Annotated in this window: 49 protein-coding genes and 1 pseudogene (2 of these 50 only partly in view); 27 read left to right on the top strand and 23 right to left on the bottom strand. The window is 60.0% G+C overall.

The window, feature by feature from the left end; all coding sequences use genetic code 11:
• Positions 1–1,238, top strand: the 3' portion of a protein-coding gene (gene araE, locus AS136_RS01955; protein ID WP_008806353.1) for an arabinose-proton symporter AraE. It extends 184 nt beyond the left edge of the window; only the last 1,238 of its 1,422 coding nucleotides appear in the window; its start codon lies beyond the left edge, outside the window; its stop codon occupies positions 1,236–1,238.
• Here the strand turns inward: araE and AS136_RS01960 are convergent.
• A complete protein-coding gene (locus AS136_RS01960) occupies positions 1,235–2,230 on the bottom strand; it encodes a LacI family DNA-binding transcriptional regulator (protein WP_008806352.1) in 996 nt (331 codons plus the stop codon). The genes araE and AS136_RS01960 overlap by 4 nt on opposite strands.
• 94 nt (positions 2,231–2,324) lie before the next feature.
• On the opposite strand from AS136_RS01960, the gene AS136_RS28545 reads away from it, so the two are divergent.
• From AS136_RS28545 to AS136_RS01975, 4 genes are all read left to right on the top strand, one after another.
• Positions 2,325–2,459, top strand: a complete 135-nt coding sequence (locus AS136_RS28545) for a hypothetical protein (protein WP_046621754.1) — start codon at positions 2,325–2,327, stop codon at positions 2,457–2,459.
• 12 nt (positions 2,460–2,471) lie between these two features.
• The gene (locus AS136_RS01965; RefSeq protein WP_012540640.1) at positions 2,472–3,713 is read left to right on the top strand and encodes an MFS transporter; all 1,242 of its coding nucleotides are present in this window, start codon (positions 2,472–2,474) and stop codon (positions 3,711–3,713) included.
• Between the two features lie 19 nt (positions 3,714–3,732).
• The gene (locus tag AS136_RS01970; protein WP_032741044.1) at positions 3,733–5,166 is read left to right on the top strand and encodes a glycoside hydrolase family 32 protein; all 1,434 of its coding nucleotides are present in this window, start codon (positions 3,733–3,735) and stop codon (positions 5,164–5,166) included.
• Positions 5,167–5,287: 121 nt separating this feature from the next.
• The gene (locus AS136_RS01975) at positions 5,288–6,631 is read left to right on the top strand and encodes a carbohydrate porin (RefSeq protein ID WP_012540642.1); all 1,344 of its coding nucleotides are present in this window, start codon (positions 5,288–5,290) and stop codon (positions 6,629–6,631) included.
• A gap of 59 nt (positions 6,632–6,690) precedes the next feature.
• Here the strand turns inward: AS136_RS01975 and AS136_RS01980 are convergent, their stop codons facing one another.
• From AS136_RS01980 to AS136_RS02000, 5 genes are all read right to left on the bottom strand, one after another.
• Positions 6,691–7,977 (bottom strand): ABC transporter substrate-binding protein, encoded by a 1,287-nt coding sequence (locus AS136_RS01980; RefSeq protein WP_049164497.1) that lies wholly within the window; start codon positions 7,975–7,977, stop codon positions 6,691–6,693.
• Positions 7,978–7,993: 16 nt separating this feature from the next.
• Positions 7,994–9,121, bottom strand: coding sequence for an ABC transporter ATP-binding protein (locus AS136_RS01985; protein ID WP_022064919.1), 1,128 nt, complete (start codon positions 9,119–9,121; stop codon positions 7,994–7,996).
• 12 nt (positions 9,122–9,133) lie between these two features.
• The gene (locus AS136_RS01990; RefSeq protein ID WP_023323240.1) at positions 9,134–10,036 is read right to left on the bottom strand and encodes a carbohydrate ABC transporter permease; all 903 of its coding nucleotides are present in this window, start codon (positions 10,034–10,036) and stop codon (positions 9,134–9,136) included.
• A complete protein-coding gene (locus tag AS136_RS01995) occupies positions 10,029–10,919 on the bottom strand; it encodes a carbohydrate ABC transporter permease (protein ID WP_004205419.1) in 891 nt (296 codons plus the stop codon). The genes AS136_RS01990 and AS136_RS01995 overlap by 8 nt, the downstream gene beginning before the upstream one ends.
• A 453-nt stretch (positions 10,920–11,372) precedes the next feature.
• A complete protein-coding gene (locus AS136_RS02000; RefSeq protein WP_012540645.1) occupies positions 11,373–11,699 on the bottom strand; it encodes a cupin domain-containing protein in 327 nt (108 codons plus the stop codon).
• A gap of 139 nt (positions 11,700–11,838) precedes the next feature.
• Here AS136_RS02000 and AS136_RS02005 point away from each other — a divergent pair, with 139 nt between their 5' ends.
• On the top strand, positions 11,839–12,552 hold the full coding sequence (locus tag AS136_RS02005) for an aspartate/glutamate racemase (RefSeq protein WP_008806343.1): 714 nt from the start codon (positions 11,839–11,841) through the stop codon (positions 12,550–12,552).
• Here the strand turns inward: AS136_RS02005 and AS136_RS02010 are convergent.
• The gene (locus AS136_RS02010; protein WP_063266654.1) at positions 12,518–13,444 is read right to left on the bottom strand and encodes a LysR family transcriptional regulator; all 927 of its coding nucleotides are present in this window, start codon (positions 13,442–13,444) and stop codon (positions 12,518–12,520) included. The two genes, AS136_RS02005 and AS136_RS02010, sit on opposite strands and share 35 nt — an antisense overlap.
• Positions 13,445–13,581: 137 nt before the next feature.
• Between AS136_RS02010 and lysA the strand changes: the two genes are divergently transcribed.
• The gene (gene lysA, locus AS136_RS02015; RefSeq protein ID WP_023323239.1) at positions 13,582–14,844 is read left to right on the top strand and encodes a diaminopimelate decarboxylase; all 1,263 of its coding nucleotides are present in this window, start codon (positions 13,582–13,584) and stop codon (positions 14,842–14,844) included.
• On the opposite strand, the gene AS136_RS02020 is transcribed toward lysA, so the two are convergent.
• Positions 14,837–15,838 (bottom strand): LacI family DNA-binding transcriptional regulator, encoded by a 1,002-nt coding sequence (locus tag AS136_RS02020; RefSeq protein ID WP_162542787.1) that lies wholly within the window; start codon positions 15,836–15,838, stop codon positions 14,837–14,839. The two genes, lysA and AS136_RS02020, sit on opposite strands and share 8 nt — an antisense overlap.
• 299 nt (positions 15,839–16,137) lie before the next feature.
• Here AS136_RS02020 and AS136_RS02025 point away from each other — a divergent pair, with 299 nt between their 5' ends.
• The 4 genes from AS136_RS02025 (at position 16,138) to AS136_RS02040 (ending at position 20,227) form a co-directional block, all read left to right on the top strand.
• Positions 16,138–17,475: a PTS sugar transporter subunit IIC gene (locus AS136_RS02025; RefSeq protein WP_008806339.1), complete on the top strand. Its 1,338-nt coding sequence runs from the start codon at positions 16,138–16,140 to the stop codon at positions 17,473–17,475.
• A gap of 7 nt (positions 17,476–17,482) precedes the next feature.
• Positions 17,483–18,910: a glycoside hydrolase family 1 protein gene (locus AS136_RS02030; RefSeq protein WP_038421762.1), complete on the top strand. Its 1,428-nt coding sequence runs from the start codon at positions 17,483–17,485 to the stop codon at positions 18,908–18,910.
• Between the two features lie 67 nt (positions 18,911–18,977).
• Complete coding sequence (locus AS136_RS02035) at positions 18,978–19,751, top strand: GntR family transcriptional regulator (RefSeq protein ID WP_063266656.1); 774 nt, start codon at positions 18,978–18,980, stop codon at positions 19,749–19,751.
• Complete coding sequence (locus AS136_RS02040) at positions 19,748–20,227, top strand: GNAT family N-acetyltransferase (RefSeq protein WP_012540650.1); 480 nt, start codon at positions 19,748–19,750, stop codon at positions 20,225–20,227. The genes AS136_RS02035 and AS136_RS02040 overlap by 4 nt, the downstream gene beginning before the upstream one ends.
• On the opposite strand, the gene galR is transcribed toward AS136_RS02040, so the two are convergent.
• A complete protein-coding gene (galR, locus tag AS136_RS02045) occupies positions 20,188–21,204 on the bottom strand; it encodes an HTH-type transcriptional regulator GalR (protein WP_008806335.1) in 1,017 nt (338 codons plus the stop codon). The two genes, AS136_RS02040 and galR, sit on opposite strands and share 40 nt — an antisense overlap.
• Before the next feature lie 620 nt (positions 21,205–21,824).
• On the opposite strand from galR, the gene aas reads away from it, so the two are divergent.
• Both aas and lplT read left to right on the top strand, forming a co-directional pair.
• Entirely contained in the window at positions 21,825–23,984 is a 2,160-nt protein-coding gene (gene aas, locus AS136_RS02055) for a bifunctional acyl-ACP--phospholipid O-acyltransferase/long-chain-fatty-acid--ACP ligase (protein WP_023323236.1), read from the top strand.
• Positions 23,977–25,170: a lysophospholipid transporter LplT gene (gene lplT, locus AS136_RS02060; protein WP_023323235.1), complete on the top strand. Its 1,194-nt coding sequence runs from the start codon at positions 23,977–23,979 to the stop codon at positions 25,168–25,170. The genes aas and lplT overlap by 8 nt, the downstream gene beginning before the upstream one ends.
• 104 nt (positions 25,171–25,274) lie before the next feature.
• Here lplT and AS136_RS02065 read toward each other — a convergent pair whose 3' ends face one another.
• The 5 genes from AS136_RS02065 to AS136_RS29260 form a co-directional block, all read right to left on the bottom strand.
• Positions 25,275–26,315, bottom strand: a complete 1,041-nt coding sequence (locus tag AS136_RS02065; protein WP_008806332.1) for an NADP(H)-dependent aldo-keto reductase — start codon at positions 26,313–26,315, stop codon at positions 25,275–25,277.
• Positions 26,316–26,535: 220 nt separating this feature from the next.
• Positions 26,536–26,754: a YgdI/YgdR family lipoprotein gene (locus AS136_RS02070; RefSeq protein WP_002915974.1), complete on the bottom strand. Its 219-nt coding sequence runs from the start codon at positions 26,752–26,754 to the stop codon at positions 26,536–26,538.
• Positions 26,755–26,877: 123 nt separating this feature from the next.
• Positions 26,878–27,591: a TerC family protein gene (locus tag AS136_RS02075; RefSeq protein WP_004205441.1), complete on the bottom strand. Its 714-nt coding sequence runs from the start codon at positions 27,589–27,591 to the stop codon at positions 26,878–26,880.
• A gap of 63 nt (positions 27,592–27,654) precedes the next feature.
• Positions 27,655–28,350 carry a DNA mismatch repair endonuclease MutH gene (gene mutH, locus AS136_RS02080; protein WP_008806331.1) on the bottom strand — a complete coding sequence of 232 codons (696 nt, stop codon included), beginning with the start codon at positions 28,348–28,350 and terminating at the stop codon, positions 27,655–27,657.
• An 85-nt stretch (positions 28,351–28,435) separates the two neighbouring features.
• Positions 28,436–28,579, bottom strand: a complete 144-nt coding sequence (locus AS136_RS29260; RefSeq protein WP_012540652.1) for a hypothetical protein — start codon at positions 28,577–28,579, stop codon at positions 28,436–28,438.
• 453 nt (positions 28,580–29,032) lie between these two features.
• Between AS136_RS29260 and rppH the strand changes: the two genes are divergently transcribed.
• The 12 genes from rppH to recD all read left to right on the top strand — a co-directional run bounded on the left by rppH (position 29,033) and on the right by recD (position 47,520).
• On the top strand, positions 29,033–29,563 hold the full coding sequence (gene rppH, locus AS136_RS02085) for an RNA pyrophosphohydrolase (RefSeq protein ID WP_004205443.1): 531 nt from the start codon (positions 29,033–29,035) through the stop codon (positions 29,561–29,563).
• Between the two features lie 12 nt (positions 29,564–29,575).
• Positions 29,576–31,822: a phosphoenolpyruvate--protein phosphotransferase gene (gene ptsP / locus AS136_RS02090; protein ID WP_008806330.1), complete on the top strand. Its 2,247-nt coding sequence runs from the start codon at positions 29,576–29,578 to the stop codon at positions 31,820–31,822.
• A gap of 245 nt (positions 31,823–32,067) precedes the next feature.
• Positions 32,068–32,943 (top strand): prolipoprotein diacylglyceryl transferase, encoded by an 876-nt coding sequence (gene lgt / locus AS136_RS02095; RefSeq protein WP_023323234.1) that lies wholly within the window; start codon positions 32,068–32,070, stop codon positions 32,941–32,943.
• A gap of 6 nt (positions 32,944–32,949) precedes the next feature.
• Positions 32,950–33,744, top strand: a complete 795-nt coding sequence (gene thyA / locus AS136_RS02100) for a thymidylate synthase (RefSeq protein ID WP_008806329.1) — start codon at positions 32,950–32,952, stop codon at positions 33,742–33,744.
• A gap of 188 nt (positions 33,745–33,932) precedes the next feature.
• On the top strand, positions 33,933–34,484 hold the full coding sequence (locus AS136_RS02105; protein ID WP_016161770.1) for a prepilin peptidase-dependent protein: 552 nt from the start codon (positions 33,933–33,935) through the stop codon (positions 34,482–34,484).
• Entirely contained in the window at positions 34,481–35,038 is a 558-nt protein-coding gene (locus AS136_RS02110) for a prepilin peptidase-dependent protein (protein WP_023298179.1), read from the top strand. The genes AS136_RS02105 and AS136_RS02110 overlap by 4 nt, the downstream gene beginning before the upstream one ends.
• The gene (locus tag AS136_RS02115) at positions 35,035–35,442 is read left to right on the top strand and encodes a DUF2509 family protein (RefSeq protein WP_012967286.1); all 408 of its coding nucleotides are present in this window, start codon (positions 35,035–35,037) and stop codon (positions 35,440–35,442) included. Before AS136_RS02110 ends, AS136_RS02115 begins: the two co-directional genes overlap by 4 nt.
• The gene (locus tag AS136_RS02120) at positions 35,427–35,750 is read left to right on the top strand and encodes a prepilin-type N-terminal cleavage/methylation domain-containing protein (RefSeq protein WP_016161768.1); all 324 of its coding nucleotides are present in this window, start codon (positions 35,427–35,429) and stop codon (positions 35,748–35,750) included. Before AS136_RS02115 ends, AS136_RS02120 begins: the two co-directional genes overlap by 16 nt.
• Positions 35,751–35,762: 12 nt before the next feature.
• On the top strand, positions 35,763–39,140 hold the full coding sequence (gene recC, locus AS136_RS02125; RefSeq protein WP_012540657.1) for an exodeoxyribonuclease V subunit gamma: 3,378 nt from the start codon (positions 35,763–35,765) through the stop codon (positions 39,138–39,140).
• Between the two features lie 120 nt (positions 39,141–39,260).
• Positions 39,261–42,146 (top strand): pitrilysin, encoded by a 2,886-nt coding sequence (gene ptrA, locus AS136_RS02130; protein WP_023323233.1) that lies wholly within the window; start codon positions 39,261–39,263, stop codon positions 42,144–42,146.
• The gene (gene recB / locus AS136_RS02135; RefSeq protein WP_023323232.1) at positions 42,143–45,679 is read left to right on the top strand and encodes an exodeoxyribonuclease V subunit beta; all 3,537 of its coding nucleotides are present in this window, start codon (positions 42,143–42,145) and stop codon (positions 45,677–45,679) included. Before ptrA ends, recB begins: the two co-directional genes overlap by 4 nt.
• On the top strand, positions 45,676–47,520 hold the full coding sequence (gene recD, locus AS136_RS02140) for an exodeoxyribonuclease V subunit alpha (protein ID WP_023323231.1): 1,845 nt from the start codon (positions 45,676–45,678) through the stop codon (positions 47,518–47,520). Before recB ends, recD begins: the two co-directional genes overlap by 4 nt.
• Positions 47,521–47,579: 59 nt before the next feature.
• Here the strand turns inward: recD and AS136_RS02145 are convergent, their stop codons facing one another.
• Together AS136_RS02145 and argA are read right to left on the bottom strand one after the other, a co-directional pair.
• A complete protein-coding gene (locus AS136_RS02145; protein ID WP_023323230.1) occupies positions 47,580–47,900 on the bottom strand; it encodes a hypothetical protein in 321 nt (106 codons plus the stop codon).
• A gap of 231 nt (positions 47,901–48,131) precedes the next feature.
• Positions 48,132–49,463, bottom strand: a complete 1,332-nt coding sequence (gene argA / locus AS136_RS02150; RefSeq protein WP_004149616.1) for an amino-acid N-acetyltransferase — start codon at positions 49,461–49,463, stop codon at positions 48,132–48,134.
• Positions 49,464–49,690: 227 nt separating this feature from the next.
• Between argA and amiC the strand changes: the two are divergent.
• A pseudogene (gene amiC / locus AS136_RS02155) lies at positions 49,691–50,943 on the top strand (N-acetylmuramoyl-L-alanine amidase AmiC).
• A 17-nt stretch (positions 50,944–50,960) separates the two neighbouring features.
• The gene (gene cobD / locus AS136_RS02160; RefSeq protein WP_012967290.1) at positions 50,961–52,037 is read left to right on the top strand and encodes a threonine-phosphate decarboxylase CobD; all 1,077 of its coding nucleotides are present in this window, start codon (positions 50,961–50,963) and stop codon (positions 52,035–52,037) included.
• Between the two features lie 3 nt (positions 52,038–52,040).
• Here the strand turns inward: cobD and AS136_RS02165 are convergent, their stop codons facing one another.
• The 7 genes from AS136_RS02165 to pduQ all read right to left on the bottom strand — a co-directional run.
• Positions 52,041–52,907, bottom strand: a complete 867-nt coding sequence (locus tag AS136_RS02165; RefSeq protein WP_032739034.1) for a GHMP family kinase ATP-binding protein — start codon at positions 52,905–52,907, stop codon at positions 52,041–52,043.
• 91 nt (positions 52,908–52,998) lie between these two features.
• Positions 52,999–54,213, bottom strand: coding sequence for an acetate/propionate family kinase (locus AS136_RS02170; RefSeq protein WP_023323228.1), 1,215 nt, complete (start codon positions 54,211–54,213; stop codon positions 52,999–53,001).
• Positions 54,210–54,650, bottom strand: a complete 441-nt coding sequence (gene pduV, locus AS136_RS02175; RefSeq protein ID WP_022065722.1) for a propanediol utilization protein PduV — start codon at positions 54,648–54,650, stop codon at positions 54,210–54,212. Before pduV ends, AS136_RS02170 begins: the two co-directional genes overlap by 4 nt.
• Positions 54,651–54,654: 4 nt before the next feature.
• On the bottom strand, positions 54,655–55,005 hold the full coding sequence (gene pduU / locus AS136_RS02180; protein ID WP_023323227.1) for a propanediol utilization microcompartment protein PduU: 351 nt from the start codon (positions 55,003–55,005) through the stop codon (positions 54,655–54,657).
• Positions 55,005–55,559 (bottom strand): propanediol utilization microcompartment protein PduT, encoded by a 555-nt coding sequence (gene pduT, locus AS136_RS02185; RefSeq protein WP_023323226.1) that lies wholly within the window; start codon positions 55,557–55,559, stop codon positions 55,005–55,007. The genes pduU and pduT overlap by 1 nt, the downstream gene beginning before the upstream one ends.
• Before the next feature lie 2 nt (positions 55,560–55,561).
• A complete protein-coding gene (locus AS136_RS02190; protein WP_023323225.1) occupies positions 55,562–56,914 on the bottom strand; it encodes a 4Fe-4S dicluster domain-containing protein in 1,353 nt (450 codons plus the stop codon).
• A protein-coding gene (gene pduQ / locus AS136_RS02195; RefSeq protein ID WP_023323224.1) for a 1-propanol dehydrogenase PduQ crosses the window boundary here: on the bottom strand, positions 56,911–57,671 show its 3' portion. 352 nt of this gene lie beyond the right edge of the window; 761 of the gene's 1,113 nt are visible here — the last part of the coding sequence; the start codon falls outside the window, past its right edge — the gene reads right to left on this strand; it ends in the stop codon at positions 56,911–56,913. The genes AS136_RS02190 and pduQ overlap by 4 nt, the downstream gene beginning before the upstream one ends.

Genomic DNA, 57,671 nt, shown 5'->3' on the forward strand with positions numbered 1-57,671 from the left:
AGTGGGTGGTCAGCAGTATGATGTTGGGGGCGGCGATCGGTGCGCTGTTTAACGGCTGGCTGTCGTTCCGCCTCGGCCGTAAATACAGCCTGATGGCGGGGGCTGTGCTCTTTGTTGCCGGCTCTATCGGCTCCGCTTTTGCCGCCAGCGTGGAGGTGCTGCTGATAGCCCGCGTGGTGTTGGGGGTGGCCGTCGGGATCGCTTCCTATACCGCGCCGTTGTACCTCTCCGAGATGGCCAGTGAGAACGTGCGCGGGAAAATGATCAGTATGTACCAGCTGATGGTGACCCTCGGCATTGTGCTGGCGTTTCTTTCCGATACTGCCTTTAGCTACAGCGGTAACTGGCGCGCCATGTTAGGCGTGCTGGCGCTGCCGGCGGTGATCCTGATTATTCTGGTCGTCTTTTTGCCGAACAGCCCGCGCTGGCTGGCGGAGAAAGGACGCCATATCGAAGCGGAAGAGGTGCTGCGGATGCTGCGCGATACCTCGGAAAAGGCGCGCGACGAGCTTAACGAGATCCGTGAGAGCCTGAAGCTGAAGCAGGGCGGCTGGGCGTTGTTTAAGGTCAATCGTAACGTGCGCCGGGCGGTGTTCCTTGGCATGCTGCTGCAGGCGATGCAGCAGTTCACCGGCATGAACATCATCATGTACTACGCGCCGCGTATCTTTAAAATGGCGGGCTTTACCACTACCGAACAGCAGATGATCGCCACCCTGGTGGTGGGCCTGACCTTTATGTTTGCCACCTTTATTGCGGTGTTCACGGTGGATAAAGCGGGTCGTAAGCCGGCGCTAAAAATCGGCTTTAGCGTGATGGCGCTGGGCACCCTGGTGCTGGGCTACTGCCTGATGCAGTTCGATAATGGCACCGCCTCCAGCGGTCTCTCCTGGCTTTCCGTCGGCATGACCATGATGTGTATTGCCGGGTATGCGATGAGCGCGGCGCCGGTGGTGTGGATCCTCTGCTCCGAGATCCAGCCGCTGAAATGCCGCGACTTCGGTATCACCTGCTCGACCACCACCAACTGGGTGTCGAACATGATCATCGGCGCCACCTTCCTGACGCTGCTTGACGCGATTGGCGCCGCCGGCACCTTCTGGCTCTACACGGTGCTCAACGTGGCCTTTATCGGCGTCACCTTCTGGCTGATCCCGGAAACCAAGAATGTCACCCTCGAGCACATTGAGCGCAACCTGATGGCGGGCGAGAAGCTTCGCAACATCGGTAACCGTTAATGTGAGGCGCGCGGCAACCACGGGCTGGCGACTTTGCGCGTCTCCCGATGGTTGTCGCCGTGAATGATATGCAGGGCGCTCAGGCGCCCGATGTCGTAGTGCGGCAGCTGCACCGTGGAGAGCGGAGGCAGAAACAGATCGCCAATGCCCACCATATTGTCGTATCCCACCACCGCCACGTCCTGGGGAATGCGTAACCCCTGACCCAGCAGCGTTTGATAGACCATAAACGCGATGCGATCGTTGCCGCAGATCACCGAGTCAAAGCCAGGTTTACCCTCGCGGATATGCGCCAGCACCACCGCCGGGATATCGTGGTAATGCTCATCGCCCTGGCCCATATACGAATGGATCAGATGGTCCGGTTCGATACCCGCCTCCCGGCAGGCGCGCTCCAGCCCCTGGCGGCGGCGGATCGTCGCCAGCTGGCTGGCGGGTAAGTGCAGGCACAGCGGATGACGATAGCCAGCGGCAAGCAGGGCTTTCACCGCGTCGTACTGGCCCTGTTCATCGTCCGGGATATAGCTGGCCACCGGCTGGCTGAGGCTTTCGCAGTTGGCCAGCACGCAGGGCAGAGTCAGCAGTTTGTCCGGCAGCGGCACCTGGCGCAGCCCCATGGTGGTAAAGATAATGCCGTCCGGACGGTGGGAGAGGAGCAGGTCGACCACCGCTTCCGGACTATCGTCCGAAAACATGTTGACCACAAAGCTGTTCCAGCCGTGGGCGCGGGCGGTCTCTTCGATCGAGAGGGTGATCTCCACCGAAAAGGGCGTGGTGACGGTATCCAGCGCCAGCACGCCGATGGTGCTGGGGGTGGCGCGCGCCCCGCGGATCTTCTTCGCCGACAGGTCGGGGACGTAGTTGGTCTCGGCGATGGCGGCCTGCACGCGGGCCAGGGTCTCCGGCTTGAGCCGCTCCGGGGTGTTCAGCGCCCGCGAGACGGTCATCAGAGATACATTCGCCAGTTTTGCTACATCTTTCAGGGACGCCATTTTTTCCTCCGCCGTGGCTGCAGAGTACAGGCTATACAACTAAGTCGCTGATGTAAAAGAGTGAAACGATTTTCTGCTATCGCCGTCCTGAACGCTGCCGCGGTTAATATTTGATCGCGATCGCATCTTCATTATGTTAACGTTAACTTTTGTGATTAACATCATGTATCGCAGCGAATCCCCCTGCGTTTTGTTTTTTGTTAACGTTACCATAATTGCATTCCTCTAACACGAGAATGTCATGATGAAAGCGCATCACTCACACAGCTACCCGTTGCTCAGTGCCTTACTGTTTTTCTTTTTCGTGACCTGGTCGTCATCCGGCTCCTTGCTCTCTATCTGGCTTCACCAGGAGGTTGGGCTGAAGGCTGGCGATACCGGTATTATCTATGCCGTACTGTCGGTTTCCGCGCTGTTTGCGCAAGTTTGCTATGGTTTCATTCAGGACAAACTGGGGCTGCGCAAACATCTGCTCTGGTATATCACCGCGCTGCTGATCCTCTCCGGTCCGGCGTATCTGCTGTTCGGCCACCTGCTGAAGATTAACGTCCTGTTGGGCAGCATCTTCGGCGGGATCTACATCGGCCTGACCTTTAACGGCGGCATTGGCGTGCTGGAATCCTACACCGAGCGCGTGGCGCGTCAGAGCCAGTTTGAATTCGGCAGGGCACGGATGTGGGGCTCGCTCGGCTGGGCGGTAGCCACCTTCTTCGCCGGCCTGCTGTTTAATATCAATCCGCAGCTTAACTTCCTCGTCGCCAGTTGCTCAGGGCTGGTGTTCTTTATCCTGCTGGCGCGGCTGCGGGTCTCCTCGGCGCCGCATGCGATGCAGGAGGCGGTATCGGGCGGTAAGGTGACGCTGGAAGATGCGCTGCGCCTGCTGACGCTGCCTCGGTTCTGGGCGCTGGTCTTTTTCGTCATCGGCACCTGCATCTACGGCGTCTATGACCAGCAGTTCCCGGTCTATTTCTCATCGCAGTTCGCGACCCTGCAGGAAGGCAATGAGATGTATGGTTATCTCAACTCCTTCCAGGTGTTCCTCGAGGCGGCCGGCATGTTCTGCGCGCCGTGGCTGGTGAACCGTATCGGCGCCAAGAACGGTCTGATTTTCGCCGGCATGGTGATGGCGATGCGCATGGTGGCCTCTGGCCTGGTGGAGGGGCCGCTGCTGATCTCCATTACCAAACTGCTGCACGCGGTGGAGCTGCCGATACTGCTGGTGGCTATCTTTAAGTACAACAGCATCAACTTTGATAAACGCCTCTCCTCCACCCTCTATCTGGTGGGTTTCGCCTGCACCAGCTCGATCATTGCCAGCGTCTTGTCGCCGCTGGCGGGCTACAGCTATGAAAAATATGGCTTCGCCCAGTCCTATCTGATCATGGGCCTGCTGGTGTTCTGCACCACCTTTATCTCCATCTTCTTGTTGCGCTCCGGTAAATCCTCGGCCGATCCGCTGGTGTCGCAACCTACCGCTATCTGAATCAAAAAGAGTGAAAATGATGACTTACACAATCTCCCGGGCTGAACAGGTACTGCAGACACAACGCCAGGCGCTCAATCTGCGCTGGTATCCACACTATCACCTGGCGGCCCGCGCCGGGTGGATCAACGACCCTAACGGTCTGGTGTGGTTCGACGGCTGGTACCATGCCTTTTATCAGCATCACCCGTATTCCACCCAGTGGGGGCCGATGCACTGGGGGCACGCGCGCAGTAAGGATCTGGTGCACTGGGAGCACCTGCCGGTGGCGCTGGCGCCGGAGGGGCCGGAAGATAAAGACGGCTGCTTCTCCGGTTCGGCCGTGGTCGATGGTGATACCCTGGCGCTGATTTACACCGGGCATAAGTTCCACGGCGATCCTGGCGACGAAGCCAATCTGTATCAGGTGCAGTGTCTGGCCACCAGCCGCGACGGGATCCACTTTGAGCGCCAGGGGATGGTGGTCGACACCCCTCCAGGCATGCACCACTTCCGCGATCCGAAGGTCTGGCGGGAAGGGGATAGCTGGTACATGATCGTCGGCGCGCGTGAAGGCGATACCGGCCAGGTACGGCTGTACCGTTCAACCGATCTGCGCCAGTGGCAGGATGCGGGCGTGCTGGATGAAGCGGAAAGCACCATGGGCTACATGTGGGAGTGCCCGGACTTCTTCACCCTCAACGGCAAGCGCGTCCTGATGTTTTCCCCACAGGGGATGCAGGCCGAAGGATTCCGCAACCGCAATCTGTTCCAGAGCGGCTATCTGATCGGCGAGTGGCAGCCGGGGCAGCGTTTTATTCGCCACGGCGAATTCAGGGAGATGGACCACGGCCACGATTTCTATGCCCCGCAAAGCTTCGCCACCCCCGATGGCCGGCGGATCGTGATTGGCTGGCTGGATATGTGGGAATCGCCGCTGCCGGAGCAGCAGGACGGCTGGGCGGGCATGCTCTCCCTGCCGCGCGAGCTGAGCCTGAGCGCGGATAACCGCCTGCAGATGCGCCCGGCGAAAGAAGTGGAGAGCCTGCGCGGCGCCTGGTTCCCGTGGCCGGTCAGCACCCTGAACAACCAGCAGACGACGATGGTCGACAACTGCGAGGCGATGGAGGTGCACCTGCGCTGGGACTGCGCCCGCAGCAGCGCTGAGCAGTATGGTCTGCGCTTTGGCGATGGCCTGCGCATCTACGTGGATGCCCAACAGCAGCGTCTGGTGGTGGAGCGGTATTATCCGCAGTTTGGCCTGTGCGGGACGCGCAGCGTGCCGTTGACCGCCGGGGCGGATCTCAACCTGCGGATATTTATCGATAGCTCTTCGGTTGAGGTTTTCGTCAATGATGGCGAAGCCTGCCTGAGCAGTCGTATCTATCCGCAGGTCCCTTGCCGTGAATTAGCGTTATTTGCCTGGAGCGGCTCAGCTGCATTAACTGAAGCCGGCGCCTGGCAGCTCGAATAATAATAAGGCTGTTGTCGTTAATAACCCGTCTTTGACGATGGGCGGGTTATTATTGCCTGCATCGTCGTGCGTTACCCATTAATAACAAATTCAGTTCATTCCATAATAAAAGGGTTTACCGATGAATAAAATCTGGGTCGGGTGTTTTCTCACGTCTCTGTATCTGCCATCCGTTATGGCGCAGGCGCCGTTATCGCTGGAGGATCGACTGGCGCAAATGGAGCAGCGGTTAAAGGCAACGGAGGCGCGCGCCGCCAGCGCAGAGGCGGAAATTAAGACACTGAAAGGCCAGCAGCAGGCCACGACGGTCGCCCGCGCGGCGCCGGCTACGCCGCGCCTGCAGCTAAACGACAATGGCGAATTAAAATTTTATGGCGACGTCGAATTTAACCTCGATGGCGCCAGCCGCACCGGCAGTCTGACGTCGGTCAAAACCAGCGCGAATAAAAGCTGGGCGCCGGGCGATAAAGAACGCTGGGATATTAATGGTCGTATTCTGCTGGGGATTGACGGCAGGCGTAATGGCGCTGACGGGAAATATGCCGGATTCAGCGTGCAGCCGCTGGCGGATATGGATGGCAAAATGAATCTCGACGATGCGGTATTTTTCTTTGGTCAGCAGGATGACTGGAAAATAAAAATAGGTCGCTTTGAAGCCTGGGATATGTTCCCCCTGAATCAGGACACCTTTATTGAATATTCAGGCAATACCGCTAACGATCTCTATTCCGACGGCTATGGCTATATTTACATGATGAAAGAGGGGCGCGGGCGCAGCAGCAGCGGCGGCAACCTTCTGTTCAGCAAAACGGTGGATAACTGGTATTTCGAGGTTAACACCCTGGTGGAGGACGGCAGTTCGCTGTTTGTCGATCAGAACTATCACGGTAACGCGCTGGAAAACCGCAAAAATGTGGTGTACGTGCGGCCGGTGGCGGTGTGGCAGTCCGGCGCCTGGTCGGCGGCCGCGGCGATAGAGAGCAATCTCGTCAACAATGCTTACGGCTATCAGAACCAGAGCGGACGCTGGGTCGACCAGTCAAATCGCACCGGCTACGGGCTGACCATGAGCTGGAACACCCTGAAAAGCGACCCGCAGGATGGGGCGGTGGTCAATCTGAGTACCGCCCTGCTGGACGCGGCGGACGAAACCGACTTCAGCGCCGGAATTAACGCCCTTTGGCATCGCGTGGAGCTGGGCTATATCTACGCGCATAACAAAATCGACCAGTTCAATATGGCCGGGGTGACCAGCGAATGTGATGGCGACTGCGCAATTCTCGCGCCGGGGCGCTATGACATCCATACCCTGCACACCTCCTGGCAGTTGCCGAATATTATGGCGATGCCGAACTTCAATATTTACCTTGGCGCCTATGCTTCGTGGCTCGATTCCACGGCAGCGAAGAGCGGGAATCCCGATGAACGCTACGGCGCTCGGGTGCGTTTTAAATATTTTTTCTGACAGGATACTCAGGCAGACTCTCCCGCGGCGGACGCCGCGGGAGAGTTCAGACGGGCAGGTTAGCGCATCGCGCGGCGCAGAATGCGGTCGGTCTGGCGCTGGAAGTCCTCGGCCGCTTCTTCCACCGACTTTTTACCGTAGTCGATGTACTGCAGGGTGGTGCCGAACTGGGCGACGATCTGCGGATCGTCGAAGTACGGGGAGACCGGCAGGGTCGTGGGCAGGGATTGTGCCAGTTTCAGGCCAGACACCGCCGGATCGTCGGCTTTGATGATCCCGTCCTCGGTCAGGTAGTTGACCGCCGCTTTACTCAGCGGCACCCCGCGCTCCAGTCCGAGAATATCCACCCCTTCTTTACTGTTCAGCAGGAAGTTAATCACTTTCGCCGCCGCCTGCGGGTTTTTCGTCGATTTGCCAATCGACAACATTTGCGCGGGCTTGAAGAACAGTCCGGCGTCGGTGGCGCCCGGCAGCATCGGGTATTCCCCCAGCACCAGCTTCGCCGGCGGCTTCAGGTTATCGGAATATTTGTTGATGGTGGAGTTCCACATGTAGGTGCCGCCCCATTCACCCTGGATCCACGGCTTCATCTCGTACATGTTGCTCTTGCCGAACGAGGCATAGTAGCGGGTGTCCGGCATCACATGGTTGTCGATAAGCTTCTTATACATACCGAAGAAATCTGCCCACTGCGCTTTGCTGTAGGAGAATTTGCGCCCCTTCTCATCGATGGCCGGCTGATTGTATTTTTGCACCATATAAGAGTTGAGCAGCGCCAGCACGTCCTGGTGTTCGAGCACGACCGGGTAGTACTGTTTCCCGAGCTTGCTTTCGAAGGTTTTGCCCGCCGCCATAAGCTCATCCCAGGTTTTCGGGAAGGCGATGCCCGCCTTTTTCCACGCTTCGTCGTTAAAGTAGAAGACGCGGGCGGTGACGGAAATGGGAATACCGTTAAGCTTGCCGTTGACCGTGGTGGACTGCAGCTCTTTGGCATCGAACTGGCTGAGGTCGATCTCGTCTTTCAGGGTATTGAGATCGTAAAAGCCCTCGCCATTTTTCGAAAAGATCGGCAACCAGTTCCAGTTGGTCTGCATCACGTCAGGCTCAGTGCCGCCGGCAATCTGGGTGGTCAGGCGCGAAAGATGGCCGTCCCAGCCGGTGTATTCTGCTTTGACGTTAATGTCGGGATGTTGTTTGTGGAATTCCTCCAGCGCCTTGAGGGTGACCTGATGGCGGCCGTTGCCCCCCCACCAGGACATACGCAGGTCGACATCCTTCGCCATTGACGGTAATGCGATAAGGCCCAGAGTGGCGGAGATGACGGCGCTTAAAAGCACGTTTTTCATTTTAATACTCCAGTGTTCACAGAGAGAGGTTCTGTTCGGTTTTCGCGTCAAAGATGTGACACTTATTGAGATCAAATTTGAAATACACCTTGCGATGAAGGCCCTTCTCGATCATGGGTTTCGCTTCATCGGACGGCACGCGGGCGGTCAGCTCATAATCAGCAACCTTCAGATAAACAAAGAATTCATGTCCCATGTTTTCCACACGTACCATTTCACCCGTGCAGGAACCCTCGGCAAAGGGTTCATCGGAGAGAGAGACAAACTCCGGGCGCACGCCAAAGAAAACCTGCTGATTCTTATGGGTCTCAACTTTGCTTTGCAGCAGGTCGTTGAGCGGCAGTCGCTGATCGCCCAGCGTCAGATGCAGGCGACCGTCGTGCTCAACCAGCTGGCTGGGGCGAATATTCATCTCCGGCGCGCCGATGAACCCGGCGACAAACATATTTTTCGGCTGGTGGTAGAGATTGTCTGGCGTATCAACCTGCATAATGTGGCCGAGCTTCATCACGCAGATGCGGTCGCCCATGGTCATCGCTTCCGTCTGATCGTGGGTGACGTAGACGGTGGTCGCCGGTTTGCCGGATTTTTTCAACTGCTTATGCAGATCGGAAATGCGGATCCGCATCGAGGCGCGCAGTTTGGCGTCAAGGTTGGAGAGCGGTTCGTCGAACAGGAAAACGTCCGGTTTTTTGACGATCGCCCGACCCACCGCCACGCGCTGCGCCTGGCCGCCGGAGAGCTGGCGCGGCAGGCGATCGAGCAGTTCTTCCAGTTCGAGAATTTTCGCCGCTTCTTCCACCTGTCTGTCGATTTGCGCCTTCGGCAGCTTGCTCAGCTTCAGGCCGAAGGCGAGGTTTTCGCGCACCGTCATATGCGGATAGAGGGCGTAGTTCTGGAACACCATCGCGATGCCACGTGATTTTGGCGCCAGGTTGTTGACGATTTTGTCCCCAATCCGCACCTCGCCGCCGCTGATGGTTTCCAGACCCGCCAGCATGCGCAGGGTGGTCGATTTGGCGCAGCCGGAGGGGCCGACGATCACCATAAATTCGCCATCGGCAATCTTCAGGTCGATACCATGCACCGCTTTAAACCCGTTGGAGTAAACTTTTTCCAGTTTGTTGAAAATGACTTCAGCCATGATATTTCCCTCTTAACCTTTGATTCCGCTGCTGGTCACGCCCTGCACGAAGTAGCGTTGAGCCAGGAAGAAGACAATGATGGACGGCAGAATGGAGATACTCGCCATTGCCAGAATTTCGTTCCACGGCGCGCCTTCCGTGACGTCGATGGACATTTTTAGCGCCAGCGCGATGGGATACTTATCGACGCTGTAGACGTAGATCAGCGGGCCGATAAAGTCGTTCATCGACCACATGAACTGGAACAGCGCCACCGAGATAATGGCCGGCTTGAGGATCGGCACGACCACGTACCACAGCACCTGGATGGAGTTGCAGCCGTCGATCTGCGCCGCCTCTTCCATATCGCGTGGGACGCCGCGCAGAAACTGGATCAGCATGAAGACAAAGAATCCCTGGGTGGCGAAGGCCAGCGGCAGGTACAGCGGCAGATAGCTGTTCAGCATCCCCATTTCACGGAACATCAGGTACTGCGGGATCAGCAGGACGGTGCTCGGCAGCAGCATGGTGGTGATGAGCGTCGCGAACCAGAACTTCTTCCACGGGATTTCAAAGCGTGCAAAGCCGTACGCCACGATGGTGGAGGAGATGATCGTTAACACCACCTTCGGGATCACATACTTAAAGGTGTTAAGCATATAGTGGCCGAAATGGTATTCGGTGCCGGTCTTCCAGCCATTGATAAACCCGTCCCAGGTCGCGTGGGCAGGCCACAGTCCGAGGGTGGTGAAGATCTCATGGTTCGGCTTGAACGAGGCGGAGAACATCCATGCCAGCGGGTAGAGCATCAGCAGGCCGACGAATATCAACACGACGTAGCGCACCACCCGACTCACCTTTTCCCGACGCAGCGTACGAGCGACCTCACGATCGGCGTTGCTCATTACCGGCGTCATCTGTTGAATATCAGCCATTTTTGCCTCCCTTATCGGCGGAGTAGAAGACCCAGTATTTCGATGACTTAAAGGCTATCGATGCAAAGACCGCGACGACGAGGAACAGCACCCACGCCAGCGCGGCGCCATAGCCCATGTCGAAGTACTTAAAGGCGGTATCGTAGATATAGAGTGAGAACAGGTAGGTGTAATAGGTCGGGCCACCGCCGGTTATCACGTACGGGCCGGTAAACTCCTGGAACGCCTGAGTGGTCTGCATAATAAAGTTGAAGAAAATGACCGGAGTGATCAGCGGCACGGTGACCTTCATGAACATCTGCCACTTTGAGGCGCCGTCGATCATCGCCGCCTCATACTGCGACTGCGGAACGTTCTGCAGCGCGGCGAGGAAGATGACCATCGCGGAACCAAACTGCCAGACGCGCAGCAGGGTGACCGACATCAGCGCCAGCGAAGGCTCCCCCAGCCAGTTGACGGCATCGATGCCAAAGACGGCGAGGAAGCTATTCAGCAGGCCGTCAATGGCGAACAGGGCGCGCCACAGTACCGCAATAGCCACCGAGCTGCCGAGAATCGACGGAATGTAGTAGGCGGTACGGAAAAAGCCGATGCCGCGCAGTTTGAAATTGAGCACAAAAGCAATGCCGAGGGCGAAAGCCAGTTTTAAGGGAATAGTTAAAAAAACGTAGGCGAAGGTCACGCCCATCGATTTCCAGAACAGGCTGTCCTCGGTCAACATATAGCGATAGTTTTCGATGCCGTTAAATACCGGCGGGCTCATCAAGTCGTACTCAGTAAAACTGAGAAAGAAAGATGAAACAAAGGGAAAAGCGGTAAAGACGATCAGCCCGATGATATAGGGTGATATCCATGCCAATCCCAGCAGCTTGTTTTCATTCATACATACCTACCTGGCTTACGAGTTGTAATACGGATTCGGTGACGCGGCGCTGTCGGCCTTTTCGCCTGACAACGCAAAAATGTCTGAACGTTTCCTCTGATTAACATGTCCTTGTTAATGAATGGGTTAGTAATTAAGTGAGCCAGCAAGTGGCGTGCTGTCAGGCTCGCTTTTATGCTGCTCTATTTTTTATAAAACACCGTTTTAATTTCATTTTATTGCGATTTATTTCTGCGTCATGCAGATCAGGATGGAAATGTGATCAAAGTCGAAACGATGTTTCAAAAAGGTGAGGTGGTAAGCATTTTAGGGAGCTGAGGGAGCCTGAAAAGAATGAAGGTTCAGCGTTAACTGAGCGAAAAATATTATTACCAGGATAATGATTGTGATGGCATCTTTTTTAATGCCTGCGGTAACACGTAAACCGGGGGCGGTGAACGCCCCCATCATGGATCAGCGTGAGAGAAAATCTTCGCGGACCGGCGTGAAGGTATCGAGCAGCGTGCCGGGCTGCAGGCAGACGCAGCCGTGCATGATCCCTGGCTGCTTATACAACGTATCGCCGGCGCTGACGACGCGCGTCTCCTCGCCGATGGTGAATTCAAACTCACCGGAGAGCACATAGGTGAGCTGTTCGTGGGGATGGTTATGCATCGGGCCGACGGCGCCGGCGGCAAAATTCACCTCCACGGCCATCATTTTTCCGTCGTGGGCCAGAATGCGGCGGGTTACGCCATTGCCGAGGTCTTCAAGGGTGGTGTCTTTATGGAAAATAAACATCGGACGGTCCTGTTGTTAAAGTGAAACATTGTTTCATTTAACTTATCCCACTCTTCATGAAAAAGAAATACGCGGCCAGAGAAGTGGAAAGTTGATCACAAGTTTGCTTCACTGGCAGAAACGACATAAGGAGCAGAAGATGAAAACCATTGGCCTGTTAGGCGGCATGAGCTGGGAGTCCACGATCCCCTATTATCGGTTGATCAATGAGGGCGTTAAGGCGCGACTTGGCGGCCTGCACTCTGCCAGCCTGGTGCTGCACAGCGTCGATTTTCACGACATCGAAGCCTGCCAGTCCGCCGGCGACTGGGATCGCGCCGGGGAGATCCTTGCTGAAGCCGCGGTTGGGCTGCAGCAGGCGGGGGCCGAAGGCATTGTCCTGTGCACCAACACTATGCATAAAGTCGCAGATGCCATCGCCGCCCGCTGCCAGGTTCCCTTCCTGCATATTGCCGATGCCACCGGGCGGGCGATTGCCGCCAAAGGCCAGCGCCGGGTCGCGCTGCTGGGCACCCGCTATACCATGGAGCAGACCTTTTACCGCGGTCGTCTGCTGGAGCAGTTTGCCATCGAGACGTTGATCCCCGAGGCTGACGATCGGGCGCGGATCAATCAGATCATCTTCGACGAACTCTGTCTCGGCACTTTCAGCGAGGCGTCGCGGGATTATTATCTGCAGGTGATCGCCGCCCTGGCGGAGCAGGGGGCGGAAGGGGTTATTTTCGGCTGTACGGAAATTGGCCTGCTGGTGCCTGCCGAGCTCAGCCCGCTGCCGGTCTTTGACACTGCGGCGATCCACGCAGAAGACGCGGTCAACTTTATGCTCTCTGCAGGACCGACGCCAGCGGCGTGAGGATCTGCGGCAGACTCTCCTGCAGGTGTGCAACAAAGGCGTCGACCAGCGCCGATCGCGGGCGGTGGAGGGGGCGGATCAGGCTGACGGTAAACGGCACCTCGACGCTAAAGCGGCGCACCACCACGCCGCTATCGGCATAGTCCAGAGCGGTCAAGGGATTCACCACCGAGATCCCGGCGCCGGCGCGCACCATGGCGCAGATCGAGGCCGCGCTGTGGGTTTCGACCACCATCCGCCGTTTAACCTGATGCTCAAGGAACAGGGCGTCAAGCAGCTGGCGATAGCTGTCGGTGCGCGACAGGCTGATGTAGTTTTCGCTCTGAAAATCGGCGGGGGTCAGCGTCGTCTGCACCGCCAGCGGATGGCCGGCAGGCAGCACGCAGACTTCATTCAGCGTCAGCAGCGGGGTGCGTTCGGTGCCCGCCGGGGTATGCAGGGTCTCCGTCAGGCCGAGGTCATGGCGCTGGGCGGAGAGCCACTCCTCCAGCAGCGGCGACTCCTGGGGGACGATCTGCAGGCTGACCTCCGGGTAGCGAGCGAGAAACGGCGGCAACAGCAGCGGCAGAAAGGACTGGGAAAAGACCGGCAGGCAGGCGATCGACAGCTCGCCCTGGCGGAACTCGCGCAGGCTCTCGGCGGCGCTGACGATGCGGTCCAGGCCGTACCAGGAACGCTGAACCTCCTCAAACAAACGCAGGCCCTGCACCGTCGGCTGCAGGCGACCGCGGGTCCGTTCAAACAGCTTCAGGCCGAGCACTTTCTCAAAGCGCGCCAGCTCGCGGCTGACCGTGGGTTGCGAGGTGTGCAGCATCCGCGCCGCTTCGGTCAGATTGCCGGTGGTCATCACTGCGTGAAAGATTTCGATATGACGCAAATTAACGGCTGGCATGCGGTCTCCATGAGGCTCGGCTGTAACCATATCATTTTTGCATAGAGTCGCGATAAAACGATATTTTTTATTCGTCCGCCACTGTGGCGTAATCGAAAAAAAACAGCGACCAACACACGCACTGCACCGGAGTTCTTATGCCACACTCGCTTTACGCCACCGATACTGACCTGACCGCAGACAACCTGCTGCGCCTGCCCGCGGAATTTGGCTGTCCGGTCTGGGTCTATGATGCGCAGATTATTCGCCGCCAGATTGCCCAGCTCAGCCAGTTTGACGTGGTACGTTTTGCGCAAAAAGCCTGCTCTAACATTCATATCCTGCGTCTGATGCATGAGCAGGGGGTGAAGGTGGACTCGGTGTCGCTGGGGGAGATCGAGCGGGCGCTGGCGGCGGGCTACGATCCGCAGCAGAATCCAGAGGATATCGTCTTTACCGCCGATCTGATCGACGACGCCACCCTCGATCGGGTGAAAGCGTTACAGATCCCGGTGAACGCCGGCTCGATCGACATGCTGAGCCAGCTGGGCGAGGTGTCGCCGGGCCATCGCGTCTGGCTGCGCGTCAACCCGGGCTTTGGTCACGGCCACAGCCAGAAAACCAATACCGGCGGGGAGAACAGCAAGCATGGTATCTGGTACAGCCACCTGCCGGCGGCGCTGGAAGTGATGCGTCGCTATCAGCTGCAGCTGGTCGGGATCCATATGCATATTGGCTCTGGCGTTGACTACGGTCACCTGGAGCAGGTGTGCGGCGCGATGGTGCGTCAGGTCGTCGACTTTGGCCAGGATCTGCAGGCCATCTCCGCCGGCGGCGGTCTGTCGATTCCTTACCGCGAAGGCGAAGAGGCCATCGACACCGCCCACTATTATGGCCTGTGGAACCGCGCCAGGGAGCAGATCGCGGCCCATCTGGGGCACCCGGTGAAACTGGAGATTGAACCCGGACGCTTCCTGGTGGCCGAGTCCGGCGTGCTGGTGTCGCAGGTGCGCAGCGTGAAAGAGATGGGCAGCCGTCACTTTGTGCTGATTGACGCCGGCTTTAACGACCTGATGCGCCCGGCAATGTACGGTAGCTATCACCATATCACCGCTCTGGCGGCGGATGGTCGCGATCTCAGCGCCGCGCCGCAGGTGGAAACCGTGGTGGCCGGGCCGCTGTGCGAATCCGGGGACGTCTTTACCCAGCAGGAAGGGGGCAAAGTCGAGACCCGCCTGCTGCCGGCGGTGGTGCCTGGGGACTATCTGGTGCTCCATGACACCGGCGCCTACGGGGCTTCGATGTCATCCAACTATAACAGCCGTCCGCTGCTGCCGGAGGTGCTGTTTGATGGCGGCAAGGCGCGGCTGATCCGCCGTCGCCAGACCATTCAGGAGCTGCTGGCCTTAGAGCTTATTTAAAAAAAGGTCCCGTCGTTACCGACTCGCGCAACACCAGCGTGCCGGTAAACGGCGGGATCGTTTCTATCGGCTGCTGGTTAGCAAGCTTGATCGCCTGATCGATAGCCGTGGTGATCATGTTGTCGATCGGCAGATAGACCGTCGATAGCCCCGGCTCCAGCCATTTCGCGCTTGGCGCATCGTCGAAGCCAAACAGCGACACATCCTGCGGAATACGCAGCCCCGCCTGATGCAGCGCCTTTGACGCCCCCAGCGCCATATCATCGTTACAGGAAAACAGCGCGCTGAAGCGGGCTTTCTCGTCCAGCAGTTCCCGGCACAGTTCGTAGCCGCGGGTCATCGTCGAGTCCCCGTACTTCACCAGGCTCGGATCCCACTCAATACCATGTTTTATCAGCGCGTTGCGGTAGCCCTGCAGGCGAGCCTGGCCGGTAGGGGTGTGCATCGGGACGGTCATGCAGGCGATATCGCGGTGGCCCTGGGTAATCAGATACTCCACGGCCTGAAAGGCGGCTTCCTGCTGCTCGAAGAACACGCAGCGTTCGCGGGCCTGCGCCACATCGCGGTTAATCACCACCAGCGGCATGGCGATCGAATTAATCAGCGACATGATCGCCTTTTCGCTCATGTGCCGGGTATAGAGGATGATCGCATCGCATTGCCGGTCGGCGAGCATCTGCACCGCTTCCTCTTCGCGCTCCGGCGTATCATGACCGTCAGTGACGATAAGCTGCTTTCCCCAGGCTTCCGTCTGGCGTGAAGCCTGCTGCAGCAGACGGCCAAAGTAGAAGCCGTCGAAGGTGGAGACGACCAGCCCGATACTATTGCTGGTCTGATTGGCCAGCGAGCGTGCGAGAAAATTCGGCCGGTAGCCCAGCTCTTCCATCGCTTTAAAGACCTGTTGGCGGGTGCTCTCTTTCACCTGACCTGTGCCGTTCAACACGCGGGAAACCGTCGCTTTCGAGACGCCTGCGCGAATTGAGACATCCAGCATTGTAGCCATTCATCGATTCCTGATTTCACGTGGTAAAGCGCAGTTTATCACAGACCGAAAAGGGACATATCGACGGGGCGGGGCGGAAAAACCATCGCGATCACGCTTTTGGCAGGAACTGACGAGACGGCATAGTCTGGTATGCCAATGTCGATTCTATCGGATATTTGGGATACCACAGTGCGCCTTGCGAGCGCTGTCACAGAACTATTTTTGCCTGGCGACTATGTTTTGGTATGCCAAAAGTCTCTGGCTGTTCACCTGGCCGCAATAAGCCCTTTACTCTGAGGTACTCTTTTATGGCATTACAGGACAAACTGATCGACGCGCTGGGGCGTTTCGCGACGACATTCAACAGCTATCGCTACATTATGGCGATCAAATCGGCGTTTATTACTCTGATGCCGGTGATCATCGTCGGGGCCTTTTCGGTACTGATCTCCAATATGGTGCTGGATCCGAAGAATGGGCTCGCCAGCTTTTCCTCGCTCTCCTTTCTTGCGGCGCTGAAGCCGATCACCAGCGCGCTTAACTACGCCACGCTCAACTTCCTCAATATCGGCGCCGTGTTTCTGATCGGTATTGAGCTGGGGCGGATCAACGGCATCAAAAGCCTGTTTCCCGGCCTGCTGGCGGTGATCTGCTTTATCTGCGTTACGCCGACGACGGTGGAGATGATGGTCGATGGCCAGATGCACGTGGTGAAAGATGTCCTGCTGCGCCAGTTCTCCGATACCCGCAGCCTGTTCCTCGGGATGTTCATCGCCATTCTGTCAGTGGAGATTTACTGCTGGCTGGAGGGGCGCAAGGGACTGAAAATTAAAATGCCGGATACCGTGCCGCCGAACGTTTCCGCCTCTTTTTCCGCACTGATCCCGGCGATCATCACCACCACCGCGATCGCCACCCTGGGTTTTCTCTTTCACCAACTGACGGGAATGTATCTGTACGATGCGGTCTACCAGGTGGTGCAGCAGCCGCTGGAGCGGGTGGTGCAGAGCCTGCCGGGGATCCTGCTGCTGATGTTCGTCGCCCAGCTGTTCTGGGTGATCGGCATTCACGGCAACCAGATGATCAAGCCGATCCGCGAGCCGCTGCTTCTGGGGGCGATCACCGTCAATATGAGCGCTTTTGAGCAGGGAAAAGAGGTACCGAACATTATCACGATGCCCTTCTGGGACGTCTACATGAGCATCGGCGGCTCGGGGCTGACCATCGGCCTGCTGATTGCGGTGATGATCGCCACGAAGCGCAAAGAGATGAAAGAGATCGCCAAGCTGTCGATAGGTCCGGGGCTGTTCAATATTAACGAGCCGGTGATCTTCGGGATGCCGATCATGCTCAACCCGATCCTCGCTATCCCGTTTATCATCACCCCGCTGGTGACCGGCAGCATCGGCTATTTCGCCACCCTGACCGGCTTCGCCGGCAAGGCGGTAGTGATGGTGCCCTGGACCACGCCGCCGCTGATCAACGCCTGGCTCTCCACCGCCGGCTCGATGGGGGCGGTGGTGACCCAGCTTATCTGCATCGTGACCGCGGTGCTTATCTATCTGCCTTTCGTCAAAATCGCCTCCCGCCGTGCCGATGCCGCACAGCGTCAGGCCGACAATCAACAGACCGCCAACCCTGTCTGAGGAGCCTATGACTACCGTACGGATGACCATTCCCGATGATTTTATCCTTGGCGCGGCGGCTTCCGCCTGGCAGACCGAGGGCTGGAGCGGGAAAAAACCGGGGCAGGACTCCTGGCCCGATCTCTGGTACAAAAACGACCGCCACGTCTGGCATAACGGCTATGGCCCGGCGGTGGCCACCGATTTTATCAACCGCTTTCAGGAAGATGTGCAGTTGATGAAGCTGGCCGGGCTGACCCACTACCGCACCTCAATCAACTGGTCGCGCTTTCTGACCGACTATGAAAACGTCACGGTGGATGAGGAGTATGCGGCCTATTACGACCAGCTGTTCGATGCGCTGCTGGCCAACGGCATCACGCCGATGATCTGCCTTGAGCATTATGAATTGCCCGGCTATCTGCTGGAAAAGTATGGCGGCTGGGGGTCGAAAACGGTGGTCGAGCTGTTTGTGCGCTACGCGGAGCAGGTCTTTGCCCGCTACCACCCGAAGGTGACCCGCTGGTTTACCTTTAATGAGCCAATTGTGGTACAGACCCGGGTCTATCTGGATGCCCTGCGCTGGCCCTATGAGCAGAACACCAGCACCTGGATGCAGTGGAACTATCATAAGGTGCTGGCGACCGCCAGCGTCGTGAAGCGGTTTCGCGAGCTCGGCTATCCCGGGACCGTCGGCTGCATCCTCAATCCGGAGGTGACCTACCCACGCTCACGCGCCCCCCATGACCTGCGCGCGGCGGAGATCTACGATCTGTTCTACAACCGCATGTTCCTCGACCCGCTGGTGCACGGGGTCTGGCCGCCGGAGCTTCTTGCACTGCTCGAACAGCATCAGGTGACGTGGGACGCCAGCGAGGAGGATCTGGCGATTATTCGCGAGCACACCGTCGATGAGCTGGGGATTAATCTTTACTACCCGCACCGGGTCAAAGCCCCGTCGCGGGCCTGGCATCCGCATACCCCGTTTCATCCGGCCTGGTATTATGAGCCGTTTGAGCTGCCCGGCCGGCGAATGAACGCCTCCCGCGGCTGGGAAATCTACCCGCAAATCATCTTTGATATGGCGATGCGGATCAAAAATGACTATCGCAACATCCCCTGGTTCGTGGCGGAGAGTGGGATGGGGGTGGAAAACGAAGGCCAGTTCCGTAATCGCGAAGGCACCATCGATGACAGTTACCGCATCCGTTTTATCAGCGAACATCTGTGGCACACCCTGCGCGCCCGCGAGGCAGGGGCCAACTGCCAGGGCTATATGCTGTGGGCGTTTACCGACAACGTATCGCCGATGAATGCTTTTAAAAACCGCTACGGGCTTATCGAAATCGACCTGCAAAACCATCGCGCCCGGCGACCCAAAGCCTCGGCGCACTGGTTTCGTCAGCTGGGCGAACGGCGTGAACTGGTGCTGGATATCGATGATGAATACCGCTAGCCGGGGGCAATATTTGCTAAGATAGCGGCGTATTTGACTCGCAGGCATGTAACGCACAGGTGATTTTGTGGAAAAAGCGATAATTCCGCCGGAAAAGAAGCCCTATCAGGAGATTGGTGATGACTTACGCGCCCAGATCGCGCATGGGCGCTACCCGGTCGGGTCGCGTTTGCCGCCGGAACGCCATATTGCCGAAACCTACGGCGTCAGCCGGACCATCGTGCGCGAAGCGCTGCTGATGCTGGAGCTGCAGGGGACGGTGGATATTCGTCAGGGATCCGGGGTGTACGTCATGCGTATTCCCCACGAGAACGACAGCGAAGAGGAGCAACTGCTCAGCAGCGACGTCGGTCCGTTTGAAATTCTGCAGGCGCGCCAGCTGCTGGAGAGCAATATCGCCGCCTTTGCCGCGAAAATGGCCACCCGCGCCGATATCGATAATCTGAAGCGGATTATCGAGCAGGAGCAGCGGGCTATCGCCCTCAACGACACCGCGCAGGATAACGCTCGTCTGTTCCATCTGGTGCTGGCCGGGGCGACGCAGAACCAGATGCTGCTGGCGACGGTGGAGCGGATCTGGCTGCAGATGGACAGCAGCCCGCTGTGGCAGCAGTTCAATGTGCATATTGCCAGCCGCGCCTGGCGGCTGAAGTGGCTCGGTGACCGACAGACGCTGCTCGCCGCGCTGCGGCGTCGCGATGTGATGGGCGCCTGGCAGGCGATGTGGCAGCATCTGGAAAACGTCAAAAACAGTCTGCTGGAGCTGTCCGATGAAGACGCCCCCGACTTTGACGGCTATCTGTTCGACTCGGTGCCGATTTTTCAGGGGAAGCTGGTATGACGATCCTGCCGCTGTACGCTGCGCCGCAGTACGCCCCGCAGGTAACCGACTGGCTGTGGCACGCCTTTGGCGGCGAGACGCTGCCGCGGGAGTTTTTCGCCAGCATTGTGCAGCATAGCCAGACGGCGGAGGCGCTGCCATTGACCTTTATTGCCGTGGAAGGCGAGCAGTTGCTCGGCACGATTGGCCTCTGGCGCTGCGACTTGATCAGCCGCCAGGATCTGTTTCCCTGGCTGGCGGCGCTGTACGTCGCGCCCGCCGCCCGCGGTCAGGGGCTGGCCGGAAAACTGCAGCGGCATGTGATCGATTATGCCCGCCGCGCGGGCTTTCGGGAGCTCTATCTCTACTCCGCCTGCCGGGATTTCTATGAACGCTTCGGCTGGCGCTACATCGGCGAGGGGCTGGATTACCCGGCCACCGCCGTGCATCTCTATCGCTATGACTTATCGCCTTCCAGCGGGGCGACCACCGAGTGACGGCGCACCAGCGTCGGGCTGAACAGGTGGGTGATCTCCGGGGCCGGGCGGTACTCCGCCAGGGCTAAGGCCAGCTCGGCCGCCTGGGTCGCCATGGTGACGATCGGGTAGCGGACAGTGGTCAGCCGCGGACGGACATAGCGCGAAATCAGGACATCGTCGAAGCCAATCAGCGAAATTTCCCGCGGGACGTCGATGCCGTTGTCGTTGAGTACGCCCATCGCGCCGGCGGCCATCGAGTCGTTATAGCAGGCGACGGCGCTAAAGTGGCGGCCGCGGCCAAGCAGTTCGGTCATTGCCAGTTCGCCGCCGCTTTCATCCGGTTCAGCAAAGGCGACCAGCCGGTCATTGCACGGCAGGCCGCTCTCTTCCAGCGCCGCGTAGTACCCCTGCAGTCGATCTTCCGCATCGGAGATATGGTGGTTTGAGCACAGATAGCCGATACGCGTGTGCCCCTGCTGGATCAAATGACGGGTCGCCAGCCAGGCGCCATAGCGGTCGTCCAGCGCCACGCAGCGGGTTTCGTACCCGGGCAGGATGCGGTTGATCAGCACCATGCCGGGGATCTGCTTCATTAACCCCGCCAGTTCCTCATCAGGGATCATTTTGGCGTGCACCACCAGCGCCGCGCAGCGGTGGCGGATCAACTGCTCTATCGCCTGGCGTTCCTTCTGCACGTTGTGGTAGCCATTGCCAATCAGCAAAAAGTTGCCGGTGCGGTAAGCCACCTGTTCGACGGCTTTGACCATCGCGCCGAAGAAGGGGTCGGAGACATCACCCACCACCAGGCCGACGGTTTCCGTTGACTGTTGGGCCAGGGCCCGGGCGTTCGCGTTGGGATGATAGTTCAGGGTTTCCATCGCCGCGCCCACGGACTGACGCGAGGCTTCGCTGGCTTTGGGAGAGTTATTGATGACGCGGGAGACGGTAGCGACGGAGACTCCTGCGAGTCGGGCTACATCCTTAATTGTCGCCATACCATGCCTTTTATAGGGTAAGCGTTTACATACTGCTATGTTACGGGAAAGAGCGGCAGATTCAAGGCGCGGCGGCGAAGGAATGGCGCAAATGTGATTCAGACCGGGCTTATGGGTAACCTGTTTACATTGACGTCATCGCTAATTGAAACCGACGCAGGGAAATACAAACCTTTGCTTACACTTTGCGATGCGCTGTTGCGAATGTTCGCTGGTTTGTTCGCGGATCCGGTTGATATTCTGGCTATCCCAGAGGTATTGATAGGTGGAGTCAACGTCACGTTGACCACTTTACTTACACCAGCCTGCGCAGATGCGCAGGTTTTTTTTTGCCCGCCATCGGCGTTGTTACAGATAGCGAAAATCGTAATACCTGGTTGCACTTAGGCTCACTCCCTTGCGTTTTCCCGCTGGCCCGTTACGGTCGAAAAACGCGACAATCGAGATCCCAGAGGTATTGATAGGTGAGTTTCTTAGGTACGCTCTTCGTACTGAACGTCTTACACCGACCTGCGCGGATGCGCAGGTTTTTTTTATTCCGAAAATCTCCCCGCTGCACTGCTTTCCCATGCCTTCTCGTGTAACCTGCTTTGACTCATCACCGGTCACATGGAGTTGTTATGCTTTTGGGATTTTTCAGACTGCTGTTCAAGGGGTTATACCGGGTCAGACTGACCGGCGACACGCAGGCTTTATACCAGCAAAAGGTCTTAATTACCCCGAACCACGTCTCTTTCCTCGACGGCATTCTGCTGGCGCTGTTTTTGCCGGTCCGACCGGTTTTTGCGGTCTATACCTCAATCAGCCAGCGCTGGTTTATGCGCGCGCTGACGCCGATTATCGATTTTGTACCGCTGGACCCGACCAAACCGATGTCGATCAAACATCTGGTGCGGCTGATTGAACAGGGGCGGCCGGTGGTTATCTTCCCGGAAGGGCGAATTTCGGTTAGCGGCTCGCTGATGAAAATTTATGACGGCGCCGCCTTTGTCGCCGCCAAATCGCAGGCGACCATCGTGCCGCTACGCATTGACGGCGCCGAACTGACGCCCTTCAGCCGGCTGAAGGGGCTGGTGAAGCGTCGCCTGTTCCCGCGTATTCAGCTGCATCTGCTGCCGCCCACCCATCTGCCGATGCCCGAGGCGCCGCGCGCCCGCGACCGGCGGAAAATCGCCGGGGAAATGCTGCATCAAATCATGATGGAAGCCCGGATGGCAGTGCGTCCGCGGGAAACCCTGTATGAGTCGCTGCTGGCGGCGCAGGACCGCTTCGGCGCGCGCAAACCCTGCGTGGAGGATATCAACTTCCAGCCGGATACCTATCGCAAGCTGCTGACCAAGACTCTGTTTGTCGCCCGTATTCTGGAAAAATACAGCCAGCGGGGCGAAAAGATTGGCCTGATGCTGCCTAACGCCGGCATCAGCGCGGCGGTGATTTTCGGCGCTATCGCCCGCGGGCGTATTCCGGCGATGATGAACTATACCGCCGGGGTGAAAGGGCTCAGCAGCGCGATAGCCGCCGCGGAAATCAACACTATTTTTACCTCACGTACCTTCCTCGATAAAGGCAAACTCTGGCATCTGCCGGAGCAACTGACCCAGGTGCGCTGGGTATTCCTCGAAGATCTTAAAGGTGATATCACCCTCGCTGACAAACTATGGATTTTCGGACATCTGCTGGCGCCGCGTCTGGCGCAGGTTAAACAGCAGCCGGAAGACGCGGCGATGATCCTCTTCACCTCCGGCTCGGAGGGTAATCCGAAAGGGGTGGTGCACAGCCATAAGAGCCTGCTGGCCAACGTCGAGCAGATCAAAACCATCGCCGACTTTACCGCCAACGACCGCTTTATGTCGGCGCTGCCGCTGTTCCACTCCTTTGGCCTCACCGTCGGCCTGTTGACGCCGCTGTTTACCGGGGCAGAAGTGTTTCTCTATCCCAGCCCGCTGCACTATCGCGTGGTGCCGGAGCTGGTCTACGATCGCAACTGCACGGTGCTGTTCGGTACCTCGACCTTCCTCGCCAACTATGCCCGCTTCGCTAATCCGTATGATTTCTACCGCCTGCGCTATGTGGTCGCCGGGGCGGAGAAGCTGCAGGAGAGCACCAAACAGCTGTGGCAGGATAAATTCGGCCTGCGCATTCTCGAAGGCTATGGCGTGACCGAGTGCGCGCCGGTGGTATCGATTAACGTACCGATGGCGGCGAAGGTCGGCACCGTGGGCCGTATCCTGCCGGGGATGGACGCCCGCCTGCTGGCGATGCCAGGCATTGAGCAAGGGGGGCGGCTGCAGCTAAAAGGGCCGAACATCATGAAAGGCTACCTGCGGGTGGAAAACCCCGGGGTGCTGGAAGCGCCAGCGGCGGAAAACCAGCACGGCGAAATGGAAGCGGGCTGGTATGACACCGGCGATATCGTCACCTTCGACGAGCAGGGCTATGTTCGCATCCAGGGCCGCGCGAAGCGCTTTGCCAAAATCGCCGGCGAGATGATCTCCCTCGAGATGGTGGAGCAGGTGGCCCTCGGCGCGTCGCCGGACAAAATGCACGCCACGGCGATTAAACAGGACGCCAGCAAAGGCGAGGCGCTGGTGCTGTTTACCACCGATAATGAACTGACTCGCGAAGCCCTGCTGCGCTACGCTCGCCAGCACGGAGTACCGGAGCTGGCGGTACCGCGAGATATACGCTGGCTGAAGCAACTGCCGGTGCTGGGCAGCGGCAAGCCAGACTATGTCACCCTGAAAAACATGGTCGACGAGGCGGAAACAACCCATGAGTGAGTCAGTACATACTAACCCTTCGCTGTACTCGAAAGGGATGCTGGCGGTGATCTGCGCCCAGTTCCTGTCGGCCTTCGGCGACAATGCGCTTCTCTTCGCCACCCTGGCGCTGATGAAGCAGCTCTATTATCCGGAGTGGAGCCAGCCGGTCCTGCAGATGTTGTTTGTGGGCGCTTACATTCTTTTTGCTCCTTTTGTCGGCCAGTTTGCCGATAGCTTTGCCAAAGGCCGGGTGATGATGGTGGCCAACGGTCTGAAGCTGCTCGGCGCCGGCTGCATCTGCTTCGGTGTCAATCCGTTTATCGGCTATACGCTGGTGGGGATTGGCGCCGCCGCCTATTCGCCGGCCAAGTATGGCATTCTCGGTGAACTGACTACCGGCGATAAGTTGGTGAAGGCTAACGGACTGATGGAGTCCTCGACCATCGCGGCGATCCTGCTGGGCTCCATGGCCGGCGGGATCCTCGCCGACTGGCACGTGCTGGCGGCGCTGATCGTCTGCGCGCTGGTCTACGGCGGGGCGGTAGTGGCAAACCTGTGGATACCCAGGCTGCCGGCGGCGCGCCCGGGGCAGTCGTGGCGTTTTAAGCCAATGACGCACAGCTTCTTCAGCGCCTGCCGCACGCTGTGGCGCAACGGCGAAACCCGCTTTTCGCTGATGGGGACCAGCCTGTTCTGGGGCGCTGGCGTGACCCTGCGCTTCCTGCTGGTGATCTGGGTGCCGGTGGCGCTGGGCATTACCAGCAACGCCATGCCTACCTATCTTAATGCGATGGTGGCGGTCGGGATTGTGTTGGGGGCCGGGGCGGCGGCGAAGCTGGTGACCCTGGAGACGGTATCGCGCTGTATGCCGGCGGGAATATTGATCGGTATCGCGGTGATGGCCTTTGCGGTGCAGCAGTCGCTGCTGCCGGCGTTCGGTCTGCTGTTACTGCTCGGGGTGTTCGGCGGGTTCTTTATCGTACCGTTGAACGCGCTGCTGCAGGAGCGTGGGAAACATTCGGTCGGGGCAGGTAACGCCATTGCGGTACAGAACCTGGGCGAAAACGTGGCGATGCTGCTGATGCTGGGGCTCTATTCCCTGGCGGTGAGCGTGGGCGTTCCGCCGGTCGCCGTGGGGATAGGGTTTGGCGCGGCCTTTGCCGTGTCCATCGCCGCGCTGTGGGTCTGGGGGCGGCGTAAATAACCTCCCGGCTTGCGCTGCGCTTAACCGGGCGACGGGTTCACCAATGTCTGCTCTTCGGTAGCCCGGGTGGTGGCGTATACGCCGCTACCCGGGGCTTTGCTTTCTTACGGTGCCGGGTAGGTATAAACCTGATGCACCGCCTCAATCTCCGCTAATACCTCTTCGCTCAGTTCAAGCTGCAAACTTTCCACGTTGGCCTGCAGCTGCGCCATGGTCGTCGCCCCCAGCAGGGTGCTGGCGACAAATGGCTGCCGACGCACAAAGGCCAGCGCCATTTGCGCCGGATCGAGGCCGTGGCGTTTGGCGATATCCACATAGGCCGCTACCGCTTTCTGCGACTGCTCGCTGCTGTAGCGCGTAAAGCGGCTGAACAGCGTATTGCGCGCCCCCGCCGGCTTCGCACCGTTGAGATACTTCCCGGTCAGGGTGCCGAAAGCCAGGCAGGAGTAGGCCAGCAGCTCCACGCCTTCGAACTGACTCACTTCCGCGAGGCCGACTTCAAAGCTGCGGTTCAGCAGGCTGTAAGGATTCTGAATCGTCACGATCCGCGGCAGGTCGTGCTTATCCGCCAGGTGCAGATAACGCATCACGCCGAAGGCGGTTTCGTTCGACACGCCGATGTAGCGGATCTTCCCGGCGCGCTGGAACTCGGTCAGCGCTTCGAGAGTATCCAGCAGGGTCACGGCGGGCGCGGCATCAGCCCAGGTATAGCCCAGCTTGCCAAAGCAGTTGGTTGGGCGCTGCGGCCAGTGTACCTGGTACAGATCGAGGTAATCGGTCTGCAGCCGCTTCAGGCTGGCGTGCAGCGCCTCGCGGATATTTTTGCGGTCCAGGACGTGATTGGGCCGAATGCTGCTGTCGTTATTGCGCGCGGGCCCGCTAACTTTGGAGGCCAGCACCAGCTTTTCGCGATTGCCGCGTTTCGCCAGCCAGTTGCCGACGTAGGTTTCAGTCAGCCCCTGAGTTTCCGGGCGCGGCGGGACGGGGTACATTTCGGCGACATCGATCAGATTGATGCCGTTGGCAACCGCATAGTCGAGCTGCTGATGGGCATCAGCTTCGCTGTTCTGCTCGCCAAAGGTCATGGTCCCCAGCCCGAGGGTGCTGATTTCAAGTGAACTGTGTGGGATACGGTGATACTGCATAGCCAGCTTCCTTTTTATTTATAAGGTCAGGCATTCCCCGACAAAGGAGTATCAACATGGCAGAGGGTGAGAAAAAGAGGAAGTAAAAAATCAAAAAAGCCGGGTGACGAGGAGGGGCGGTGGGTGGAACCCGCGGCGTCCTGGTGTGTCCCGACTCTTCTCAAAAGACTGGTTGTCGGTAAGCGCAGCGTCAACAGAGGCTGGGGCCGACGGGGAAAGATTAACGCTTAATGATTTGCGAAACGTCGTCACGATTGATCTGCATTTTATTACCCTGCTGATCTTCGTAACTGATTAAACCGGTATCATCATCCACGGTAGGTTTACCGTCGGTCAGGATCATTCGCCCATCTTTGGTCGCCATGACGTAATCGCTGCTGCAACCGGAAACCGAGAACGCCAGTCCTACGGCGGAAATCAATACTGCCCATTTTTTCATCGTCATCACCTCTTGAGTAGCTGCACCCCATACCCGTCTATTAATAGCCTGATTTGTGAGACATAAAAAGCAGTAAAGTCTGAAAAAGGGTTGCAGCCTGTGACCAGGCTGCAATTTTGTGGTTTACAGCGGGTTTTTCTTATTACGCAGCAGGTTAAGGCTCTCCACCGCAATAGAGAAGAACATGGCGAAATAGATGTATCCCTTCGGCACATGAACGTCGAAACTTTCCAGCATCAGGGTAAAGCCGACGAGGATCAGAAACGATAGCGCCAGCATTTTCACCGAAGGATGGCGGTCAACAAAATCGCCGATAGGTCGCGCGGCGAACATCATCACCCCCACCGCAATCACCACCGCCGCCATCATGATGAACAGATGATCCGACAGGCCGACGGCGGTGATCACTGAATCGAGGCTAAAGATGATATCCAGCAGCATGATCTGCACGATAGCGCCGAGAAAGGAGTGGACGTTGGTCTTCAGCCCCTCTTCTTCACCTTCGATAGACTCATGGATCTCTTTACTGGCTTTCCAGATAAGGAATAGCCCACCGAGCAGCAAGATCAGGTCGCGAAACGAAATCTCCTGACCGAGGACGGTGAAGAGCGGGTTGGTCAGTTTCACTACCCAGGCGATAGAGGCAAGCAGCGCCAGGCGCATGACCATCGCGCCCATCAAACCGATCCGACGCGCATGGGCGCGCTGGGCGGTGGGGAGCTTGGCCACGACCAGAGAGAGAAAAATAATATTATCGATCCCGAGCACGATCTCCAGCAGCGTCAACGTGCCCAGCGCCAGCCAGGCGTTAGGATCGGTTATCCATGCAAATAACATTGTTCAAAGTCCTGCAAAATAGAAAGCAGCAATTATATGCAAGCCCTAACGCAGAACAAAAAATTAATCGTGTTGTAACAAGAAATGGCGGGCGAGCAGGGCGGCGGTAAAATTCTTTTTCAGGTAAAAGCCGCGCGGCAGCGTCAGGATCGTCTCCCCGTGCGCGCCGATGGCCTCGGTCAGCGCCTTGCTGTTGGCGGCTTTCGGTCTTAACTGCAGCACCTCGCCGTGGCGGGCGGTAATGCGCTCAACTTCGCCCAGAACAATGAGATCCATCAGCTCCTCCCAGTCCATGCGCAGCTGGCGCTCCTCGTCTTCGTCCGGACTCCACAGCAGTGGTGCGCCGACGCGCCGTGCCGCCAGCGGAATGGTGCGCTCACCCTCCACCGGGATCCACAGGACGCGCTGCAGCTTATGCCGCACATGGCTGCTCTCCCAGGTGACGCCGCTATTGCCGGTTAACGGGGCGACACAGACGAAGGTGGTCTCCAGCGGACGCCCCCGGCTGTCGATGGGGATCGTTTTGAGCTCGACCCCCAGCGCGGCGAAATCCTGCTCGGGTTTACTGCCTGCGCTGGCGCCCAGCCATAGCTCCAGCAGAATGCCCGTCCAGCCTTTATCGCGTTTCAGATCGCGCGGAATGGGGATCCCGGCCAGCGCCGCCAGCTCGCCCAGCGAATAGCCAGCCAGCTGACGGGCCTGGGCCAGCAACTGTTCCTGACTTTGCGGCGGCGAGGAGAGAGGGGCGATAGTGGGCATAGGGCGCTACCTTTGGCTAAAAAATGAGCGCTATTTTTGCGCGTTGTGGATAGAGTTTACCGTTTTCTGAGTAACTATACCAATGTCATGATTTATATGAGTTTTTAAACTTATTGCGCCGCGGGTGAAAACCGTGAAAACAGGTTTTCCAGAACTGGTCACTGACAATAAACAGGATCTTACACCATGTTATCCACAGAAAATTGGGATAACTGGGGAAAAGCCTCACTACTGGTTCGATTTACAGCCTTGACGTGCGACGAAAATCGAAATTTTAGAGAAAACCTGCCCGCGGTCTGCGCGTAATCTGTGGATAAAATCGACATTGCTCGATCTTTCATCAGTCAGCGGATCGCATATGTGATGATCGTCACGTTACGTTGTAATAAATGAAAGGAATATATTCTAACTTGATGAATATGCTATCATTATTTTAAGGTGTTAGCGGTGCGATGTTCAGATTACTCCGGGTTTTCCCGGGGTAATTCCGTACTTCTTCACAACTCTATCCACAGAAAAAGTGAATAAAATAGGGCCTAAGCCGCATTCGTTGTTTATAACTCTGGCCATTACTGTGAGTTATTCAAATGTTATCCGTTCTCAGTGTGCGAACAGAGTGGTTTACCGTTTCCGGCGAGTGTGAAACAATCATTCACATTGAAGCTTATCTTGAGGTAGTCCGGTGATTGATGACGATGGCTACCGCCCAAATGTCGGTATTGTAATCTGTAATCGTCAGGGCCAGGTCATGTGGGCCCGGCGCTATGGTCAGCACTCGTGGCAGTTCCCGCAAGGGGGCATAAATCCAGGAGAATCCGCAGAGCAGGCGATGTATCGGGAATTGTTTGAAGAGGTCGGGTTAAGCCGTAAAGATGTGCGGATCCTTGCCTCAACCCGTAACTGGCTGCGTTACAAGTTGCCTAAACGTTTGGTGCGTTGGGACACAAAGCCGGTTTGTATCGGCCAGAAACAAAAGTGGTTTCTTTTGCAGTTGATCGGCAACGATGCGGACATCAATATGCAAACCAGCAGTACACCAGAATTTGATGGTTGGCGCTGGGTGAGTTACTGGTACCCGGTCCGCCAGGTGGTGTCGTTCAAGCGCGACGTCTACCGCCGGGTGATGAAAGAGTTCGCCAGCGTGACCATGTCGCTGGCGGAGAGTGCACCTAAGCCGCAAAGCGCGCCTGCTTATCGACGTAAAAGAGGTTAAGCCACGCACATTATGCTCACTCGGTTGCGAGAAATAGTCGAGAAGGTCGCGAGTGCGCCGCGTTTAAACGAGGCGCTGGATATTCTGGTGACGGATGTCTGCCAGGCGATGGAGACGGAAGTCTGCTCGGTTTACCTGGCTGACAATGACCGACGCTGCTATTACCTGATGGCCACCCGCGGGTTAAAAAAACCTCGCGGGCGCACCGTTGCGCTGGCGTTCGATGAAGGCCTGGTGGGTCTGGTTGGCCGCCTGGCGGAGCCCATCAACCTCGCCGATGCGCAAAAACACCCCAGCTTCAAATATATCCCTGCCGTCAAAGAGGACCGCTTCCGCGCCTTCCTTGGCGTGCCGATCATTCAGCGCCGCCAGCTGTTGGGCGTGCTGGTGGTCCAGCAGCGCGAGCTGCGTCAGTTTGATGAAAGCGAAGAGTCTTTCCTCGTCACCCTCGCCACCCAGATGGCGGCGATCCTCTCCCAGTCCCAGCTGAACGCCCTGTTCGGCCAGTATCGTCAGACGCGCATTCGCGCCCTCCCGGCCTCTTCCGGGGTGGCGATCGCCGAGGGCTGGATGGACGTCAGCCTGCCGCTGATGGAGCAGGTGTATGAAGCCTCGACGCTGGACACCGCCTCGGAACGCGAACGCCTGACCGGCGCGCTGGAAGAGGCGGCTAACGAATTTCGTCGCTACAGCAAACGCTATGCTGCCGGCGCGCAAAAAGAGACGGCGGCGATCTTCGATCTCTACTCGCACCTCCTCTCCGACGCCCGCCTGCGTCGCGAGCTGTTTGCCGAAGTCGACAAAGGCGCGGTGGCCGAGTGGGCGGTCAAAAAGATCATTGAGAAGTTCGCCGAACAGTTTGCCGCGCTCAGCGACGGTTATCTGAAAGAGCGGGCCGGCGATCTGCGTACCCTGGGTCAGCGTCTGCTGTTCCATCTCGACGACAGCATTCAGGGGCCCAACACCTGGCCGGCGCGCATTATCCTCGTGGCGGACGAGCTGTCGGCCACCACCCTTGCCGAAGTGCCGCAGGATCGTCTGGTCGGTGTGGTGGTGCGCGATGGCGCCGCCAACTCCCATGCCGCCATTATGGTACGCGCCCTCGGGATCCCGACGGTGATGGGCGCCGATATCCAGCCCTCTCTGCTGCATGGCCATACGCTGATTGTCGATGGCTATCGCGGTGAGCTGCTGGTGGATCCCGAACCTGTTCTGTTGCAGGAATATCAGCGCCTTATTAGCGAAGAGAACGAGCTCAGCCGCCTGGCGGAGGACGATCTCCAGCGCGCGTCGGAGCTGAAAAGCGGCGAGCGGGTGAAAGTCATGCTCAACGCCGGCTTAAGCCCGGAGCACGAAGAGAAGCTCGGCAGCTTTGTTGACGGCATTGGCCTCTACCGTACCGAAATTCCCTTTATGCTGCAGAGCGGCTTCCCCTCTGAAGAGGAGCAGGTCGCCCAGTATCAGGGCATGCTGCAGATGTTTAACAGCAAACCGGTGACCCTGCGTACCCTGGACATCGGCGCGGATAAACAGCTGCCGTATATGCCGATCAGCGAAGAGAACCCGTGCCTCGGCTGGCGCGGGATCCGCATCACCCTCGATCAGCCGGAGATCTTTTTGATCCAGGTGCGAGCGATGCTGCGCGCCAACGCCGCCACCGGCAACCTCAGCATTTTGCTGCCTATGGTGACCAGTCTGGAGGAGGTGGATGAGGCCCGTCGGCTGATCGACCGCGCCAGCCGGGAAGTGGAAGAGATGATCGGCTACGCCATCCCACGTCCGCGCCTGGGGGTGATGCTGGAGGTCCCGTCGATGGTCTTTATGCTGCCGCAGCTGGCCAGTCGGATCGATTTTATCTCGGTAGGGACGAACGACCTGACCCAGTACCTGCTGGCCGTCGACCGCAACAATACCCGGGTCGCCAGCATGTATGACAGCCTGCATCCGGCGGTATTGCGGGCGCTGGCGATGATCGCCCATGACGCGGAGCGCTTTGGCATCGATCTGCGACTGTGCGGCGAGATGGCGGGCGACCCGATGTGCGTGACGATCCTTATCGGCCTCGGTTATCGCCATCTGTCGATGAACGGCCGCTCGGTGGCGAGGGTGAAATATCTGCTGCGCCGCATTGATATCGAAGAGGCGCAGGAGCTGTCGCGTCGCAGCCTTGATGCCCAGATGACCGCTGAGGTGCGCCATCAGGTGGCGGCCTTTATGGAGCGTCGCGGTCTCGGCGGCCTGATCCGCGGCGGGCGGTAGCGGTAGCCCGGGTGAGGCGTAAGCCGTAACCCGGGGATCCTCTGCTCGCACCATCCGGCAAAATAGGGTACCGCCGGGAAAACGGCATTCTGTTAGCATCCGTATACATATCTTTTACACGTTCGGCGCGGATCGCACTCCAGGCTTATGCTATGATTCGCCTCCTTCGGCGTGCCCGTTTTTATCGGGCATAGATCATCACCGCTGTCCACTTTCGGCGGAATAACAAGTCTTTATGGTGACAGATGAATAGTGGCTACCTGCATTTTCCGGAGTTCGATCCGGTCATTTTTTCTCTAGGCCCGGTCTCCCTCCACTGGTACGGTTTGATGTACCTGGTGGGCTTTGTCTTTGCGATGTGGCTGGCCACCCGTCGGGCGAATCGTTCGGGCAGCGGCTGGACGAAAAATGAAGTGGAAAACCTGCTCTACGCGGGCTTCCTCGGCGTCTTCCTGGGCGGCCGTATCGGCTACGTGCTGTTTTACAACCTGCCGGTATTTCTTGCCGATCCGCTGTATCTGTTCCGCGTCTGGGACGGCGGCATGTCGTTCCACGGCGGCCTGATCGGCGTGATCCTGGTGATGATTATCTTCGCCAGACGCACCAAACGCACCTTCTTCCAGGTCTCCGATTTTATCGCGCCGCTGATCCCGTTTGGCCTTGGCGCCGGGCGTCTGGGTAACTTCATCAACGGTGAGCTGTGGGGCCGCGTGGACCCGAGCTTCCACTACACGATGATTTTCCCGGGCTCCCGTGCCGAAGACCTGGCGCTGCTGCCGACGCATCCGGAATGGCAATCGCTGTTCGATACCTACGGCGCGCTGCCGCGTCACGCGTCGCAGCTGTACGAGCTGGCGCTGGAAGGCGTGGTGCTGTTCCTGATCCTGAACCTGTTTATCCGTAAACCGCGCCCGACCGGCTCCGTTTCCGGTCTGTTCCTGATTGGCTACGGCCTGTTCCGCATCATCGTGGAATTCTTCCGCCAGCCCGACGCCCAGTTCACCGGCGGCTGGGTGCAGTACATCAGCATGGGGCAGATTCTTTCGATCCCGATGGTGCTTGCGGGTATCATCATGATGGTTTGGGCTTACCGCCATCGTCCGCAGCAACAGAATTCTTGAGGAACCATGAAACAGTATCTTGATTTGATGCAGAAAGTGCTCACCGAGGGCACGCCAAAAAATGACCGCACCGGCACTGGCACGATCTCTATTTTCGGCCATCAGATGCGTTTTAACCTGCAGGAAGGCTTCCCGCTGGTGACCACCAAGCGCTGTCATTTACGCTCCATCATCCATGAACTGCTGTGGTTCCTGCAGGGCGACACCAACATCGCCTATCTGCACGACAACAACGTCACCATCTGGGACGAGTGGGCAGATGAAAATGGCGACCTGGGGCCGGTCTACGGCAAACAGTGGCGTTCCTGGCCTGCGCCGGACGGTCGTCATATCGACCAGATCACCACGGTGATGAACCAACTGAAAAACGACCCGGACTCCCGCCGGATCATCGTCTCGGCGTGGAACGTCGGCGAGCTGGATAAAATGGCGCTGGCGCCGTGCCACGCCTTCTTCCAGTTCTACGTCGCTGACGGCAAGCTCTCCTGCCAGCTGTATCAGCGCTCCTGCGACGTATTCCTCGGCCTGCCGTTCAATATCGCCAGCTACGCGCTGCTGGTGCATATGGTGGCGCAGCAGTGCGATCTGCAGGTCGGTGATTTCGTCTGGACCGGCGGCGACACCCATCTGTACAGCAACCATCTTGAGCAGACCAACCTGCAGTTGAGCCGCGAACCGCGTCCGCTGCCGAAGCTGGTCATCAAACGCAAACCGGCGTCGATTTTCGACTACCGTTTTGAAGACTTCGAGATTGAAGGTTACGATCCGCACCCGGGCATTAAAGCGCCGGTGGCGATTTAACCCCCCCTGCAGAGATGATCAACCGGCGCCCGATGGCGCCGGTTTTTTTATGCCTTTTGCACCATCAGAATGGAGGCTATCTCCATAGCCACAGGGATAAGGTCGCTTCAGCCTGCCCACTGCCCCCCCGGCGGTTGCGGTGGGCGAAGTTGGGTAGACGCTCGCAAAAAAATGTTCCTCTGTCGAGTATGCAAACCTTTTTTGCGTATCTGGCCGGGAAAGCTATTTTCCGTCGTCGCGCCAGGGTCAACCGCCGCGGCATACTCGACGCCATGAACAGAGAACATGGCTACACCCTGATGGAAACCCTGGTAACGCTGACACTGATGATGATCCTCAGCGTCGGCGGCCTGTACGGCTGGCAGCGCTGGCAGCAGCAGCAACAACTGTGGCAAACCGCCGTCCAGGTGCGGGATTTTCTGCTCTTTCTGCGCGATGACGCCAACGCGTACAACCGGGACCGCGTGCTTCGCGTCGGCCAGGACGAAGTGGGCTGGTGCCTGAGCGCGGAGGGGGAGGGGCCGGAATGCGCCTCGGGGACATCCTTCACGCTGCGCCCGCGCTGGCCGGGGATCACGCTGGCTGGCGTTACGCCTGGTCTGGGGTTTTATGGTCTGCGCAGCACCGCCTGGGCGGGGAATCTGCGGTTGCAGAGCGCGGCCGGCAGCTGGAGCATTGTGATCTCACACTGGGGGCGGATTCGTTTATGCCGCAGCGACAGCGCAGGAGGGTGTCAGTGAACAGTCGAGGATTTTCCCTGGCGGAGGCGCTTATCGCCATGGCCATCGGCTCGCTGCTGCTGATGGGGGCCTGCCGTTTTCTGCCTGCCCTGCAGCGTCATATTCTGCGCCAGGGCGAACAGCTGGCCCTGGAGAACGAGCTGTGGCAGCGCGTGCATGCCGTGGGAAAACATCTCCAGCGCGCCGGGTACTGCCGGGGAGCGTGCGGCGGAGCCGGGCTGGAGCTAGCCGCTGATGGCGAGTGTCTGATTGTGCGCTGGGATGCGAACAGCAACGGGAGATGGGAAACCTCCCCCGCGGCAGCGGCGGAGAGCACCGGCTTTCGCCTGCGCGACGGCGCGCTGGAGACCTTGCGCGGGGCCAGCGACTGCCGCGGGGGCGGATGGGAGAAAATCACCAACCCGGCCGCCATCGTGGTGACGCGCTTCTCGGTACAACGTCAGGTCACCTCGGGCTTCGCGCCGGAGCTGAGCGTGACGCTGGCGGCGCGCTCCGCGCAACAGAGGGGCCTGACGAGCGAGGTGGAGCAGCGGGTGACGGGGTATAACCTGTGATCCGTCAGCGTGGAATGTCGTCGCTGCTGATGGTGCTCCTGTTGCTGACCCTCGGCAGCCTGTTACTCGAGGGGCTTAACCTGCAGCAGCGGGCGCTGCTGGCGCAAACCGCCAGCGAAACGCAGGCGATCCGCGATACGGCGATAGCCCATTCGGCGCTGCAGTGGGGAAAACAACAGGCCTGGTCGGCGCAGCTGCCGCTGGCCTGCCGGGAGCAGACGCCGCAGGGCTGGCGCGCCTGCCTGCGTATCTTCGGCGACGGTTCACTGTTGCTCAGCAGCGCCAGCGGCGAGGTGCAGGTCTGGCAGTCCGGCGAGGTGCGCGGCGGGCAGGTGCGTTTTTCCGCCCACGGCTGGAGCGATTTTTGCCCGCTCAGGGAGGCGAGCTTATGTCAAATGCCCTGAAGCATCAGCGGGGGTTTAGCCTGCCGGAGACCGTGCTGGCGATGGCGCTGATGGTGCTGACGGTCACCGCGCTGGGCGGCTATCAGCGCGGAATGGCGCAAGGAATTGTCCAGTTGAACCAGACCCGTCAGCTGTGGCGGGACGCGTGGCGCTATAGCCAGCTCTCCGCGCCGCCCTCGCCGGAACACGGGCAGGTAAGCCGTATGCAGACATCGACGCAAAGATGTGTCAGCATCACGGTAACGATCAGTAGGCCCGTTGCAAAGCGGGTGCAGATGACCCGGCTGCATTGCCCGGTTAGTCAGTAGTCAGGAGCAATTATGTTAAGGGTATACCACTCAAACCGGCTGGATGTTCTCGAGGCGTTGATGGAATTTATCGTCGAGCGCCAGCGGCTGGATGACCCTTTTCAGGCCGAAATGGTGCTGGTGCAGAGTACCGGTATGGCGCAGTGGCTGCAGATGACCCTGGCCTCGCGCTTCGGAATTGCCGCCAATATCGAGTTCCCGCTGCCGGCGAGCTTTATCTGGGACATGTTCGTGCGCGTCCTGAAAGATATTCCTGGCGAAAGCGCCTTCAGCAAGCAGAGCATGAGCTGGAAGCTGATGACCCTCCTGCCGCAGCACCTGGAGGAAGACGATTTTATCTTGCTGCGCCAGTATCTGAGCGATGACGGCGACAAGCGCAAACTGTTTCAACTCGCCGCCCGGGTGGCGGACCTCTATGACCAGTACCTCGTCTATCGCCCGGAGTGGCTGATGCGCTGGGAGGCCGGCCAGCGGGTGGAAGGTCTCGGCGATGCCCAGCAGTGGCAGGCGCCGCTGTGGCAGGCGCTGGTGAGCTATACCGCCGAGCTGGGGCAACCGCAGTGGCACCGCGCCAATCTCTACCAGCGCTTTATCAGTACCCTGGAAAAAGCGGACGAACCGCCCGCCGGGCTGCCGTCGCGCGTCTTTATCTGCGGGATTTCCGCGCTGCCGCCGGTCTATCTTCAGGCCCTGCAGGCGCTGGGTAAGCATGTCGATGTCTACGTATTGTTTACCAACCCCTGCCGCTACTACTGGGGAGACATTAAGGATCCGGCGTTCCTGGCGAAGCTGCTGTCGCGCCAGCGGCGCCATCACCGCGAGGCGCGCGCGCTACCCCTGTTTCGCGACACCGAGCAGGCGCCGGGGTTGTTTAATGACGCTGGGGAACAGGATGTCGGCAACCCGTTGCTCGCCTCCTGGGGCAAACTGGGGCGCGACTATATCTACCTGTTGGCGGGGCTGGAGCGCTATGAGGAGCTGGACGCCTTTGTCGATATTGCCCCCGATAACCTGTTGCATAACCTGCAATCGGATATCCTCGAACTGCGCAACGCGGCGGTGGCCGGGCAGAGCGCAGAGGCGTTCGCCCACAGTCGCGACAAACGTCCGCTGGCGCTGGATGACCGCAGCCTGAGCATTCACGTCTGCCACAGTCCGCAGCGCGAAGTGGAGGTTCTGCACGATCGGCTACTGGCGATGCTGGAGGCGGATCCGACGCTCACGCCGCGGGATATCATCGTCATGGTGGCGGATATCGACAGCTACAGTCCCTATATTCAGGCGGTGTTTGGCGCGGCCAGCGGCGATCGCTGGTTGCCGTGGGCGATCTCCGACCGTCGCGCCCGCGAGTCGCACCCGGTGCTGCAGGCGTTTATCACGCTGCTCTCGCTGCCGGACAGCCGCTTCGCCAGCGAAGATGTGCTGGCGCTGCTGGACGTGCCGGTGCTGGCGGCGCGCTTTAATATCACTGAAGAAGGGCTGCGCTACCTGCGCCAGTGGGTGAACGAGTCCGGCGTCCGCTGGGGAATGGATGACGACAACGTCCGCGAGCTGGACCTGCCGGCGACCGGGCAGCATACCTGGCGGTTCGGCCTCACCCGCATGCTGTTGGGCTACGCGATGGACAGCCGCGAGGGAGAGTGGCAGTCGGTGCTGCCGTATGACGAATCCAGCGGTTTGATCGCCGAACTGGTGGGCAACCTCGCGTCGCTGCTGATGCAGCTTAATCTGTGGCGACGCGGCCTTGCCCAGCAGCGGCCGCTGGCGGAGTGGCTGCCGGTCTGTCGCGATCTGCTGAATGACTTTTTCCTGCCGGACAGCGAGACCGAAGCGGCGCTGGCACTGATTGAGCAACAATGGCTGGCGGTTATTGATAGCGGTCTGGAAGCACAGTATGGCGACCAGGTGCCGCTGACGCTACTGCGCGATGAGCTGGCCCAGCGTCTCGATCAGCAGCGGATCAGCCAGCGCTTTCTTGCTGGCCCGGTCAACATCTGTACCCTGATGCCAATGCGTTCGATCCCCTTTAAGGTGGTGTGCCTGCTGGGGATGAATGACGGAGTCTATCCGCGAACGCTACCGCCGCTGGGCTTTGATTTAATGAGCCAGAAGCCGCAGCGCGGCGACCGCAGCCGGCGCGATGATGACCGCTATCTGTTCCTCGAAGCGCTGATGTCCGCCGAACAGACGCTGTATATCAGCTACATCGGCCGTTCGATCCAGGACAACAGCGAGCGCTTTCCCTCGGTGCTGGTGCAGGAGCTGGTGGATTATATCGGCCAGAGCCACTGTCTCGCTGGCGACGAGGAGCTTGATTGTGACGCCAGCGAAGCCCGTGTCAAAGCTCATATCACCCATCTGCACACGCGCATGCCGTTCGACGTCGCTAATTTCCAGGAAGACGAGAACAAGAGCTACGCTCGTGAATGGCTGGCCGCCGCCGGCCAGCAGGGAGAGGCGCATAGCGATTTTATACAGCCGCTCACCGCGCCGCCGATTGACAGCCTGCCGTTCGATCAGCTCCTGCGTTTCTGGCAGCACCCGGTACGCGCGTTCTTTCAGCAGCGTTTGCGGGTCAATTTCCGCGCCGAAGAGGACGATATTCCAGACGACGAGCCCTTCACTCTTGAAGGGCTGAGCCGTTATCAACTGAATCAGCAACTGCTCAATACGCTTATCGAGGAGCAGGACGTCTCAGCCATGTTCCGCCGCTTCCGCGCCGCCGGCGAGCTACCGTATGGCGCCTTTGGCGAGCTGGTCTGGGAGACGCAGCGCCTGGAGATGCAGGCGCTGGCCGAGCGGGTGATGGCCGAGCGCCAGCAGGCGCAGAGCATGGAGATCGATCTGCAGTGCGGCGGCGTGAACCTGACCGGCTGGCTGCAGCAGGTGCAGCCGGACGGTCTGCTGCGCTGGCGGCCTTCGCTGCTGAGCGTCTCCCAGGGGATGCAACTTTGGCTGGAACACCTTGTCTACTGTGCCAGCGGCGGCACCGGCGAGAGCCGGCTGTTTGTGCGGAAAGAGGGAGAGTGGCGCTTCCCGGCGCTGGCGCCCGCCGAGGCGCAGGCGTACCTTAATGCGCTGGTGGATGGCTATTTGCTGGGGATGTCGCAGCCGCTGCTGCTGCTGCCGGAAAGCGGTGGCGCCTGGCTGAAAGCCTGTTACGACGCCGAAAAGGATGTCATCTTAATGGACGAAGAGACGCAGCAGAAAGCGCGGAGCAAATTCCTGCAGACCTACGAAGGTAATATGGTGGTCAGCGGGGAGGGCGCCGATATCTGGTATCAACGCCTGTGGCGTTCGCTGGAGCCGGCGCATTACGAAGAAATTATTGCTCAGACGCAGCGTTATCTGTTACCGCTATATCGTTACCATCAGTCCACACAAATTTAAATAGTATAAAAATTGCGCAGTGAATGGCGGTTCATTTATTATGCGCAACGTATCACGGACTGATGGACATAAAAGGCTGCACGCTGTGCAGCGCAAGTTTGTTAATGATGAGGTTCGTGAATGCCCCGCAGTTTATGGTTCAAGGTTTTTGTTGTGCTGGCCGCCCTCTGGGCGCCGTTTAGTCAGGCCGACACCGGATGGCAGCCGATTCAGGAGACGATCCGCAAAAGCGAAAAAGATACGCGTCAGTATCAGGCGATCCGCCTTGATAACGACATGGTCGTGCTGCTGGTTTCCGATCCGCAGGCGGTGAAATCGCTGTCGGCGCTGGTGGTGCCGGTGGGATCCCTGCAGGATCCGGCCGATCATCAGGGGCTGGCGCATTTTCTGGAACATATGACGCTGATGGGGTCGCAAAAATATCCCCAGCCTGACAGCCTTGCAGAGTTTCTTAAACTGCACGGCGGCAGCCATAACGCCAGCACCGCGCCTTACCGCACCGCGTTTTATCTCGAAGTGGAAAATGATGCGCTGGACGGGGCCGTAGACCGCCTGGCCGACGCCATCGCCGCGCCGCTGCTGGATAAGAAATATGCCGATCGCGAACGTAACGCGGTCAACGCCGAACTGACGATGGCCCGGACGCGAGACGGGATGCGCATGGCCCAGGTCAGCGCGGAGACCATCAACCCGGCCCACCCGGCGGCCCACTTCTCCGGTGGTAACCTCGAGACGCTCAGCGATAAGCCCGGCAGCCCGGTACTTGACGCGCTGCATACCTTCCGCGATAGCTGGTACTCCGCCAACCTGATGAAAGCGGTGATCTACAGCAACAAGCCGTTGCCGGAGCTGGCGCGGATGGCTGCTGACACCTTTGGCCGCGTGCCGAATCGTCAGATCAGCAGGCCGGAAATTACCGTCCCGGTGGTAACGGATGCGCAAAAAGGCATCATTATTCACTATGTGCCGGCGATGCCGCGCAAAGTGCTGCGCGTCGAGTTTCGCATCGACAACAACAGCGATCGCTTCCGCAGCAAAACCGATGAGCTGGTCACCTATCTCATCGGCAACCGCAGCCCGGGCACGCTCTCCGACTGGCTGCAAAAGCAGGGGCTGGCGGAAGGTATCCGCGCCGATTCCGATCCGGTGGTAAACGGCAACAGCGGTGTGCTGGCGATCTCTGCTACCCTCACCGATAAAGGCCTGGCGCACCGCGACGAAGTGACGGCGGCCATTTTCAGCTATCTCGACCTCCTGCGTACTCAGGGCATCGACAAACGGTACTTCGATGAACTGGCGCATGTGCTGGCGCTGGATTTCCGCTATCCGTCGATCAACCGCGACATGGACTACGTGGAATGGCTGGCGGATACCATGATCCGGGTGCCGGTCGAGCATGCGCTGGACGTGGTGAATATTGCCGACCAGTACGACCCGCAGGCGATCAAAGATCGGCTGGCGATGATGACCCCGCAGAACGCCCGTATCTGGTATATCAGCCCCCAGGAGCCGCATAACAAGACGGCCTATTTTGTCGATGCGCCGTATCAGGTGGATAAGATTAGCGAGCAGACGTTCGCTGACTGGCAGCAAAAATCGCAGGCCATCCAGCTACAGCTGCCGGTGCTCAACCCCTATATTCCGGATGATTTCACCCTCATCAAAAGCGATAAAGCCTGGCCGCATCCGCAGCTGATCCTTGATGAACCGACGCTGCGGGTGGTGTATGCCCCGAGCCAGTATTTTGCCAGCGAGCCGAAGGCGGATATCTCCCTGGTGCTGCGTAATCCCCAGGCGATGGACAGCGCTCGCCGGCAGGTGATGTTTGCCCTCAACGATTATCTCGCCGGCATCGCCCTCGATCAGCTCAGTAACCAGGCGGCGGTCGGCGGCATTTCGTTCTCCACCGGCGCTAATAACGGATTAATGGTCAATGCCAACGGCTATACCCAGCACCTTCCGGCACTGTTCAGCGATCTGTTGCAGGGATACTTCAGCTATACGCCGACCGAGGAGCAGCTGAAGCAGGCCAAATCCTGGTATGCGCAGATGATGGACTCCGCCGAGAAAGGCAAAGCCTACGATCAGGCGATAATGCCGATCCAGATGGTCTCCCAGGTGCCGTACTTCCAGCGCGAAGTGCGCCGGGCGCTGCTGCCCTCCATCACTCTTAAAGAGGTGCTCGACTACCGCGCCAACCTGAAAACCAAGGGGCGTCCTGAACTGATGGTGATCGGCAATATGACCGCCGATGCCGCCACGACGCTGGCCCGCCAGATCCAGCAGCAGCTGGGCGCCGACGGCAACGAATGGTGCCGTAATAAAGACGTGGTGGTGAACCGGCAGCAGCTGGCGATCTTCAACAAAGCGGGCAACAGCACCGACTCCGCGCTGGCCGCGGTGTTCGCGCCGCCCAACGTGGATGAGTTCAGCAGCACCGCCGCCAGCACCCTGCTGGGGCAGATTATTCAGCCGTGGTTCTACAACCAGCTGCGTACCGAAGAGCAGCTCGGCTACGCGGTCTTTGCCTTCCCGATGAACGTGGGGCGCCAGTGGGGCATGGGCTTCCTGCTGCAGAGTAGCGATAAGCAGCCGGCCTTCCTCTGGCAGCGGTTCCAGGCCTTCTTCCCCACCGCGGAGGCGAAGCTGCGGGCGATGAAGCCGGAAGAGTTTGCTCAGCTCCAGCAGGCGGTGATAAGCCAGATGCTGCAGGCGCCGCAGACGCTGGGCGATGAAGCCTCGAAACTGAGCAAAGATTTCGATCGCGGTAATATGCGTTTTGATTCACGTGATAAAGTAGTGGCTCAGATTAAACTGCTGACGCCGCAAAAACTTGCCGACTTCTTCCATCAGACGGTGGTGGATCCGCAGGGCATGACGATATTGTCCCAGATTTCCGGTAGCCAGAATGGCAAAGCGGACTATGCCCAGCCGAAAGGCGGCAAAGTGTGGGAAAACGTCAGCGCATTGCAGCAATCCTTACCCCTGATGCGAGAGAATGAATGACCGACACCGCTGAGTCTTTGGATCCCCTGCGCTTGCCCCTGAGGGGCGAGCGCCTGATAGAAGCCTCTGCGGGCACCGGAAAAACCTTTACCATCGCCGCGCTGTATCTGCGGCTGCTGCTGGGGCTGGGCGGCGAGTCCGCCTATTCCCGCGCTATCAGCGTCGAAGAGCTGCTGGTGGTGACCTTTACCGAGGCGGCGACCGAAGAGCTGCGCGGGCGTATCCGCAGCAACATCCACGAACTGCGCATCGCCTGCCTGCGCGGCGAATCCGACAATCCGCTCTACAGCGCGCTGCTGGCGGAGATCGTCGATAAAGACGACGCCGCGAAGACGCTGCTGCTGGCTGAACGGCAGATGGACGAGGCGGCGGTATTCACCATCCACGGCTTTTGCCAACGGATGCTGAGCCTTAACGCCTTCGAGTCGGGCATGCTGTTCGAGCAGCAACTGATCGAGGATGAATCCCGCCTGCGCTATCAGGCCTGCGCTGACTTCTGGCGCCGCCACTGCTATCCGCTGACCCGCGATATCGCGGCGGTGATCCACTACGTCTGGAAAGGGCCGCGCGATCTGCTGAAGTCTCTTGACCGCTGGCTGCAGGGCGAAGCGCCGCAGCTTAAGTCGCCGCCGGCCCCCGACGAGACGCTGGCCGAACGCCATCAGCAGATCATCGGCCGCATTGACTCGCTCAAGCAGCAGTGGCGCGAGCAGGTGGGCGAGATCGAAGGCGTGCTGGAAAATTCCGGGCTCGACCGGCGGAAATACAATCGTGGCAACCAGGGCAAATGGCTTGAGAAAGTGAACGCCTGGGCGCAGGAAGAGACGTTAAGCTACCAGCTGCCCGACGCGCTGGAGAAATTTGCCCAGTCGTTTCTGCTCGAGCGCACCAAAGCCGGTGGCGAACCGCCGGTGCACCCGCTGTTTAGCGCCGTAGAGTCGCTGCTGGCCTCCTCGCTGACGCTCACCGATCTGGTGCTGGCGAGAGCGATGGTCGAGATCCGCGATGCGGTCGCCCGCGAAAAGCGCCGCCGCGGCGAGCTGGGGTTTGACGATATGCTCAGCCGGCTTGACGAGGCGCTGCGCGGCGACAGCGGCGAGACGCTGGCCAGCGCCATTCGCCAGCGTTTTCCGGTGGCGATGATCGATGAATTTCAGGACACCGACCCCCAGCAGTACCGGATTTTTCGCCGCATCTGGCGCCGGCAGCCGGAGACGGCGCTGCTGCTGATCGGCGATCCGAAGCAGGCCATCTACGCCTTTCGCGGCGCCGATATCTTTACCTATATGAAAGCGCGCGGCGACGTTACCGCGCACTACACCCTCGATACCAACTGGCGCTCCTCGCCGGGCATGGTGAGCAGCGTCAATCGGCTGTTCAGCCTCAGCGATAACCCCTTCATGTTCCGCGAGATCCCGTTTCTGCCGGTGAAGGCGGCGGCAAAGAATCAGGGGCTGCGCTTTACCGTTGACGCGGCGGACGTACCGGCGATGAACGTCTGGCTGATGCCCGGCGACACCGTCGGGTCTGGCGATTATCAAACGTTTATGGCGCAGCTCTGCGCCACGCAGATCCGCGACTGGCTGAGCGCCGGGCAGCAGGGGCGCGCGCTGCTGTGGCGCGGGGAAACCTCGCGCCCGGTGCAGGCCTCGGATATCACCGTGCTGGTGCGCAACCGGCTGGAGGCGGCGCAGGTGCGTGAAGCGCTGCAGACGCTGGGCATCCCCTCGGTCTACCTCTCCAACCGCGACAGCGTTTTCGAGACGCTGGAGGCCCAGGAGCTGCTCTGGCTGCTGCAGGCGGTGCTGGCCCCGGAGCGGGAAAATACCCTGCGCAGCGCGCTGGCGACCTCGATGTTTGGCCTGACCGCGCTGGATATTGAAAACCTGAACCAGGATGAGCAGGCGTGGGACGCGCTGGTGGAAGAGTTCAGCGAATACCGCCAGATCTGGCGTCAGCGCGGAGTGATGCCGATGCTGCGGGCGTTGATGACGGCCCGGCATATCGCCGAGAATCTGCTGGCGACCCGCGGCGGCGAGCGGCGCTTAACCGACATTCTGCATATCAGCGAACTGCTGCAGGAGGCGGCCAGCCAACTGGAAAGCGAGCATGCCCTGGTGCGCTGGCTGGCGCAGCATATCGCCGAGCCGGACAGCAACGCCGCCAGCCAGCAGATGCGTCTCGAAAGCGATAAGCACCTGGTGCAAATTGTCACCATTCACAAGTCAAAAGGGCTGGAATACCCCCTGGTCTGGCTGCCGTTTATCGCCCGGTTTCGTAAACAGGACCAGGCGTTCTACCACGATCGCGAGACGTTCGCGGCGGTACTGGATCTGGGCCAGGATGAGGCCAGCCTCGAGCTGGCGGAGGCGGAACGGCTGGCGGAAGATCTGCGCCTGCTGTACGTCGCCCTGACCCGTGCGGTCTGGCACTGCAGCCTCGGCGTGGCGCCGCTAAGCAGCCGGAAATCCGGCAACAGCGATTTCCACCTCAGCGCGCTGGGGCGGCTGTTGCAGGCGGGCGAAGCCATGGACGCCGCCGGGCTGGCCGCGCGGCTGGTGGACTTCTGTCATGGCGATATTGCATTACAGAGACCGGGCGAGCTGGATCTGACCCCGTGGCAGGCGCCCGCGGCGACCATCCCCCCGCTGTCGGCGCGCGAGCTGCAGCGCCGCATCGCCGACGACTGGCGGGTGACCAGCTACTCCGGACTGCAACAGCATGGTTTCAGCGGCGGGCAGGATCTGCTGCCGCGTCTGGATGTCGATGCCGCCGGCGTCGGCGAAGTCGTGGAAGAGCCGCAGCTGACTCCGCACCAGTTTCCGCGCGGCGCCGCGCCGGGGACCTTCCTGCACAGCCTGTTTGAGGAGCTGGACTTCACCCAGCCGGTGCCGGACGGGTGGATGGCGGAGAAGCTGCAGCTGAGCGGGTTTGACGCGCAGTGGGCGCCGGTGCTGACCGACTGGCTGGGGGGCGTGCTGAAGACTCGCCTGCCGGGAGCGGATATTGCGCTCAATCAGCTTGCGGCGCGGGATAAACAGGTGGAGATGGCGTTTTATCTGCCTATCGCTCAGCTGCTGACGGCGGAGCGCCTTGACGCGCTTATCCGCCAGTACGATCCCCTCTCCGCCGACACGCCACCGCTGGATTTCCGCCAGGTGCGTGGCATGCTGAAGGGCTTTATCGATCTGGTCTTCCGCCACGAAGGCCGTTATTACCTGCTGGATTACAAATCCAACTGGCTGGGGGAAGACCGCGAGGCCTACACCCGGCCGGCAATGGAGCAGGCGATGCGTGCCCACCGCTACGATCTGCAGTATCAGTTGTACAGCCTGGCGCTGCACCGCTATCTGCGCCACCGGCTGGCCGATTATGACTATGACCGCCACTTCGGCGGCGTGATTTATCTTTTCCTGCGCGGCATGGACGGGCAGGAGGGAGGGCAGGGGATCTTCACCACCCGGCCGGTGAGACCGCTGATTGACGGTCTGGATCAGCTTTTTGCCGGAGAAACTCAGGAGGAGGCCTCATGACTTTCGAACAATTACTGCTGGCGGCGGTGGAGCAGCGTCTGCTGCGGCCGCTGGACGTCCAGTTTGCCCTGATGGTGGCGCAAAACGACCCGCCGGCGGTCATGCTGGCGGCGGCCTTGCTGAGCCGGGATGCTGGCGAGGGGCACGTTTGCCTGCCGCTGTCGCGGTTGAGCGGCGACGAGGCGCTGAGCGGAAAAGCGGGGGAGATCCGCGATCGGCTGCTGGCCGAAGCCGGCGCGCCGGAGGACTGGCCCGCGCTACTGCTCGCTTCATCGGCAGTGAGCTGCGGCGATGCTCCGGCGCCGATGATTTTATGCGGCGACCGGCTCTATCTGAACCGGATGTGGCGCAACGAGCTGACCGTCGCCCGCTTCTTTAACGAAGCCAACCGGGTGCTGGAGATGGATGAGGCGCGGCTGGCGTCAACGCTAAATGCGCTGTTTCCCGCCACTGGCGAAACCGACTGGCAAAAAGTGGCCGCGGCGGTGGCGCTGACCCGCCGTATCTCGGTGATCTCCGGTGGTCCCGGGACCGGGAAAACCACCACCGTGGCGAAGCTTCTGGCGGCGCTGATCCAGATTGACGACAGTCCACGCTGTCGTATTCGCCTGGCGGCACCGACGGGGAAAGCGGCGGCGCGCCTGACCGAATCGCTGGGCGCGGCGCTGAGAAAGCTGCCGCTGACCGATGCGCAGAAAGCGTTAATTCCCACCGAGGCCAGCACGCTGCATCGTCTGCTGGGCGCCCAGCCCGGCAGCCAGCGCATGCGCTATCACGCCGGCAACCCGCTGCATCTGGATGTGCTGGTCGTGGATGAAGCCTCGATGATTGACCTGCCGATGATGTCGCGGCTTATCGACGCGCTGCCGGCCCACGGGCGGGTGATTTTCCTCGGCGATCGCGACCAGCTGGCCTCCGTGGAAGCGGGGGCGGTGCTGGGGGATATCTGCGCCTGGGCGAGCTCGGGCTACACTGCCGCGCGGGCGCAGGAGCTGACCCGGCTGACCGGTTCTCCGGTGCCCGCGGGCGATGGGACTATCGCTGGCGCGCTGAGAGACAGCTTGTGCCTGCTGCAAAAGAGCTATCGCTTCGGCAGTCACTCCGGCATCGGGAGCCTGGCGCGGGCGGTGAATGCTGGCGCGCGCGCGGAGGTGAAGGTCACGCTGCGCCAGCCGTTTGACGATATCGCGCTTCATCCCCTCAGCACGACTGAAGAGTACGAGGCCATGCTCGGCGCGGCCCAGCAGGGCTATGAACGCTACCTGCAGCTGCGCCGCGAGCGGGCCGAACCGCAGGCCATGCTGGCCGCTTTCAGCGAATTCCAGCTGCTGTGCGCGCTGCGTGAAGGGCCGTACGGCGTGAGCGGCGTCAATGAGCGGCTGGAGCAGCGGCTCAACCGCCAGCGGGCGATCGCCCTGCCGCGCCACTCCCGCTGGTATGACGGCCGACCGATCATGATATCGCGCAACGACAGCGCGCTGGGGCTGTTTAACGGCGATATCGGCATAGCGCTGGAGCGCAACGGCGAGCTGCGGGTGTGGTTCCTGATGCCCGACGGCACCATCAAGTCGGTGCAACCGAGTCGCCTGCCGGAGCATGATACCGCCTGGGCGATGACCGTGCATAAATCGCAGGGCTCCGAGTTCGAACATGCGGCGCTGATCCTACCGGCGCGCAGCGTCCCGCTGGTGACCCGCGAACTGGTCTACACGGCGATCACCCGCGCGAAACAGCGATTGTCGCTCTATGCCGACGAGCAGGTGCTCTCCCAGGCCATTGTGACGCGCACCGAGCGGCGCAGCGGCCTGGCGGAGATTTTCGCCGGGCGCGAAGCCCCCTGAGAGGCCGCATCCGGGCGATGGGAAAATAATGCAGCCCGTTGCCCGGACTGGCAGAAAAATCAGTAGCTGAAGACCAGGGGGATGAGCCAGAGCACCGATATCGAGTTCATGGCGCAAAAGCGGACTGCCGCGCCGCTGGCCAGCGGTGGGGTGGAACAGCGGGCACAAAAAATCACCAGCGAGGAGATGAGAACATTCATGCCGGACGTCAGGGCCAGCAGGAATAATATCGCGATGGCGGCGCCGAGCGCGGCATAACCATGCTGATGATGGCGCTGGTTATCCCAGAGCAGCAATATCATCAGCAACCACGGATAGAGGGTGACCGTGGCGGTAATGAGGTTGATATGTCTGACCAGCCAGTTCGGTTTGGTTTCCATTATTTCAGCGATCCTTGCAGGGCGGGTGGCGGCCGTGGCGCCAGTCGACGTCCTGTCGACAGCCAGTAGCATATCGGTGAGCCAGCGAGAAAGAAATGGTCTGCGCGGAAACCAGGAATTTAGCCCGCGTACCGCAGACGAGCGCTGGCGCGAAGCGTGGCGGGAGACCGGCCCAGGATAAAGCGATAAGCGTCGCGCTATCCCGGGCCGTTAGAAAGGGTGAAGAAGGGCCTAAGCGAGGTCGGCCATCAGCACCTTCGACCGGCGCTGATAGTTATACATCTGCTTTTTACTCTCCGGCAGCAGGTCGATATCCACCGGCGTGAAGCCGCGCTCCTGGAACCAGTGGATGCTGCGGGTGGTTAGCACGAACAGCTTGCTCAGTCCCATCTGTCTGGCCTGAGCGGCAATACGCTCCAGAAGCACCTCTCCCCGCGACGAGCTCCGGTAATCCGGATGCACCGCCACGCAGGCCATTTCGCCGATCTTCTCTTCCGGGAAAGGATAGAGGGCAGCGCAGGCGATAGTGGTGTTATCGCGCTGAATAATGGTGAATTTGTCGATCTCCATCTCCAGCTGCTCGCGGGAGCGGCGCACCAGGATGCCCTGCTGCTCAAGCGGGCTTATCAGCTCAAGAATACCGCCGATATCGTTGATGGTCGCCCGGCGGATCTGCTCCGCGCTCTCCATGACGATCTGGGTGCCGATGCCGTCGCGTGAGAACAGCTCCTGCAGCAGCGCGCCATTTTCCTGATAGCTGATCAGGTGGCAGCGCCGCACGCCGCTGCGGCAGGCCTTCACGGCCCCGCGCAGGAAGCGCACGGTGCCGGAGTTATAATCTTCGTCCGCTTCCAGCTCTTCGACGCGGGCCTGCGCCTCATTAGGGAACAGTTCGGAGACGATTTCCCCGGCCTGGTTGTAAACCCCTTGCGACGAACAGAAGCCGATCATTTTCTCCGCCTTCAGCTTGATGGCCAGCTGGGTGGCGATCTCTTCCGAAGTCAGGTTAAAGCTCTCGCCGGTGACCGACACCGCGACCGGCCCCATCAGGACAATGGCGCCGCTGTCGAGCTGACGATGAATCGCCTCTTCGTCAATGCGGCGAATGCGTCCGCTGTGGCAATAATCGACGCCGTCATCGACGCCCAGCGGCTGGGCGATGATAAAGTTGCCGCTGACAACGTTGATATGGGCCCCCTGCAGCGGGGTGTTGTTGAGGCTCATCGACAGGCGGGCGGTGATCTCCAGCTGCAGCATCCCCGCCGCCTGCTTAACCAGCTCAAGCGTTTTAGCGTCAGTCACTCGCGTCTGCTTGTGATAGACCGGCTCGTGGTGGTGCTCGGCGAGGTTAGCGTCAATCTGCGGGCGGGCGCCATAGACCACGACCAGGCGAATGCCCAGGCTATGCAATAATCCTATGTCATTGACAATATTTGAGAAATTTTCATGCTCAATGGCTTCGCCGCCCAGCATGATGACAAACGTTTTTCCCCGATGGGCATTAATATAGGGAACAGAATGGCGGAATCCTTCTACCAGTTCAGTGCGACGTTCCTTCACCATGACAAACCCTCAATGCATGATTATTCGTAATTATTGTATTTTTATTCTGTTTTGCTGTTAAACGCAAGTGCCAATTTTAGGCTAAGCCACGAAAAACATGTGACCCGGCGCAGGGTGTCAATGAATGTTTACCCTTTTATAGATGACAGGTTATATGCCTTTCGTTAAAGTTTCTGGTCAATCTGTTTGTTTTGGGTACAAATGCGTTTTTATTGCTTGGGAGTGGCATGTCGGGAAACAACTCTGGATTAAGCCGTCGCCGTCTGCTGCAGGGCGCGGGCGCCATGTGGTTAATGAGCGTGAGCCCTGTGGGGCTGGCTGCCGATGCGCGGGTGGTCGCTGTTCGCGTCTGGCCAGCATCGACCTACACGCGCGTCACGGTAGAATCGAATCATGTGCTGAAATACCGGCAGTTTGCCCTCAGTAACCCGGAGCGGGTGGTGGTGGATCTGGAAGGGGTTAACCTGAACTCTGTGCTGAAGGGCATGGGGGGGCAGATCCGCGTGACGACCCCTTTATTCAGTCCGCTCGCGTGGGCCAGTTTGATCCGCAAACCGTGCGCATGGTTTTTGAGCTCAAGCAGAACGTTAAGCCGCAGCTGTTTGCCCTCGCGCCGGTGGCCGGCTTTAAAGAGCGTCTGGTGATGGATCTCTATCCCGCCAACGCCACCGATGTTCAGGATCCGCTGCTGGCGCTGCTCGAGGATTACAACAAAGGCGATCTGGAGCGTCAGGTGCCGCCGGCGCAAAGAGGACCGCAGCCGGGCAAAGCCGGGCGTGACCGGCCGATTGTCATTATGCTCGATCCCGGACACGGCGGCGAAGACTCCGGCGCCGTGGGGAAGTATCGCACCCGCGAGAAAGATGTGGTGCTGCAGATTGCCCGCCGCCTCCGGGCGCTGATCGACAAAGAAGGCAATATGAAGGCCTATATGACCCGCAACGAAGACGTGTTTATCCCGTTGAAGGTGCGTGTCGCCAAGGCGCAGAAGCAGCGCGCCGACCTGTTCGTGTCGATTCACGCCGACGCCTTTACCAGCCGCCAGCCCAGCGGTTCCTCAGTGTTTGCCCTCTCCACCAGGGGGGCCACCAGTACCGCGGCAAAATATCTCGCCCAGACGCAGAACGCCTCGGATCTGATCGGTGGGGTCAGCAAGAGCGGCGACCGCTATGTCGACCACACCATGTTCGATATGGTGCAGTCCCTGACCATCGCCGACAGCCTCAAATTTGGCAAGGCGGTGCTGGAGAAAATGGGCAATATCAATAACCTGCACAAGAATCGGGTAGAGCAGGCGGGCTTTGCGGTGCTGAAGGCGCCGGATATCCCCTCCATTCTGGTGGAGACGGCGTTTATCAGTAACGTGGAAGAAGAGCGGAAGCTGAAAACGGCCAAATTCCAGCAGGAGGTAGCCGAGTCGATCCTCGCCGGGATTAAAGCCTACTTCGCCGACGGCGCGACGCTGGCCCGTCGCGGATAACCACACAGGAAAGGGATATGGCCTTACTGAAAAGCGCCCATGGCGGTAACATCCGCGAGGCCGCCGCCCTGCTGGGTATTGCGCCCGGCGAGCTGCTGGATTTTAGCGCCAACATCAATCCGCTGGGGATGCCAGCTTCGCTCAGGCAGGCGATCGTCGACAACCCAGGCTGCGCCGAGCGCTACCCTGACGTTGAATATCAACAGCTGCATCAGGCGCTGGCTGCCCACCATCAGCTGCCGGCGGCGCATATCCTTGCCGGCAACGGCGAAACTGAATCGATCTTCACCCTCGTCCACGGCCTTAAGCCGCGGCGGGCGATGATCGTCATTCCTGGTTTCGCGGAGTACCGGCGGGCGCTGCAGACGGTGGACTGCGAGTTGGTGGAGTATGCCCTCCGGGAGTGCGATGGCTGGCAACTGACTGACGCCATCCTCGATGCCCTGACTCCGGCGCTGGACTGCCTGTTTCTTTGCACCCCGAATAACCCCACCGGCCTGCTGCCGGAGCGGGGCCTGCTGGAAGCCATTGCGCAGCGCTGTCGGGCGCTGAACATCAGCCTGATCCTTGACGAGGCCTTTCTCGATTTTATCCCCGACCAGCCGGGATTTATTCCCCTGCTGGCGCAGCACCCGCACGTCTGGGTTCTGCGCTCGCTCACCAAATTTTATGCTATTCCGGGGCTGCGTCTCGGCTACCTGCTCAACGCTGACGCCCAGGCAGTGGCCCGGCTGCGCGAGCGACAAATGCCGTGGTCCATCAATGCCTATGCCGCCCTGGCCGGAGAGATCATCCTCCAGGACCGGGCGTATCAGCGGGCCACCTGGCAGTGGCTGCAGGAGGAGGGGGCGCGTTTCTGTTCACGACTGAAAGAGATTACCGGGCTGACCGTGTGGCCCGGGCGCGCCAACTATCTGTTCTTGCGCTGCGACAGGCAAGGGCTTGACCTGCAATACGCCCTGCTGCGCCAGCATGTGCTGATCCGCAGCTGCGCCAACTACCCGGGGCTGGATAGCCGTTATTTCCGGGTGGCGATCCGTAGCGCCAGCGAAAACGACCAGCTGCTGGCGGCGCTGCGCCGGGCGCTGGCCTGAGGCCTACTGCAGGGTGACGCCCCCGGGCACCATCGCCAGCAGATGCTGCTGCGGCCAGTGGGCGGCGATGTCGCTCTCTGCCAGCCGCCATTGCAGAAATTCGACGTCATGACGACGGCGGTCCAGCAGCAGGCCGACGACGCTGCCGCTGTGCGCCACGTTAAGGCCATACAATCCTGCGCTTTCCACCAGTTGCAGTAGCGCGTCAAACCCCGGTTTGGGCAACAGCTGCTGGCTGGCGATGGCGCTGATGGTCGCCGCTTCGCCCAGCAGCTGTGGGCTGCCGCAATGGCAGGCCTGCTGTACTTTCTCCCACGCCAGCTGCAGCCGGGAGGCGTTAGCCAACAGACCCGCCTCGCGCGGCAGCTGGTGGTAGTCGGTGGTGCGCAGCGTCAGCGGGCTCTCCAGTACTAACAGGTCGAGCGCCGGCGGAGGGGGACAGGCGATTTGCGTGGCGGCGGTATTATGGTCGAACAGCGTCAGCTGGCGAAACAGGGTGCTGTCGGTAGGCTCCAGCGCGACGCACAGGCGCGCCAGCGTCGGCTCATCCATTAGATGGCCCAGATGATGGGCGGTGGCGACGGCGGTGGCAGCGATATCGGCGGTGCTGCTGGCCATCCCTTTGGCCACCGGGATCGTTGAGTGCAGGGTGATGCGGATCTGCTGGCTCAGCGCTGGGGGGTAGCCCCAGTGGGCCAGCAGCTGGTCGACCATCGCCCGTGACAGCGGCCGCTCATCTTTTCGCGGCACCCCGGTCTCGACCTCGACGGTGCTGTACCAGTCCACCGGGCAGGAGACCAGTTTCTCGCTGCCGAGGATCCAGCCCTGGATAAGTTCTCCGCACGAGGCGGGACATTGTGCAACAGCCACGTTTTCACCTTTCCGCTTACCTTCGCCAGGGCGCATAGTGGCATGGCGACCCGCCGGTTACCATGATTCTCCGCAAGAGGAGGTACGTCGTTTAGGCCGACACCGCCAGCTCGCGCGCCTGCGGCAAGGCAAGACGCATGACGTCGCGGGCAATCATCAGCTCTTCATTGGTGTTGATCACCGCCACTTTGACCAGCGCATTATCCGCCTGAATAAAGGTCGCGCTCCGCTGGTTTTTCTCGTCGTCCAGTGCGAGGCCGAGAAAATGCAAATTGCGGCAGATCGTCGCCCGCGCCCGGGCGGAATGCTCGCCTATGCCGCCGGTAAAGATCAGCGCGTCCAGACCTCCCATCTGCATGATATAGCTGCCGATAGTCGCGCGAATGCGTTCGGCAAACAGCGACAGCGCCAGAGCCGCCCTTTCGTTGCCGGCGTCGGCTGCCTGTTCGACGTCGCGGTAGTCAGAAGACACGCCGGAGACGCCCAGCAGCCCGGATTCATTATTCAGCAGCTGGCTGAGCTGCAGGGCGGATTTCCCCTCTTTCTCCACCAGCCAGGGAAGAATCGACGGATCGATATCGCCGCTGCGGGTGCCCATCATCACCCCGGACTGGGGAGTAAAGCCCATTGAGGTATTCACCGACTGCCCGCCTTTGATGGCGCAGACGCTACAGCCATTGCCCAGGTGGCAGCTCACTACCCGCAGGGCGCTCAGCGGTACGCCCAGCTTTTCCGCCAGCGCGCTGCTGACATAGTGATGGCTGGTGCCGTGAAAACCGTAGCGGCGAATGCCCAGCTCGGCGTAATAGCGCCAGGGCAGGGGATAGAGCCAGGCCTCCGGCGCCAGGGTCTGGTGAAAGGCGGTATCAAAGACCGCTACCGCCGGTACCGCCGGCAGCCGCTGGCGAAAGAGGCGAATGCCCAGCGCATTGACCGGGTTATGCAGCGGCGCCAGCTCCGCCAGGCGTTCGATCTCCCGCAGGGTGTCGTCGCAGACCAGCGCGGCGTCTTTGAAGCGTTCGCCGCCGTGGGCGACGCGGTGGCCAACGCCGTCTATCTCCTGCAGGCTGCTCAGGATCCCGCGGCCGGTCAGCGCCTCCAGCAGCAGGGTCACTGCCTCATGGTGATCGGCGATGGGCAGCGTCTCCTGCCATTTCTGTGCCGACGTTTTCAGCATGAAGCGGGCCTCGGGCAAGCCAATACGTTCGATCAGCCCCTGGCAGAGCAACGCTCCCTGCGGCATGTTAAGCAGCTGAAACTTCAGGGAGGAGCTGCCGGCGTTGATCGCCATGATTTTATAGGTCATTGATATTCCTCTGCGTTCAGGCAGGCGAGCAGGTCATCAAGCCCGTCGCCGGTTAACGCGCTGGTGATAAAGATATGTTCGGCGCCTGCTGCCTCGAGCCATGCCCGGACCTGTTCCAGACGGGGCGGGGCGGCCAAATCGGCTTTGGTGACCACCCCGATAACCGGGCGGTTCATCGGGGCGGTAAACCCCGGAGAAAAAGGTGACCAGGGCGCATCGGCATTCAGTACCAGCGCGATGACATCTGCCTCGCAGGCGCTGGTGAGCAGCGCGCTGTACAGGCAGCGGTTTTCCAGATATTCCCCCGGGGTGTCGATCGCGGCCGGCGTCCAGACGATGGCCTGCGTTTTCTGATAACGCAGCGTTTCGCCACGCAATACCTGGGTCAGCGAGGTTTTGCCGCACTGACTGGGTCCGATAAGCATCAGGCGTTTCATGGGCTCAGGTCCGTGTGATCGGACAGGCGGTGAAGCGCATCAGCTCACCAAGGGTGCGTGTGACCTGCCTGAGCGCGTACTCCACCGCGGAGACATCGCCGGTCAACACCACCGCGCCGGTGAAGCGATCGAGAAAGCCGATCTCCACCGCGCCAGACTTGGTGGCGATGTCGCAGGCGATGATTGACGCCTCACTGGGGGTAATGGTGAGAATGCCGATGGCGGAGACCGCGTCCGGCAGACCCAGCTTTTTGAACAGATCTTTGCCCGGATTGGCGATGAGATGCGCCAGAGTGACCTGTTTACCCGGGACATACTCCTGGATCATGCGTTCGGTAGGGGTTTGCGATTCCATTATCCCTCCATCAGCTGTTGCCACAGCGCATCGTGCGGTCGCGGGATCACTGCCCGGTAAACCAGTAATCCTTTCTCGCCTGCGCTGTCGCTGGCCACCGTGACGGCGTTGTCGACATCGGCGATATCACCCGCCACCACCATGTAGCATTTGCCGCCGATACCAAACGCCATATGAACGCGAACCAGGGTGACGTTGGCGGCTTTCACCGCGCGGTCGGCGGCGCTGATGCACGCTGCCACGCTCCAGGTTTCGACGATCCCCGCCGCCTGTCGCTGCTCGACCACGTTGAGGCCGCTGATCGCCGGCAGTACGCTGGGGTGAATGTTGGCCAGCACCAGGCTGTCCACCACCATCTCCCCGGCGCGCGCCGTGCCGGCGGCGATTGCCTGTTGCACGGCGCCGACGTCGCCGCCGAGCATCAGCAGGAATTTCCCGGGACAAAGGGTTCTGCAGAGCAGGAGCTGTACGTTCGCGCTTTTCAGCATGACGTCGCCCAGCTCCATTCCCCTGGCGATGCTGGTCAGTTCTAAAATTCCGATAGCCTGGGTCATGATTAACCTCTTACAAGCGTAATGGCCTGCTCCGTGATGGCGGAGACCTGGCCGTCAATACTGGCGTGTACCGGCGCACCGAGGGCGTCGGCAGGGATGTCTGCCAGCAGCTGGCCGCGCGTTACTCGCTCTCCCGGTGCGACGCAGGGAACGGCGCTGATGCCGATATGCTGGCGCAGCGGCAGGGTGACGCAGCCCACCTCCGGCTCCACCGCCGTCAGCGGCGCCTCCTGATACCAGGGATCAAGCCCCAGTTTGCTGATGAGCCGTTTGACCGGCACCAGGCGGTGCTTCGCCATCTCGTCCGCCGGACGTAGCGGTCCCTCGTAGCGCAGGTTTTTCGCCCTCAGCTCACGTTTCAGCAGACGGTTGATGCGCATGGGGGAAATCCCCACCGGGCAGGCGACGCTCTCGCAAACGTTGCACTCCGAGCAGGTCAGGGCGCTGAGCAGCAGCGACGGGGTGGCCGCCTGGCGATAGTTCACCGCCCGCACCAGCAGGTGGGGAGAAAGCTCATGGCCGATCAGGTGCCGGGGGCATAAATCCGTGCATAAGCGGCACTGCTCACAGACGGTGCGGGCGATGGCGAGCAGGGTGCGCTCATCCTGCCGCCGCCGCTGGATCAACGGATGGTTGCCCGGAAGCACCAGCAGGCCGCCGGTGGTTTTGGTGACCGGTGTCTCCAGGGAGGTCATAAGCGAGCCCATCATCGGACCGCCGTTGATAAAGCCCGGATCGGCAACCGTCGCGCCGCCGGCCAGATCCAGCACCTCGCGCAACGACATGCCCAGCGGGACAGTCAGCGTCAGCGGGCGGGCGACGGCGCCATTGACGGTCAACGTCCGGCGAGTCACCGGATAGCCCTGCTCCACGGCTCTGGCGATATTGAGTACCGTCTGCACGTTATTGACCACTACGCCGACGCTGACCGGCAGCGCGGCAGGCGGCACGCGGCGCCCCGTCGCCAGCCAGATAGTAAGCACCTCATCCCCGGCCGGATAGACGTCAGGCAGAATATGCAGCCGGGCCCATTCCGGGAGTCGCGGGGTTAACGCCGCAATCGCCGGAGTATATTTCGCCTTCAGGGCAATGATCCCTTCCCGGGCGCCGGTGGCGGTCATTGCGTAACCCAGGCCGCGAATCAGCCGGTCAGCCTGCTGCGCCATCAGCTGTTGATCAACCTTCAGCATCGGTTCGCATTCGGCGGCGTTCACCAGCACGGTATCCACCCTGGCCTGCAGTTTGATGTGGGTCGGAAAGCCCGCCCCACCGGCGCCCACCACGCCGGCGGCCCGGACGCGCTCGCGGATCTCCGCCGCGTCAATGTCTGGTAGTGGCACTATCGCTTCACTCATTGCAGGCTCTCCAGCAGTTGCGCGATGGCCGCGCCATCGGCCGGACGCGGGTTGGTGCGCAGGGTGGCGTCGGCCAGCGCGGCCGGCACCATGGCGGGAATTCGCGATAAGAAAAGGGGATATTTTTCCTGCAAGACGCCCTTGAGGGTGGGAATGGCGCACTGCTGTTTCAGTGTTTCCACCGCGGCAAGCAGCGCCTGGAGAGCCTCCTGTTCGCCAGCTTCCGGCGGGCAGAACTGGCAGGCCCTGGCCAGGCGCGCATAGCGCTTCGCCGCTCGCGGCTCGCCGGCGTTGAAGCGGATCACCGCGGTCAGCAGCAGCGCGTTGGCCAGGCCATGGGGGAGGTGAAACTGGCCGCCAAGCTGATGGGCGATAGCATGATTGAGTCCGAGGCCAGCCTGGCTAAAGGCCATGCCGGCAAGGGTTGAGGCATTGTGCATTTTACTGCGGGTCGCGACGCAGTCGCCCTGGCGAACCGCAACGGGCAGGGCGCGAAATACCAGCCTGGCGGCTTTTTCCGCCAGTGCATCGGTAAAATCGGTGGCCTGCGGCGATACCCATGCCTCAAGGGCGTGGGTCAGGACGTCCAGTCCGGTATGGGCCGTGATGGTGGGCGGTACGCTGACCACCAGCGACGGGTCAAGGATCGCCATATCGGGACAGAGTGCCTCATGGAACAGCGGGTATTTGATCCCTTTTTCCGGATCGCTGATGACGCAGGCGCTGGTCACTTCCGACCCGGTACCGCTGGTGGTGG

The organism is Klebsiella sp. D5A (assembly GCF_001620885.1).
Lineage (GTDB): Bacteria > Pseudomonadota > Gammaproteobacteria > Enterobacterales > Enterobacteriaceae > Klebsiella > Klebsiella variicola.

Excerpts from the sequence above, each read along its gene's own strand:
- AS136_RS01965 (WP_012540640.1), top strand. The coding sequence starts at position 2,472 with ATGATGAAAGCGCATCACTCACACAGCTACCCGTTGCTCAGTGCCTTA.
- AS136_RS01995 (WP_004205419.1), bottom strand. The coding sequence starts at position 10,919 with ATGAATGAAAACAAGCTGCTGGGATTGGCATGGATATCACCCTATATC.
- AS136_RS01975 (WP_012540642.1), top strand. The coding sequence starts at position 5,288 with ATGAATAAAATCTGGGTCGGGTGTTTTCTCACGTCTCTGTATCTGCCA.
- AS136_RS01980 (WP_049164497.1), bottom strand. The coding sequence starts at position 7,977 with ATGAAAAACGTGCTTTTAAGCGCCGTCATCTCCGCCACTCTGGGCCTT.
- galR (WP_008806335.1), bottom strand. The coding sequence starts at position 21,204 with ATGGCGACAATTAAGGATGTAGCCCGACTCGCAGGAGTCTCCGTCGCT.
- AS136_RS02190 (WP_023323225.1), bottom strand. The coding sequence starts at position 56,914 with ATGAGTGAAGCGATAGTGCCACTACCAGACATTGACGCGGCGGAGATC.
- AS136_RS02010 (WP_063266654.1), bottom strand. The coding sequence starts at position 13,444 with ATGCCAGCCGTTAATTTGCGTCATATCGAAATCTTTCACGCAGTGATG.
- AS136_RS01990 (WP_023323240.1), bottom strand. The coding sequence starts at position 10,036 with ATGGCTGATATTCAACAGATGACGCCGGTAATGAGCAACGCCGATCGT.
- argA (WP_004149616.1), bottom strand. The coding sequence starts at position 49,463 with ATGGTGAAGGAACGTCGCACTGAACTGGTAGAAGGATTCCGCCATTCT.
- AS136_RS02005 (WP_008806343.1), top strand. The coding sequence starts at position 11,839 with ATGAAAACCATTGGCCTGTTAGGCGGCATGAGCTGGGAGTCCACGATC.
- pduV (WP_022065722.1), bottom strand. The coding sequence starts at position 54,650 with ATGAAACGCCTGATGCTTATCGGACCCAGTCAGTGCGGCAAAACCTCG.
- mutH (WP_008806331.1), bottom strand. The coding sequence starts at position 28,350 with ATGCCCACTATCGCCCCTCTCTCCTCGCCGCCGCAAAGTCAGGAACAG.
- AS136_RS02065 (WP_008806332.1), bottom strand. The coding sequence starts at position 26,315 with ATGCAGTATCACCGTATCCCACACAGTTCACTTGAAATCAGCACCCTC.
- lysA (WP_023323239.1), top strand. The coding sequence starts at position 13,582 with ATGCCACACTCGCTTTACGCCACCGATACTGACCTGACCGCAGACAAC.
- cobD (WP_012967290.1), top strand. The coding sequence starts at position 50,961 with ATGGCCTTACTGAAAAGCGCCCATGGCGGTAACATCCGCGAGGCCGCC.
- AS136_RS01970 (WP_032741044.1), top strand. The coding sequence starts at position 3,733 with ATGACTTACACAATCTCCCGGGCTGAACAGGTACTGCAGACACAACGC.
- AS136_RS02145 (WP_023323230.1), bottom strand. The coding sequence starts at position 47,900 with ATGGAAACCAAACCGAACTGGCTGGTCAGACATATCAACCTCATTACC.
- AS136_RS02040 (WP_012540650.1), top strand. The coding sequence starts at position 19,748 with ATGACGATCCTGCCGCTGTACGCTGCGCCGCAGTACGCCCCGCAGGTA.
- AS136_RS02025 (WP_008806339.1), top strand. The coding sequence starts at position 16,138 with ATGGCATTACAGGACAAACTGATCGACGCGCTGGGGCGTTTCGCGACG.
- AS136_RS02105 (WP_016161770.1), top strand. The coding sequence starts at position 33,933 with ATGCAAACCTTTTTTGCGTATCTGGCCGGGAAAGCTATTTTCCGTCGT.
- pduU (WP_023323227.1), bottom strand. The coding sequence starts at position 55,005 with ATGGAATCGCAAACCCCTACCGAACGCATGATCCAGGAGTATGTCCCG.
- lplT (WP_023323235.1), top strand. The coding sequence starts at position 23,977 with ATGAGTGAGTCAGTACATACTAACCCTTCGCTGTACTCGAAAGGGATG.
- AS136_RS02070 (WP_002915974.1), bottom strand. The coding sequence starts at position 26,754 with ATGAAAAAATGGGCAGTATTGATTTCCGCCGTAGGACTGGCGTTCTCG.
- AS136_RS02075 (WP_004205441.1), bottom strand. The coding sequence starts at position 27,591 with ATGTTATTTGCATGGATAACCGATCCTAACGCCTGGCTGGCGCTGGGC.
- recC (WP_012540657.1), top strand. The coding sequence starts at position 35,763 with ATGTTAAGGGTATACCACTCAAACCGGCTGGATGTTCTCGAGGCGTTG.
- lgt (WP_023323234.1), top strand. The coding sequence starts at position 32,068 with ATGAATAGTGGCTACCTGCATTTTCCGGAGTTCGATCCGGTCATTTTT.
- AS136_RS02170 (WP_023323228.1), bottom strand. The coding sequence starts at position 54,213 with ATGACCTATAAAATCATGGCGATCAACGCCGGCAGCTCCTCCCTGAAG.
- ptsP (WP_008806330.1), top strand. The coding sequence starts at position 29,576 with ATGCTCACTCGGTTGCGAGAAATAGTCGAGAAGGTCGCGAGTGCGCCG.
- AS136_RS01985 (WP_022064919.1), bottom strand. The coding sequence starts at position 9,121 with ATGGCTGAAGTCATTTTCAACAAACTGGAAAAAGTTTACTCCAACGGG.
- AS136_RS02000 (WP_012540645.1), bottom strand. The coding sequence starts at position 11,699 with ATGTTTATTTTCCATAAAGACACCACCCTTGAAGACCTCGGCAATGGC.
- recD (WP_023323231.1), top strand. The coding sequence starts at position 45,676 with ATGACTTTCGAACAATTACTGCTGGCGGCGGTGGAGCAGCGTCTGCTG.
- AS136_RS02020 (WP_162542787.1), bottom strand. The coding sequence starts at position 15,838 with ATGCTGGATGTCTCAATTCGCGCAGGCGTCTCGAAAGCGACGGTTTCC.
- recB (WP_023323232.1), top strand. The coding sequence starts at position 42,143 with ATGACCGACACCGCTGAGTCTTTGGATCCCCTGCGCTTGCCCCTGAGG.
- pduT (WP_023323226.1), bottom strand. The coding sequence starts at position 55,559 with ATGACCCAGGCTATCGGAATTTTAGAACTGACCAGCATCGCCAGGGGA.
- thyA (WP_008806329.1), top strand. The coding sequence starts at position 32,950 with ATGAAACAGTATCTTGATTTGATGCAGAAAGTGCTCACCGAGGGCACG.
- AS136_RS01960 (WP_008806352.1), bottom strand. The coding sequence starts at position 2,230 with ATGGCGTCCCTGAAAGATGTAGCAAAACTGGCGAATGTATCTCTGATG.
- AS136_RS02120 (WP_016161768.1), top strand. The coding sequence starts at position 35,427 with ATGTCAAATGCCCTGAAGCATCAGCGGGGGTTTAGCCTGCCGGAGACC.
- aas (WP_023323236.1), top strand. The coding sequence starts at position 21,825 with ATGCTTTTGGGATTTTTCAGACTGCTGTTCAAGGGGTTATACCGGGTC.
- AS136_RS02030 (WP_038421762.1), top strand. The coding sequence starts at position 17,483 with ATGACTACCGTACGGATGACCATTCCCGATGATTTTATCCTTGGCGCG.
- ptrA (WP_023323233.1), top strand. The coding sequence starts at position 39,261 with ATGCCCCGCAGTTTATGGTTCAAGGTTTTTGTTGTGCTGGCCGCCCTC.